47 protein-coding genes and 2 pseudogenes (2 of these 49 cut by a window edge) are annotated in these 57,671 nt (G+C 61.1%); 28 read left to right on the top strand and 21 right to left on the bottom strand.

Annotation, left to right across the window (positions count from 1 at the left end; translation table 11 throughout):
- The 3 genes and pseudogenes from C481_RS00270 to C481_RS00280 form a co-directional block, all read left to right on the top strand.
- Positions 1 to 894, top strand: the 3' portion of a protein-coding gene (locus C481_RS00270) for a Bug family tripartite tricarboxylate transporter substrate binding protein (protein ID WP_006106730.1). 111 nt of this gene lie to the left of the window's left edge; 894 of the gene's 1,005 nt are visible here — the last part of the coding sequence; its start codon lies beyond the left edge, outside the window; it ends in the stop codon at positions 892 to 894.
- Positions 895 to 973: 79 nt separating this feature from the next.
- Positions 974 to 1,549 (top strand): tripartite tricarboxylate transporter TctB family protein, encoded by a 576-nt coding sequence (locus C481_RS00275; RefSeq protein WP_006106731.1) that lies wholly within the window; start codon positions 974 to 976, stop codon positions 1,547 to 1,549.
- Positions 1,550 to 3,057: pseudogene (locus tag C481_RS00280) on the top strand (tripartite tricarboxylate transporter permease). It abuts the gene before it with no gap.
- A 137-nt stretch (positions 3,058 to 3,194) separates the two neighbouring features.
- Here C481_RS00280 and C481_RS00285 read toward each other — a convergent pair.
- Positions 3,195 to 4,127: a bile acid:sodium symporter family protein gene (locus tag C481_RS00285; RefSeq protein ID WP_006106734.1), complete on the bottom strand. Its 933-nt coding sequence runs from the start codon at positions 4,125 to 4,127 to the stop codon at positions 3,195 to 3,197.
- A gap of 474 nt (positions 4,128 to 4,601) precedes the next feature.
- On the opposite strand from C481_RS00285, the gene C481_RS00290 reads away from it, so the two are divergent.
- On the top strand, positions 4,602 to 7,568 hold the full coding sequence (locus C481_RS00290; protein ID WP_006106735.1) for an FAD-binding and (Fe-S)-binding domain-containing protein: 2,967 nt from the start codon (positions 4,602 to 4,604) through the stop codon (positions 7,566 to 7,568).
- Between the two features lie 726 nt (positions 7,569 to 8,294).
- Here C481_RS00290 and C481_RS00300 read toward each other — a convergent pair.
- Positions 8,295 to 8,681 (bottom strand): hypothetical protein, encoded by a 387-nt coding sequence (locus C481_RS00300; RefSeq protein ID WP_049904264.1) that lies wholly within the window; start codon positions 8,679 to 8,681, stop codon positions 8,295 to 8,297.
- 125 nt (positions 8,682 to 8,806) lie between these two features.
- Between C481_RS00300 and C481_RS00305 the strand changes: the two genes are divergently transcribed.
- From C481_RS00305 to C481_RS00320, 4 genes are all read left to right on the top strand, one after another.
- On the top strand, positions 8,807 to 9,862 hold the full coding sequence (locus tag C481_RS00305) for an isocitrate/isopropylmalate dehydrogenase family protein (protein ID WP_006106738.1): 1,056 nt from the start codon (positions 8,807 to 8,809) through the stop codon (positions 9,860 to 9,862).
- 87 nt (positions 9,863 to 9,949) lie between these two features.
- Complete coding sequence (gene ddh / locus C481_RS00310; protein WP_006106739.1) at positions 9,950 to 10,888, top strand: D-2-hydroxyacid dehydrogenase; 939 nt, start codon at positions 9,950 to 9,952, stop codon at positions 10,886 to 10,888.
- A gap of 381 nt (positions 10,889 to 11,269) precedes the next feature.
- Positions 11,270 to 12,631, top strand: coding sequence for a glycerate kinase type-2 family protein (locus C481_RS00315; protein ID WP_049904304.1), 1,362 nt, complete (start codon positions 11,270 to 11,272; stop codon positions 12,629 to 12,631).
- Between the two features lie 88 nt (positions 12,632 to 12,719).
- Positions 12,720 to 15,716 (top strand): FAD-binding and (Fe-S)-binding domain-containing protein, encoded by a 2,997-nt coding sequence (locus C481_RS00320; protein ID WP_006106741.1) that lies wholly within the window; start codon positions 12,720 to 12,722, stop codon positions 15,714 to 15,716.
- Positions 15,717 to 15,904: 188 nt separating this feature from the next.
- Here C481_RS00320 and C481_RS00325 read toward each other — a convergent pair whose 3' ends face one another.
- Complete coding sequence (locus tag C481_RS00325) at positions 15,905 to 17,650, bottom strand: L-lactate permease (RefSeq protein WP_006106742.1); 1,746 nt, start codon at positions 17,648 to 17,650, stop codon at positions 15,905 to 15,907.
- A 1,816-nt stretch (positions 17,651 to 19,466) separates the two neighbouring features.
- Between C481_RS00325 and C481_RS00330 the strand changes: the two genes are divergently transcribed.
- Entirely contained in the window at positions 19,467 to 20,696 is a 1,230-nt protein-coding gene (locus C481_RS00330; protein ID WP_049904265.1) for a cytochrome P450, read from the top strand.
- A gap of 304 nt (positions 20,697 to 21,000) precedes the next feature.
- Here C481_RS00330 and C481_RS00335 read toward each other — a convergent pair whose 3' ends face one another.
- Both C481_RS00335 and C481_RS00340 read right to left on the bottom strand, forming a co-directional pair.
- Positions 21,001 to 21,447, bottom strand: coding sequence for a hypothetical protein (locus tag C481_RS00335; protein WP_006106744.1), 447 nt, complete (start codon positions 21,445 to 21,447; stop codon positions 21,001 to 21,003).
- 73 nt (positions 21,448 to 21,520) lie between these two features.
- A complete protein-coding gene (locus tag C481_RS00340; protein ID WP_206537164.1) occupies positions 21,521 to 21,979 on the bottom strand; it encodes a hypothetical protein in 459 nt (152 codons plus the stop codon).
- Positions 21,980 to 22,069: 90 nt separating this feature from the next.
- Between C481_RS00340 and C481_RS00345 the strand changes: the two genes are divergently transcribed.
- A complete protein-coding gene (locus tag C481_RS00345; RefSeq protein ID WP_083860859.1) occupies positions 22,070 to 22,717 on the top strand; it encodes a helix-turn-helix domain-containing protein in 648 nt (215 codons plus the stop codon).
- Positions 22,718 to 23,370: 653 nt separating this feature from the next.
- Here the strand turns inward: C481_RS00345 and C481_RS00350 are convergent.
- The 3 genes from C481_RS00350 to C481_RS00360 are packed head-to-tail and all read right to left on the bottom strand — an operon-like array spanning position 23,371 to position 25,630.
- The gene (locus tag C481_RS00350; protein ID WP_006106747.1) at positions 23,371 to 24,630 is read right to left on the bottom strand and encodes an MFS transporter; all 1,260 of its coding nucleotides are present in this window, start codon (positions 24,628 to 24,630) and stop codon (positions 23,371 to 23,373) included.
- Positions 24,627 to 25,046, bottom strand: coding sequence for a luciferase domain-containing protein (locus C481_RS00355; RefSeq protein ID WP_083860860.1), 420 nt, complete (start codon positions 25,044 to 25,046; stop codon positions 24,627 to 24,629). Before C481_RS00355 ends, C481_RS00350 begins: the two co-directional genes overlap by 4 nt.
- Positions 25,043 to 25,630, bottom strand: coding sequence for an NADPH-dependent FMN reductase (locus C481_RS00360; RefSeq protein ID WP_006106749.1), 588 nt, complete (start codon positions 25,628 to 25,630; stop codon positions 25,043 to 25,045). The genes C481_RS00355 and C481_RS00360 overlap by 4 nt, the downstream gene beginning before the upstream one ends.
- A gap of 277 nt (positions 25,631 to 25,907) precedes the next feature.
- Here C481_RS00360 and C481_RS00365 point away from each other — a divergent pair, with 277 nt between their 5' ends.
- Complete coding sequence (locus C481_RS00365; RefSeq protein WP_049904268.1) at positions 25,908 to 26,567, top strand: helix-turn-helix domain-containing protein; 660 nt, start codon at positions 25,908 to 25,910, stop codon at positions 26,565 to 26,567.
- 513 nt (positions 26,568 to 27,080) lie between these two features.
- On the top strand, positions 27,081 to 27,953 hold the full coding sequence (locus tag C481_RS00370; protein WP_006106751.1) for a DUF3267 domain-containing protein: 873 nt from the start codon (positions 27,081 to 27,083) through the stop codon (positions 27,951 to 27,953).
- Positions 27,954 to 28,304: 351 nt separating this feature from the next.
- Here the strand turns inward: C481_RS00370 and C481_RS00375 are convergent, their stop codons facing one another.
- The 7 genes from C481_RS00375 to C481_RS00410 form a co-directional block, all read right to left on the bottom strand.
- Positions 28,305 to 28,898: a GNAT family N-acetyltransferase gene (locus C481_RS00375; protein ID WP_006106752.1), complete on the bottom strand. Its 594-nt coding sequence runs from the start codon at positions 28,896 to 28,898 to the stop codon at positions 28,305 to 28,307.
- 157 nt (positions 28,899 to 29,055) lie between these two features.
- Positions 29,056 to 29,859: an ABC transporter ATP-binding protein gene (locus tag C481_RS00380; protein ID WP_006106753.1), complete on the bottom strand. Its 804-nt coding sequence runs from the start codon at positions 29,857 to 29,859 to the stop codon at positions 29,056 to 29,058.
- The gene (locus C481_RS00385; RefSeq protein ID WP_006106754.1) at positions 29,850 to 30,692 is read right to left on the bottom strand and encodes an ABC transporter permease; all 843 of its coding nucleotides are present in this window, start codon (positions 30,690 to 30,692) and stop codon (positions 29,850 to 29,852) included. The genes C481_RS00380 and C481_RS00385 overlap by 10 nt, the downstream gene beginning before the upstream one ends.
- Positions 30,689 to 31,717 carry an ABC transporter substrate-binding protein gene (locus C481_RS00390; protein WP_241434607.1) on the bottom strand — a complete coding sequence of 343 codons (1,029 nt, stop codon included), beginning with the start codon at positions 31,715 to 31,717 and terminating at the stop codon, positions 30,689 to 30,691. The genes C481_RS00385 and C481_RS00390 overlap by 4 nt, the downstream gene beginning before the upstream one ends.
- A gap of 713 nt (positions 31,718 to 32,430) precedes the next feature.
- A complete protein-coding gene (locus C481_RS00400; protein ID WP_049904269.1) occupies positions 32,431 to 32,877 on the bottom strand; it encodes a low molecular weight phosphatase family protein in 447 nt (148 codons plus the stop codon).
- Between the two features lie 14 nt (positions 32,878 to 32,891).
- Positions 32,892 to 34,052 (bottom strand): ACR3 family arsenite efflux transporter, encoded by a 1,161-nt coding sequence (gene arsB, locus C481_RS00405; protein ID WP_006106759.1) that lies wholly within the window; start codon positions 34,050 to 34,052, stop codon positions 32,892 to 32,894.
- The gene (locus C481_RS00410; protein WP_006106760.1) at positions 34,045 to 34,446 is read right to left on the bottom strand and encodes an ArsR/SmtB family transcription factor; all 402 of its coding nucleotides are present in this window, start codon (positions 34,444 to 34,446) and stop codon (positions 34,045 to 34,047) included. Before C481_RS00410 ends, arsB begins: the two co-directional genes overlap by 8 nt.
- Before the next feature lie 230 nt (positions 34,447 to 34,676).
- On the opposite strand from C481_RS00410, the pseudogene C481_RS00415 reads away from it, so the two are divergent.
- Both C481_RS00415 and C481_RS00420 read left to right on the top strand, forming a co-directional pair.
- Positions 34,677 to 34,829: pseudogene (locus C481_RS00415) on the top strand (ArsA-related P-loop ATPase); the annotation flags it as partial.
- Between the two features lie 150 nt (positions 34,830 to 34,979).
- A complete protein-coding gene (locus C481_RS00420; RefSeq protein WP_006106762.1) occupies positions 34,980 to 35,402 on the top strand; it encodes a CoA-binding protein in 423 nt (140 codons plus the stop codon).
- Between the two features lie 1,781 nt (positions 35,403 to 37,183).
- On the opposite strand, the gene C481_RS00425 is transcribed toward C481_RS00420, so the two are convergent.
- A complete protein-coding gene (locus C481_RS00425; protein WP_006106763.1) occupies positions 37,184 to 37,486 on the bottom strand; it encodes an L-rhamnose mutarotase in 303 nt (100 codons plus the stop codon).
- Between the two features lie 77 nt (positions 37,487 to 37,563).
- On the opposite strand from C481_RS00425, the gene C481_RS00430 reads away from it, so the two are divergent.
- Both C481_RS00430 and C481_RS00435 read left to right on the top strand, forming a co-directional pair.
- The gene (locus C481_RS00430; protein ID WP_049904270.1) at positions 37,564 to 38,433 is read left to right on the top strand and encodes an amidohydrolase family protein; all 870 of its coding nucleotides are present in this window, start codon (positions 37,564 to 37,566) and stop codon (positions 38,431 to 38,433) included.
- A 153-nt stretch (positions 38,434 to 38,586) separates the two neighbouring features.
- The gene (locus C481_RS00435; RefSeq protein WP_152422117.1) at positions 38,587 to 39,912 is read left to right on the top strand and encodes a GntP family permease; all 1,326 of its coding nucleotides are present in this window, start codon (positions 38,587 to 38,589) and stop codon (positions 39,910 to 39,912) included.
- 43 nt (positions 39,913 to 39,955) lie between these two features.
- Here the strand turns inward: C481_RS00435 and C481_RS00440 are convergent, their stop codons facing one another.
- A complete protein-coding gene (locus C481_RS00440; protein WP_006106766.1) occupies positions 39,956 to 42,133 on the bottom strand; it encodes an LUD domain-containing protein in 2,178 nt (725 codons plus the stop codon).
- Positions 42,134 to 42,135: 2 nt separating this feature from the next.
- Entirely contained in the window at positions 42,136 to 42,654 is a 519-nt protein-coding gene (locus C481_RS00445; protein WP_006106767.1) for an LUD domain-containing protein, read from the bottom strand.
- Between the two features lie 253 nt (positions 42,655 to 42,907).
- On the opposite strand from C481_RS00445, the gene C481_RS00450 reads away from it, so the two are divergent.
- The 5 genes from C481_RS00450 (at position 42,908) to C481_RS00470 (ending at position 48,666) form a co-directional block, all read left to right on the top strand.
- Complete coding sequence (locus C481_RS00450) at positions 42,908 to 44,212, top strand: ABC transporter substrate-binding protein (RefSeq protein ID WP_049904271.1); 1,305 nt, start codon at positions 42,908 to 42,910, stop codon at positions 44,210 to 44,212.
- Positions 44,213 to 44,278: 66 nt separating this feature from the next.
- Complete coding sequence (locus C481_RS00455) at positions 44,279 to 45,205, top strand: carbohydrate ABC transporter permease (RefSeq protein WP_006106769.1); 927 nt, start codon at positions 44,279 to 44,281, stop codon at positions 45,203 to 45,205.
- A complete protein-coding gene (locus C481_RS00460; RefSeq protein ID WP_006106770.1) occupies positions 45,205 to 46,212 on the top strand; it encodes a carbohydrate ABC transporter permease in 1,008 nt (335 codons plus the stop codon). The genes C481_RS00455 and C481_RS00460 overlap by 1 nt, the downstream gene beginning before the upstream one ends.
- Positions 46,213 to 46,273: 61 nt before the next feature.
- Positions 46,274 to 47,446 carry an ABC transporter ATP-binding protein gene (locus C481_RS00465; protein ID WP_006106771.1) on the top strand — a complete coding sequence of 391 codons (1,173 nt, stop codon included), beginning with the start codon at positions 46,274 to 46,276 and terminating at the stop codon, positions 47,444 to 47,446.
- 188 nt (positions 47,447 to 47,634) lie between these two features.
- Positions 47,635 to 48,666, top strand: coding sequence for a zinc-dependent alcohol dehydrogenase (locus tag C481_RS00470; protein ID WP_006106772.1), 1,032 nt, complete (start codon positions 47,635 to 47,637; stop codon positions 48,664 to 48,666).
- 117 nt (positions 48,667 to 48,783) lie between these two features.
- Here the strand turns inward: C481_RS00470 and C481_RS00475 are convergent, their stop codons facing one another.
- From C481_RS00475 to C481_RS22870, 3 genes are read right to left on the bottom strand one after another with little or no spacing between them, the layout of a single operon-like run.
- Positions 48,784 to 49,182 carry a hypothetical protein gene (locus tag C481_RS00475; RefSeq protein ID WP_006106773.1) on the bottom strand — a complete coding sequence of 133 codons (399 nt, stop codon included), beginning with the start codon at positions 49,180 to 49,182 and terminating at the stop codon, positions 48,784 to 48,786.
- Complete coding sequence (locus C481_RS00480; protein ID WP_006106774.1) at positions 49,179 to 51,074, bottom strand: BNR repeat-containing protein; 1,896 nt, start codon at positions 51,072 to 51,074, stop codon at positions 49,179 to 49,181. The genes C481_RS00475 and C481_RS00480 overlap by 4 nt, the downstream gene beginning before the upstream one ends.
- The gene (locus tag C481_RS22870; protein ID WP_275040043.1) at positions 51,071 to 51,193 is read right to left on the bottom strand and encodes a hypothetical protein; all 123 of its coding nucleotides are present in this window, start codon (positions 51,191 to 51,193) and stop codon (positions 51,071 to 51,073) included. Before C481_RS22870 ends, C481_RS00480 begins: the two co-directional genes overlap by 4 nt.
- Positions 51,194 to 51,378: 185 nt before the next feature.
- Here C481_RS22870 and C481_RS00485 point away from each other — a divergent pair, with 185 nt between their 5' ends.
- From C481_RS00485 to C481_RS00515, 7 genes are all read left to right on the top strand, one after another.
- Positions 51,379 to 52,590, top strand: coding sequence for an enolase C-terminal domain-like protein (locus C481_RS00485; RefSeq protein ID WP_006106775.1), 1,212 nt, complete (start codon positions 51,379 to 51,381; stop codon positions 52,588 to 52,590).
- Positions 52,591 to 52,592: 2 nt separating this feature from the next.
- A complete protein-coding gene (locus C481_RS00490) occupies positions 52,593 to 53,627 on the top strand; it encodes an LLM class flavin-dependent oxidoreductase (RefSeq protein ID WP_006106776.1) in 1,035 nt (344 codons plus the stop codon).
- 351 nt (positions 53,628 to 53,978) lie between these two features.
- The gene (locus C481_RS00495) at positions 53,979 to 54,425 is read left to right on the top strand and encodes a glycoside hydrolase family 78 protein (protein ID WP_152422119.1); all 447 of its coding nucleotides are present in this window, start codon (positions 53,979 to 53,981) and stop codon (positions 54,423 to 54,425) included.
- A 99-nt stretch (positions 54,426 to 54,524) separates the two neighbouring features.
- The gene (locus C481_RS23130) at positions 54,525 to 54,674 is read left to right on the top strand and encodes an alpha-L-rhamnosidase N-terminal domain-containing protein (RefSeq protein ID WP_394295594.1); all 150 of its coding nucleotides are present in this window, start codon (positions 54,525 to 54,527) and stop codon (positions 54,672 to 54,674) included.
- Positions 54,675 to 54,756: 82 nt separating this feature from the next.
- A complete protein-coding gene (locus C481_RS00500; protein ID WP_006106779.1) occupies positions 54,757 to 55,515 on the top strand; it encodes an IclR family transcriptional regulator in 759 nt (252 codons plus the stop codon).
- Positions 55,516 to 55,561: 46 nt separating this feature from the next.
- Positions 55,562 to 56,410, top strand: a complete 849-nt coding sequence (locus tag C481_RS00505) for a fumarylacetoacetate hydrolase family protein (protein ID WP_006106780.1) — start codon at positions 55,562 to 55,564, stop codon at positions 56,408 to 56,410.
- Between the two features lie 582 nt (positions 56,411 to 56,992).
- Positions 56,993 to 57,671 carry the beginning of a glycoside hydrolase family 2 TIM barrel-domain containing protein gene (locus tag C481_RS00515; RefSeq protein ID WP_394295595.1) on the top strand. The gene runs 2,438 nt beyond the window's last position, so the window shows 679 of its 3,117 coding nt (coding positions 1-679); the start codon lies at positions 56,993 to 56,995; its stop codon lies beyond the right edge, outside the window.

Genomic DNA, 57,671 nt, shown 5'->3' on the forward strand with positions numbered 1-57,671 from the left:
CCGTACGACGAGGGCGGCGGGACCGACGTGTACGCCCGCGGTATCGTCGAACCGCTCACCGACGCCATGGGGCAAGACATTCAGATCGATAACGTGCCCGGCGGCGGCGGTCTCAATGGCTTCGGCGACCTCTACGGATCCCAGCCCGACGGGCACACCGTCTCAGGAAGCGCCGTCCCGCTCGAGGTTACACCGCAACTGCTCGAGGATCCCGGGTTCGACCAGCGCGACCTGAACGGGCTTGGTATCATCGGTCGCTCGACCTGGTGTCTCGTCGTCAACGAAGAGTACGAAGGAGAAGTCGAGACGTTCGACGACGTCAGAGAGAAGCACAACTCCGGTGAGTGGGACTCCATCGGAATTCAGGAACCGGGAAGCCCGCAGGACATCATGACGCTGCTGGCGAAACACGAACCGGAGTACGCCGACGAGTACGACTGGCAGTGGGAGAATCGCGTTCAGTATACCGGCACTGGGCCGATCGCGGAGGCGGTGACTTCCGGCGAGGTGCCGTGCGGGATCGGAACCGACGCCGGGACGCGACCCAACGTCGATTCCGGCGGAGTGTACCCGGTCTGTACGTTCTTCAGCGAGGGGACAGACGTGTATCCCGATATCCCGTCGGTCACCGACGAGGGGTATCCGAACATGGACTTCGTCGCGGGCGTAAACCGCGGTCTGTACGCGCCGCCGGACACGTCCGAGAACATCATCGACGAACTCGCAAATCGAATCGAAGAAGCCACTCAAGACGAACGATACGCGGAGTGGTCCGAGGAGACCGGGAATCCGATCTTCTTTGAGGGCCCTGACGCCGCTAACACGGCAATCGACGACGCCTTCGAGGAGTTCGAAAACCTGGATATCGTCAGTCTCGTTGATGAACACTCCTAGTCCGGAGTGATACTTTAACCGCCATATTATAGTTATGAGTTCAAAATACACCGAACATAACGTAACGGCAGAGCAGATAATGCTCGTTGTTCTGGTCGGGGTGAGTGCGCTATTTATCGTCGAGCCGGTTTTGAGTAACTACCCCGACGATGCTCGAGTGTTCCCCCAGTTGACCGCGTCGATCGTTTTCGTCGGCTCGTTGTTGTTACTGTTCCGGAACTATCTCCCAGGGCCGCTCCGGACGTTTGTCGCCGAGAGCATTTCAATTACGAGTACCGACGAGTCTGATATCCCCGGCAGCGAAGCAGATCTCGAAGAGTCGGAGACGGCCGACGAAGAGTACGAAGCGGAGACGCTCGGAGCCGAGTACGGCTACAAGGTGGACGAGACGACGTTTATGGTGGTCACGACGATCCTGTACTTTGCGGGCGGGTGGGCCGCCGGCTTCCTCTTCGCGACGCCGATTTACATCCTCGGCTATACGCTTTGGTTCCGTACCAGCCCCGTTACCAGCGTCTTGCTCGCCATCCTGGGGACGTTCGTCATCTACCTCTTCATGACATACCTCGTCCTCCCGTTCGACCAAGGACATATCTTCGACTTCAGTCCGCTCCTGCCGCTCCTAGTCGAGCCGATCACCGGAGGTGGGGTGTAAATGGCGGCGGTCAGCGCCTTCTTCGAAGGACTGTCGATCGCGCTGAGCTGGCCGACGATCGGATGGCTCGCAGTCGGAATGATGCTCGGAATCGTCTTGGGAGCGTTACCGGGTATCGGTTCGCCCGTCGGGATGGCGATCGTGCTCCCGCTCACGCTGCCGCTCGAGACGACGGCCGCGATCATCCTTCTAGTGGCGATCTACAGCGGCGCGATGTTCGGCGGCTCGATCGCCGCCATCCTGCTCAACGCTCCGGGCACGGAGTCGGCCGCGGCGACGACGCTCGACGGGTATCCGATGGCACAGAACGGCCTGGCGAAGAACGCGCTGGCAATCGCAACGGCGGCGTCGGCGCTGAACGGCTTCCTCGCGGCGATAGCGCTGATCGTCCTGTCACCGCTGCTCATCGAGATCNGATCGTCCTCGCGTTCGGGTCGCCGGAGTACTTCCTCCTCGCCGTCCTCGGCATCTCCCTAATCACGATCGTCACGCAGGGATCGATCGTCAAGGGGCTCGTCGCCGGTGCGCTCGGCTTTATGATCTCGACGATCGGCACCGCGATCCTCAGTCCGCGTCCACGCTACACGTTCGGGCAGTTCGGACTCTACAACGGGATCGACTTCGTCGCGGCGCTGATCGGGATGTTCGCGTTCGCCGAGATGATGAAGCTCGCAGCACAGAAGCAGATTTCTCAGGACGATCTCGATATCGCGGGCAGCGTTCGCGAGGGAGCGAAGACGGTGTTCAAGTACCCGGTGACGACGATCAAGTCCGGACTGATCGGGATGGGAATCGGGATGATCCCCGGCTCGGGCGCGACGACGTCGACGTTCGTCGCGTACGCGGAGGAGGCCCGCTCGTCGGCCAAAGACGGATCGTTCGGCGACGGGGACCCCCGCGGCGTCATCGCGCCCGAGGGAGCGAACAATCCGACCGTCAGCGGCTCGCTCATTCCAACCCTGTCGTTCGGCATTCCGGGCAGCGGCTCGACGGCCGTCCTGCTCGGTGGTATCTTGATGCACGGACTCCAACCGGGGCCCGTCCTCTTCGGCGAACAGCTCCACATTACGTACGCGCTGTTCATCTCGCTGTTCCTCAGCAACATCCTTATCGTCGTCGTCGGCCTGACGGTGATTCCGTACGCGAGCAAGATCACGGAAATCGATACGAACCTCATCATTCCGATGGTCATCGTACTCTCGTTCGCGGGGGCGTACACGCTCAATCAGAACTGGTGGGACGTCGGCGCCGTCGTCGTGCTCGGCATCCTCGGGTTCTACATGGTCCGGTACAACTACTCGGTCATCGCGTTCGTCCTCGGTATCGTTCTCGGTCCCATCGCCGAGCAAAACTTCTTCCGGTCGCTGCAGATCTCCGGCGGCGAGTACACGATCTTCGTCGATCCGGTGAACCAGCCGCTCTCGTTTCTACTCACCGTGGCAATTCTCGTCGTGCTGTTCGGTCCGTTCGTTAAGGGACGCGTCGAACGAGCCGTCAGCCGGACCTGAACTCTTTCCGTCGCCTTCCCGTCCCCCATCGTCCGTCGTCTCGCAAGCGTTCGTGACCCGATCGGTATCGTTTCCCAACGAGCTGTCTATCGTGACCGATCCACCTCTCCGCCGCGTGGCGGACCGGCGTCGGGAGGTCAGGAGGATCGCAGCTGCGGCACCGGGCGACGGCTCCCGGCGAAATCCGCGATCACCGCCCCGGTCAACTGCTCGATGACGTAGTAGGTGATGATCGCGAGGACGGCAGTCCCCGGCGCGTACTCGGCGGCGATGAGCAGGGCGATGCCGAGGTTCTTGAAACTGCCGGCGAAGAATATCGGGAGGATTCGCCGCCGGCCGAGGTCGCAGTAGCGCCCCGCGGCGTACGCCACCGCCGATCCGAGCCCAAGAATCGCGATAGAGACGGCGACTAGGTTGAGGAGGGTGCGAGCGGGAACGGCCGCAGAATCGGTGCCGGCGACGCCCGTGTAGATGATGAGCGCGATCGCAACGCCGGACCCGTACTCCGCCGTTCGATCCGAGAGCGCAGTGTCCGGAACCAGCCTTGTGAGCACCACGGCGACGCCGACGATGAGCAGGACATCGGTGAGAATCGACCGAACCGGGACGGTCCCGTTCTGATCGGCGAGGACCAGAAGTAACAGCGGCGTCGCGATCGGTGCGAGGAGGATCGACGCGATTGAAACGATCGCAGCGAGTTGTGCGTCGCCGCGGGAGAACCGCGTCCAGACGATCGCGCTCCCCGCCGTCGTAGGGACCGCGAGCGTGATCGCGATCCCCGTGAGCGCCGCGTTCGAGAGCGCGAAGCTCGCGAGCGGAACACCGGCGAACGGAAGTAAGACGTATCCGAGACCGAGCGAGAGGGCGGCCGGCACCCCGATCGCGCTCGAGTTCACCTCGCCGAGGGAGAGTCCGCGAATGGAACCGTACACGAGGAAGATCACCAGCGGCGTCAGGAGCACGCTCGTGTACCGCTGGGGACCGGGAACCAGCAGTCCGGCGGTCGCCGAGGAGAGGACGACTAGGATGTTCTTTTGGTCAGCCAGGCGGCCGAAATCGGGGAGTACCATCTGTGTAGCCACGTCTCGACCCTCGGAACGCCGTCGGCGTCCGAGCATCGCGTAGTTCGGGACACGGTGCCGGGTTATTTCGTAGTTCGGGACACGGTGCCGGGTTATTTATTCGTTGGGTCGGTCCCGAGGTCGGCCCAGTTCGGTCCGGTTCAGTCCGATCTTCCGTCGAATCGCGACGCGAAGCGGCACAACAGTTATGTGTATTCCCTGTACTAACGTGTACCACACACAGAACGTGCAAGCAAGTAGCAAACGACCGGTAGCTACGGCAGGATCCACAAACGGCCGCGAGGTCGCATCCCCCGGTATTCAGTTCGACATCGGGTGGAAGAGCGACCGGTGGCTATCGGTTGCCGACCGACGGCGTGGATTCGCGTCTTGTGTCAGCCCCATGCGGGAGACGAATGCCGTTCTCGCTTGCACCACCGAGATGCGGGCATCCGAGACGACACCAGCATACACTGAACACACATGGCTACGAACGACCGACCGACCGACGGAGACCCAGCGATCGACAGTCGTGCGGAGTACAACTATCGAACCGAGACAGCGGACCGCCCGGCCCTCACGGCGGCCCTCGAAGCGCGCGTCGACGGCGAAGTCCGCTTCGATGAGTACTCGCGGGAGATGTACGCGACCGACGCCAGCGCGTACGAGGTCCTGCCGATCGGCGTCGTCTATCCGACCGGGACCGACGACGTGACGACGGTGATGAGCTACTGCAGCGAGCGCGGGATTCCGGTCCTCCCGCGAGGCGGCGGGACGAGCCTGGCCGGGCAGACGGTCAACGAGGCGGTCGTCCTCGATTTCACGCGCTACATGGACGACGTGACGCGGGTGGACCCCGGTTCAGGGCGGGCCCGCGCGCAGCCGGGAGTCACGATCGGGGAACTCAACCGGACGCTCGAGCCCCACGGGCTGAAGTTCGCGCCCGATCCGTCGACCGCCGACCGCAGCGCGCTCGGCGGGGCGATCGGGAACAACACGACCGGTGCACACTCTCTGAAGTACGGCAAGACGGACGCCTACGTCGAGGAGGCGGAAGTCGTGCTATCCGACGGAACGGTGACGACTTTCGGCGAGATTGCCGTCGACGATCTCCGCGCGAGCGCGGACCCGGACGGCGAGTTGCTCGAGCGGATCTACGGCGCGGTCGTCCGGATCATCGACGACGAAAGCGAGGCGATCGAGGCCGCCTACCCGACGCTGAAGCGAAACGTTTCGGGCTACAACCTCGACGTTTTGGTCGACGAAGCGGCGACCGGGACCGTCAACCTCGCGAGGCTACTGGTCGGGAGCGAGGGCACGCTCGGCATCGTCACCGAGGCCGAGGTATCGCTCGAGCCGATCCCCAACACGAAGTCCGTCGCGGTGCTCTGTTACCGCAGTCTGCTCGACGCGATGGACGACGTGGACGCGATCCTGGACCACGATCCGGCGGCCGTCGAGGTGATGGACGACGTGTTGCTCGACCTGGCTCGCGACACGGAGGAGTTCGCCGATGTCGTCGGCATCCTCCCGGAGGGGACGAGTTCGTTCTTGCTCGTCGAGTTCTACGCCGCGGACGACGCCGACCGCAGGGAGACGGTCGAGCGGCTTATCGACGACCGAGAGGGAGAACTCGCGTTCGACGCGCTGACGGCCTACGACGAGCAGCGACAGCAGCGCCTCTGGAAGATGCGGAAGGCGTCGACGCCAATTTTGCTCTCCCGGACCGGCGACGAGAAACACATCGCGTTCATCGAGGACATCGCGATTCCGCCCGAGCACCTCTCCGATTACATCGCCGACTTCCAGGCGGCTATGGAGGATCACGACACGTTCGGTAGCTTCTATGCCCACGCCGGTCCGGGCTGTATTCACATCCGTCCCCTGGTCAACACGAAGACCACGGAGGGCGTCGAGACGATGGAGTCGATCTCGGACGACGCGACCGATCTCGCGGTGAAATACGGCGGGAGCGTCTCCGGCGAGCACGGCGACGGCCGCGCGCGCACCCAGTGGAACCGGAAACTCTACGGCGAGCACGTCTGGCAGCTCTTTCGAGATTTAAAGACCGCGTTCGACCCGAACTGGCTGCTCAATCCGGGCACGGTCTGCGGCGACCACGACATGACCGAGCACCTCCGGTTCGGCCCGGACAGCCGGTTCGAGGCCGGGTTCGATCCGGTGCTTAACTGGGACAACGAGAACGGGTTCCAGGGCATGGTCGAACTCTGTCACGGCTGCGGCGGCTGTCGGGGTAGCCAGGCGGGCACTGGCGGCGTCATGTGTCCCACCTACCGGGCGACCCAGGAAGAGATTACGAGCACGCGGGGTCGAGCGAACATGCTCCGGCAGGCGATGACCGGGGACCTCCCGCCGGAAGAGGCGTTCAGCGACGAGTTCGTCACCGAGGTGATGGACCTTTGTGTCGGCTGTAAGGGCTGTTCGAAGGACTGTCCGAGCGAGGTCGATATGGCGAAGTTGAAAGCGGAGGTCGAACACGAGTATCACGAGCGCCACGGCGCGTCGGTGCGGGACGGGCTGTTCGCAAACATCGGCACCCTCTCGAAGCTCGGCAGCGCCACCGCGCCGCTGTCGAACTACGCGAGCAAGGTGCCCGGCGCGCGGACGGTACTGGAGAAAACGATCGGGATCGCCCGCGAGCGGTCGCTGCCAACGTTCCACCGCGAGACGTTCGTCGACTGGTTCGAATCCCGCGAGTCGCGGGTCGACCCCGACGCCGCCGAGCGCAACGTCCTGCTGTTCCCGGATGTGTACACGACCTACAACGCCCCCGAAATCGGGAAAGCAGCCGTTCGCGTGCTCGAAGCCGCCGGCGTCCACGTCGAACTTCCAGACGGCGTGACCTCGAGCGGCCGGCCGGCCTTCTCGAAGGGATTTTTGGTCGACGCGCGCGAGCGGGCCGACCGAAACGTGAACGCGCTTGTTCCCAGGGTGCGGGACGGCTGGGACGTCGTCGTGTGCGAGCCGAGCGACGCCGTCATGTTCCAGTCGGAGTATCGGGACCTCTTGACCGGGAACGACGTCGACGAGGTCGCCGAGAGCACCTACGGTGTCTGTGAGTACGTCGACGTTCATCGGCTCGACGAAGCCCTCGAGTTCCGGGCTGTCGGCGAGCAACTCACCTATCACGGCCACTGCCATCAGAAGGCGACCGGCAAGGACCACCACGCTGTCGGCGTGTTACGGCGGGCGGGATACGGCGTCGATCCGCTCGACAGTAGCTGTTGCGGGATGGCCGGCTCGTTCGGCTACGAAGCCGAACACTACTCGATGAGTCGCGCCATCGGCCGGCTGCTCTTCGATCAGATCGAGGCAGGCGACGGCGACAGCATCGTCGCGCCGGGTGCCTCCTGTCGAACACAGATCGGCGACGAGTACGACGACAACCCCCCGCACCCGGTGACGAAACTCGCCGACGCGCTCGCCTGATCCGGTTCTGGTGATTTCGGTCCTCTCGTCGGTCTATCCGTCGTCGACCCCGTGTCCCGACCCGCGTGCACTCGAACCCGGCGACAAACTCGTTCTCCGGAACACGATCGTCGGTGGTATCACTCCGGTCAGGACTGAGTAGCCGATGCGCTCCTCGACGGCCGAACGGACCAACTCTTCTGAGTTCCGGAGAACACGTCGATTCGAGTTCAGCGGCTCCAGGGATACCCGTTCTGTTCCGTTCTGTGTCCCGGTTTCATCGCCCGCCGGTGTCGAGATCTGGACGGCCGACCCGAGACGTTTCATCATCCGTATCGCACCCGGTGATTGCGTCCGCTCGTCGCTCGAGGAGCCGATTTCTGCATACGAGAACATCCGAATATCCGGGATCGGATCGATTCGCAACTGTACCGTCGAACGACCGCTCGATCGACCGATTTCCGGCGACCCCGCTGTCCGCTGCGAACTGAGTCGACGATGCCCGAACGCCTCGCAATTTCCCCGTGAATCACAGCCGGTCCCTCGCTGCGTGAACGGGAGTTCGGTCTCCGAACATTCTGAGGCAGAGAACGTCCGATTCGTGGGCAGTTTATATGGTTCGCGGAATAGAACGATCATTCGTCCGACCGGTCGAACGGGATTTACATCTGTATGGCCGTAAACGGACGCTACACGTGCATCCTCGTGATTCAGCGGTCTCGTGCGGCGTGTTCCTAAGGGATTCTGCTATGGAGAACAGGTGAGCGGCGGAGTTCTATCATCGTCGGTTACCAGCCCCCTCCCACGCTGTTTCAATCGTCTCCATCGTTTCGACCGATCGAATCCGTTCATGAGAACGAACATGCCAACACCGCATCGGTGTCGTTGACGCCGATGACGGGACGGTCCCGCGCTTCCCCGATCGAACGATTCGGCCCTGTCCGCGCCCGAGAGCAACGGTTCGATCCCGTTCTCGTCCGCGACGTGTCGGTTCGTCGTCTCGCCGTCCCCCGTCTCGAACGCCCAACTCTCCTCGAAGTCGAACTTCTCGTAGCACGCGATCGTTCCGTCGGCGTCGGCGATGGTGCTGTTGGTACGGATGCATCCCGTGCGCGCCTTCGCACGACGATCCACGATCAAGATTGGCCGGGTCCTGGTCCGTTCGACGAACTCGGACGGCCTGTCTGCGAATCGACGCCTCTGCCCGGTACGATATTCCGTCCCATAAACTTATTATTTGTCGGACGATACCACGGTTCATGGTACACGAAGTGGCGAGTATCCCGGGAGACGGTATCGGACCGGAAGTCATCGATGCGGTACAACCGGTCTTCGACGACGTCTCGGAACGGTTCGGGTTCCACCTCGAACTGGTCCGGTACGATTGGGGTTCTGAACGATATCTCGAGAGCGGTTCGATGATGCCCGACGACGGACTCGACGAACTTGCGGGCTACGACGCAATTCTGCTCGGCGCGGTCGGCCACCCCGACGTCCCCGACCACGTGACGCTGAACAATCTTCTCCTCCCGATTCGAAAGGGTTTCGACCAGGCTATCTGTAAGCGGCCGGCGATCCTCTTCGACGGCGTCGAGAGCCCGCTCGAGGGGTATAACGGCGGCGACATCGATTTCGTCGTGTACCGCGAGAACACCGAAGGGGAGTACGCCGATATGGGCGGTCAGGAACACCCCGGCCACGGCCACGAGGTCGCGGTCCAGAGCGCGGTGTTCACGCGAACCGGGACCGAGCGGATCGTACGAGCCGCGTTCGAGGCCGCGACCGAGCGCGAGGGACGGGTGACCAGTATCACGAAATCAAACGCGCAGGCCCACAGCATGGTATTCTGGGATCAGATCGTCGAGGACGTCTCGGCCGAGTACCCGGACGTGACGGTCGAGCGGCTGCTCGTCGACGCCGCGAGCATGGACTTTATCCGTCGACCGGAGGAGTTCGACATCGTCGTCGCGTCGAATCTCTTCGGCGACATCCTGACCGATATCGGGGCGATTATCACCGGGAGCATGGGGCTCGCCCCGTCGGCCAACATCAACGTCTCAGGAGAGTATCCGTCCATGTTCGAGCCGGTTCACGGAAGCGCGCCCGATATCGTCGGCGACGGCGTCGCGAACCCGCTCGCAACGATTCTCTCCGCCGCGATGTTATTTGACCACCTCGGCGAAACCGAGGCCGGAGATGCGGTCTGGAGCGCCGTCACCGATCAGCTAGCGGATTCGGACGCGCCCCGGACACCGGATCTGGGCGGGTCCGCAGCGACGGCGCAGGTGGTCGCGGATCTTCGCACCCGACTCTAACGTTGATTCCGAAACGGATACTGACGAACGGCGACTCACTTCTCATACATCCGTAACATTCAATTCGATCCCTGAAGAGCAATAGGTATGACCGAGCGCACGGAGCTCGACCAACTATACGTCCACGAATCGGTCGAAAACGTCATTCCCCGAGACGCGTTCGTCGATGCGTTCGACGAGGTATCGATCCCCGCCGAACTCGTCGGCGACGGTCGCGAGTACGACGCGTCCGACGCGGTAGCGACGTACGCACCGCGACCGGAGTTCCTGGACGCGGGGTGGGTCCACTGCATTCGCGCCGGCTACGACGAGTTCGATACCGACGCGTACGACGCGGCCGGCGTGGCACTCACGAACAGTTCCGGCATTCACGGCTCGACGGTCGGCGAACTCGCGCTCACCTTCATGCTCTCGCTTGCCCGTTTAGGTCACCGCTACCGCGATCACCAGAACGAGCGAAACTGGTGGGAGCCGCCGTACGATCGCCCGTTCACGATCGAGAACGAACGCGTCTGCGTCGTCGGCCTCGGGACCATCGGCGAAGCGATCGCGACTCGCTGTGACGCCCTCGGCATGGACGTCGTCGGAGTTCGACGCTCCGACGAACCGGTACCGGGCGTCTCCGAACTCTTCGACCCCGATCGCCTCCACGATGCGATCGAGAACGCTCGCTTCGTCGTTCTCACGGTCCCGCACACGCCGGAGACCGAGGGACTGCTGAGTGACGAGGAGTTCGCGGCGATGCGAGACGACGCCTCGGTCATCAACGTCGCTCGCGGTCCCGTCGTCGACGAGGAGGCGCTCGTCGCGGCGATCAGGAACGACCGGATCGCGGGTGCGGGACTCGACGTGTTCGAGACGGAACCGCTCCCGGACGACTCGCCCCTCTGGGACCTCGATGAAGTCATCATCTCTCCCCACAAGGGATCCGCGACGAATCGGTACCACCTCGATATCGCCGATCTAGTCGTGGAGAACGTACGGCGGTACCAATCGGGTGATATCCTGAAGAACCGCGTCGCCTGACGGCGACGAGACCGAGTACGACCGACCTGCTCGAGATGGTGACGACGAGGTTTCCTTCCTCGTGCAGGAGTAGGCGTCTCCAGTCCATCGATGGCTCGACACGAACGCGGGACGCCGGGGGAGTACGTCAGCGAGCGGTCCCGTTTCGCGTTCGTCGATTTTATCGTCAATTCAGATATTTTCCCACACCAACACGGATCGTAATAATATGGGAGTCACCCTCTAGTGACATGCGTTCCTATTTACCAACTTCAGGAATAAAGATACTACCGAGTGTGCCGGTACGGACCGTGTATCGACAGGTATCGGCGGCGGATCCGAAGTGTGCTCGCGATCGAACTCGTCCCGATAACCTATAAGGGAGCCGATTCATACCAACGTATGGTCACGATTGCGAATCGGACCGCACTCGAACGGACGCCGGCGCACGCACTCGCCCTCGACTGCCTCGTCGTCGGAATGGAGGCCGCACATCCGGAAGCGATCGTCGAGGAGACGGTGTCGGTACGCGATGGGCTGCTCCGCATCGACTGCGAGTTCGACGACGAGTCGGCCGAGTACGATCTGAGGCGGTACGAGCGGGTTTTCGTCGTCGGCGGTGGTAACGCGGCCGGTCACTTCGCGCGGACGTTGGAGGAGGTCAGTGGATCGTGGATAACCGAAGGGGTGGTCGTCACCGACGACCCGGCCGGCGCGTCGGTCGTCGAAGAGTTGGACGGCGATCACCCGATTCCGAGCAAGCGCGGCGTCCGCGGCGCCAAGCGCGTCCTCGACGTCGCCGAACGCGCCGGTGACGACGATCTCGTCCTCGCCTGCGTTACCGGCGGCGGGAGCGCGCTGCTTCCGGCTCCGGTCGAGCCGCTTTCGCTCGCGGACCTGCAGGCGGTGACGGAGTCGCTGCTCCGCTGTGGTGCCTCGATCGACGAGATCAACGCCGTTCGGAAACACTGCTCGGCGATCAAGGGCGGCAAGCTCGCCCGCGCCGCGTCACCGGCGACGGTCGTGACCCTCGTCATGAGCGACGTCATCGGCGACGATCTCGGCGTGATCGCGAGCGGCCCGACCGCACCCGATCCGACGACGTACGCGGACGCACTCGACGTGCTGGCTCGGTACGAACTGTCCGCCTCCGAGTCGGTGACGTCGTACCTAGAGGAGGGCGACCGCGGAGTGCATCCAGAAACCGTCAAACCGACCGATCCGCTGTTGGAGACGGTCAGCTTCCACATCCTCGGGAGTGGACGGACCGCGATCGACGCGGCTCGCGCGGTCGCCTCGGAGCGCGGGTACACACCCCTCGTGCTCTCCGCTCGCGTGCGCGGAGAGGCGAGCGACGCGGCGATCACGCACGTCGCGATCGCCGAGGAGTGTCACGTCAGTGGGGAACCGGTGTCCCCGCCCGCAGTGCTTATCTCCGGCGGCGAAACGACGGTTACACTCGCGGACGATCACGGAAGCGGTGGCCCGAACCAAGAGTTCGTTCTAGGCGGGGCGGTGGAACTCGACGTGGACGATATCGTGGTCGCGAGCGTGGACACCGACGGGATCGACGGTGCGACCGAGGTCGCCGGCGCGATCGCGGCCCCGCCGGAGATTCCGAGCGAGGAGGGACGTACTGCGCTGGCGCGCAACGACGCGCGTCCACTCTTGGAGGACGCCGAGTCGATCGTCCGCACCGGACCGACCGGCACGAACGTCAACGATCTCCGCGTTCTCGTCGTCAGTGACGACTCGAACGCGTGATCGCACCCGCCACCGTCCCACCCACCCTTCTCGTGGGTGTGTTTGACAGACACAGAGTTTATCATTATTGATGTCGCAGTTACTCGTAATGGCTGTTGAGAAGCCCACCGGTGGCCTCCGAAACTACGAGGAGTTCCGCGATGAACTCGAGCACGATCACGACGACGTCCGCGAGTACGCGTCTCTCGCGGACGATCTCCGCTCGGTTGTCGAGGGCGAGGTCCGCTTCGACGAATACGCGCAGGTATTGTATGCGACCGACGGCAGTATCTATCAGGCACGACCCGCGGGTGCCGTTCTCCCCCGCGATGTCGAAGACGTGCGCAACGCCGTGCGCGTTGCGGCCGACCACGACGTTCCGGTTATCGCGCGCGGGGCGGGGTCGTCGCTGGGCGGGCAGACGGTGGGGCCGGGGTGCGTCGTGCTCGACATGACGACCTACATGGACGACATCCTCGAGGTCGACGTCGACCGGCAGCGGGCGCGCGTCCAACCGGGCGTCGTTCAGGATCACTTCGACGAACACCTCGAGCAGTACGGACTCAAGTTCGCACCCGACCCCGCCTCGTCGAACCGGGCGACGATCGGTGGCGGCATCGGGAACAACTCGACCGGTGCGCACTCGGTCCGGTACGGCATCACCGACGCCTACACCGAGGCACTGACGGTCGTCCTCGCCGACGGCTCGCTCATCCGCACCCGCGATGTCGTCCTCGATTCCGAGGAGTGGGACGAGATCACGTCGAAAGACGACCGCGAGGCGGCGATCTACCGAACCGTGCGCGCTCTCGTCGAGGAGAACGCCGACGAGATCGAACGGCGCTATCCGGAGCTCAAGCGCAACGTCTCCGGTTACAACCTCAACAAGGTGACCTACGAGAACGAGGCCGGCGAGGACGTCCTCAACCTCACGAAGCTGCTCGTCGGCGCCGAATCGACCCTCGGCGTGGTCGTCGAAGCCGAACTCAGCCTCGTGACCCTGCCCGAGGAGACGGCGCTCGTCCTCTACTGCTTCGAGGACCTGATCGACGCGCTCGAAGCGGTCCCCGAGGCCCTCGAGTTCGAGCCCGGTGCCGTGGAACTGATGGACGACGAACTGTTCCGGCTCGCCCGCGAGTCCGAACAGTTCTCCCGCTACGAGGAACCGATCCCCGACGAGACGGCGGCGGCGCTGATGCTGGAGTACGACTCCGAGCTCCACGACGACTTCGAGGCGGCGATCGGGCGGACGAACGCCCACTTCGTCGACGAGGGGGACGCCTTCGAGGCGATGGAAGCGTACAGCGATGAGGACCAGGCGAAGCTCTGGAAGCTCCGCAAGGCAGCTATTCCGCTGTTAATGAGTCTCGAGGGCGACCCGAAGCCGTACCCGTTCATCGAGGACGCGACGGTGCCGCCCGCTGAACTCGCCGACTACGTCGAGAAGTTCATGGACGTCCTCGAAGACCACGACACCTCCGCAGCCTATTTCGCGCACGCTGGGAGCGGAACGCTGCACATTCGCCCAATCCTTACTCTGAAGGACGAAGTGGGGATCGAGACGATGCAGTCGATCACCGAGGACGTGACCGATCTCGTCCTCGACCACGACGGGTCGTTCTCCGGGGAGCACGGCGACGGGCTCGCGCGGACGGCGTTCAACCCGAAGATGTACGGCAAGGACCTCTGGGCGGCCTTTCAGGAGGTCAAGTCCGCCTTTGATCCCGACTGGCGAATGAACCCGGGAAAGGTCGTCTATACCGACAAGGCGCCGACCGACATGCGCGAGAACCTGCGGTACGGGAATACCTACACCTCGATCGAGCCCCGGACGAAGCTGGACTTCTCCGACGAGGGCGGGTTCGCGCACCTGGTGGAGCTGTGTAACGGCTGCGGGACTTGCCGGCAGACCGACGACGTGATGTGTCCGACCTACCGCGGGATGAAAGACGAAATCGCGACGACCCGCGGCCGGGCGAATATGCTCCGGGCGGCCATTTCCGGTGAACTCCCCGAGGAAGAGATGTACACCGAGCGGTTCCAGAAGGAAGTGCTCGACCTCTGTGTCGGCTGTAAGGGCTGCAAGAGCGACTGCCCGACCGGTGTCGACATGGCGAAGCTCAAGGCCGAGACCAAGTACCACTACTACGAGCGCGAGGGCGTTGGACTGCGAGAGCGCCTGTTTGGAAACATCGACACGCTTTCGCGACTCGGAAGCGCGCTCGCGCCGCTCTCGAACGTCGGGCAGAAGCTCCCCGGGAGCGGTCTCATAATGGAGCACGTCGCCGGCATCGCGCCCGAACGGGAGCTCCCGACGTTCCGGCGGGAGTCCCTGCAGGACTGGTTTGCGAAACGCGGACCGCGGGTGAGCCCGGAGGAAGCCGACCGAAAGGTCGTACTGTTTCCCGATACGTACACGAACTACAGCTACCCCCGACCCGGGAAGGCCGCCGTGCGCGTGCTCGAGTCGGCCGGCGTCCACGTCGAAATCCCCGAGGTCGTCGCCCCTAGCGGCCGAGCGGCGTACTCGGTCGGCATGCTCGACGCCGCCGAAGAGCGCGCCCGGAGGAACGTCGACCTATTCACCGGGTACATCGAAGACGGCTACGAGATCATCGCCGTCGAACCGTCCGACGCGGTGGCGTTTCAAGACGAGTACCTCGATCTGATGCCGACGGCAGACGCGGAGCGGGTCGGTGCGCATGCATATGGAATCAGCGAGTTCATAGATACATACCGCCTCGTCGAGCAGCTCCCGCTCGACGAGACGGACGAAACCCTCGCGTACCACGGCCACTGCCATCAGAAGGCGACCGGCAAGGACCACCACGCCGTCGGCGTGCTTCGGCGGGCGGGATACGCGGTCGATCCGATCGAGTCCAGCTGCTGTGGCATGGCCGGCTCGTTCGGGTACGAGGCCGAACACTACGACCTCTCGAAGGCGATCGGCGAGCGGCTCCACGAGAAGTTAGACGACAGCGACGGCACGCCGGTCGCGCCGGGGGCGTCTTGCCGGAGCCAGATCGGCGACCGAGAGACTCGAGACGAGCGGCCGCCTCACCCGATCGAGAAGGTGAACGAACTGCTCACGGCGCGAGGCTCGTAGCTCGTCCGCATCGATTCCGTGTGAACGTTTCTGCGAGACGGGCGCAATAGTAACCGGCGGCGGTTGCTTTCGCATCCAGGCGACCGATGTCCGGATCATGCGGCGCTCGGGTCGCTAGTCTCCGGCGACATGGACGAGAGGGGTACGGGCCAGCGAAAACGGGGAAACAGAACGGCGGTCCTCGATGGCTAGAAGACCTCGAAGATCGACGGTAGCACGTCGGGCATGACGTACACGAAGACCATCGTCCAGAAGCCGACGAAGGCCGCGTAGTAGACCAGCGGAATCAGGTTCAGTCGCATGACCCGTCCCTCCTGGCCGACCAGGCCGACGGTCGCGAGCGCGGCGACGATGTTGTGGATCGCGATGAGGTTTCCGATCGCGCCGCCGACGGCTTGCCCGCCGACGATCAGCTGCGTCGGGAGGCCGAGTTCCGACGCCGCTTCGAACTGGAACGCGCCGAAGGTGATGTTGGAAGTGGTGTTCGATCCCGTCATGGCCGCAGCGAGGGCACCGATCAACGCCGCAATGGCGGGATAGACCGGTCCGAACGCGTTCGCCGTCGCGACCGCGAGCACCTCGATCATGCTCCCGACCGCGGGCGCGCCTGGAGCTTCACCGGACAGGAGCATCACTTGCACCATCGCGATGACGAATACGAGCGCGATAAACGGCGCCACGATCTTCTCGCCGGCCTCGCGCCAGGCGTTGCTGATCTGTCCGCCGCTCATGCCGAACAACGGGATGGCGACGAGCGCGCTGACGACCAGCCACATCCCGGGTGCGTGTCCCCACGCGATCGCCGCACTGTGAGGGGTTCCCAAGATGCTCGACCACTCGATGACGAACAGCGAACTATTGAAGAACTCCGTGATGGGATCGAACACACGCGTGACGACCAGCAACACGACGAGGAAGAGGTACGGCGACCAGGCCTTCAACAGCGTCATCGATTGCCCGCCGTCAGCCGCGGCCGCGGTTCCGGAAGCGGCCCCGGTGCCGGCGCCGTTCTCGCCCGGTTCGATCGTGCCGACCCAGGAACTGGGCCACTCCTCGCGGGGCGGGAAGTCCCACTCCTCCTCTGGGAGGAAGTAACCGGCCCTGAGCGTCGGGACGACGATCGCGGCGCCGACCATGGATCCGATCAGCGACGGGAACTCGGCGGTGAGAAACCAGGCCGACAGCCAATAAGGGATCGCGAACGAGATCCCCGCGAACAGACACAGCGGCCAGACGTCAACGGCCGGCTGGATCGAGCGTTCCTCACCGAAGAAGTACACGACCATTCCGACCGCGAACAGCGGCATGACGAAGCCGACCAGCGCGTGGTAGGTCGCCGCCCACGCGGCCACCTGGACCGAGTACTCCGCGACCGTCATCCCCTGGGACGAGATGGCTTCCTGCGTGAACGAGACGCTCGACAGCGGTTCCTGAATACCGACGATGATCGGCGTGCCGACCGCGCCGTAGGTCACGGCGATGATGTGTCCGATAATGGCCGCGATCACGGCCGCGAGCGCCGGGAAACCGAGCGCGAGCAACAACGGGGCGACGACCGCCGCGGGCGTCCCGAACCCGGCGGCCCCTTCGATGAACGTCGCAAGCAGGAACCCGAGGAGGACGACCTGCACGCGGCGATCATCCGAGATCGTTGCGAAACCCTGATTGATCCGCTCGAACGCGCCGGCCTGCATCAGCGTATAGAGCAGGGCGAGCGCGCCGAAGACGATCCAGAGGATCTCGAGGGCCGTCATCACCCCGACGATCGACGCGGCCGCGAGATAGTCTGGCGGGTTGTTCCACACGACGTAGCCGACGCCGAGCGCGACCAGCCAGGCGATCGGCATCGCACGCGTCGCCGGCCATAACAACCCGACGATCAACACGGCGACGATAAGCAGCGGCAACGCCGCGGCAACGATCTCGACTACCATCGCCCGCCCGCCTCCGCAGAACGGGTCGAAGCCGTTGTTGTCCGCCCGATACCCGGATTTACGTCTAGTGATACCACAGGTGGCTTGGACATTGGAAGCACCCCACACTCTCATATCATAATGGTATTAATAAAAATGAGGGTTATCAACTCGATCAACGATCGAATGTGTGAACCATCGATCCTGGTTAAATATAATTCTGAGTTGGCACCAGTGGCAAAACGGAGAATGGGATTTCGTCTAGTTTAGGGCCTGATATAATATGTCTGTGTGATGGCTATTCTCCCGCTGTATGTCACAGTAGTGTGCGAGTAATTCAAGTAATTCACTGCCGCCCACCTGACTGCTCACCCCCGGAGTGTAGAAGCGGTCACCCGTATTTGAGGGTGTGAACCCACCATCGATTAGGATCTATCGACAGAGTTGAACTGATCGCATAGCCCTGTTCGGGCAATCGAAGCCACCTAGCCGTAGCCATCGCTGAGAAATACAGTTTCGATGGGATCGTAGTTCTCAATCATCTCTGGAGAACTACGGCTGTGGGACCGTTGTCTCGCCGTCTAAAGACTGCCACAGTACCGGTCAGTAGTGCTTCGATTTGTATTGTAGAGTCATCTCACGACCATCCATCGCTGATCCAGGCAATTTGTTTATAGAAACAGCAAGACGGCGGTATTTGCCTTGCAGTTCTGTGAACTACCCCACCCTACTCGCGCGCTTACGCTCGCTCCGTGAGTGGAGCGCGAGACCTTCGGTCTCACGGACCGTGCGAACGGGTGCTTCGCGCCCGTGAGAGATGGGGGTTCTGATTTCACGACAGCGTCAGACGCAGTCTGATAGCGCGCCAGGCGTCGTCTGGCGAAGTGCTTTGCAGGAACTGACGTGGTTCCCGCAGGGAGCACAGTCTCTACAGGCGTTCGAAAATCTTCGATTTCTGGGGACGCTGTATCCCCTCCCAGCTCGCGCCTCTGGCGCTCGCTGAGGAAGGGTTCCTAGCGCCTCAATCCAGATTCGTAGTCACGGGTTGCTGACGAGTTCACGTGCGATCGAGAACCGTCGTCGGCTGTTCCCACGGACGATGCAGTCAGTGGAACGGACGACCGGCAAGTCCGCTGAAGAACAGTTCTCAATTGCCGGCGGTAATCCTTTCGTCGGCAGCAGCGATAATCCGTTGGAAGACCTCGTCTGACGAGAACCGACATGGACGACTGAGCCGGGCTGCAGGAGCGTCGCTTCTTGAGTGCTCGACGGCATCCCGCATTACTTCTCGCGGTTCTTTCGTCCCGACGGTTGATCGATCGTCATCTCTCCTCACTCGCCTTTGTCGTCTCGAGGGTGCAGCCTGTGTCTACGCTCAGTCAGAATGGGCTGTTACAGAGGAGTTCATTCGGGTTCCCTATCTAGAGAGCGATTCGTGTCGTTGGATCGATGTCTTTCGATCCTATCCGGGGTTGATTAACTGTTCAGTGGGTATATAATCGGACCGGTTGAGAACGCAGCCAGTCCTACAGACTAGGGTAAATCGAGACAGACGCAGCGACTCGCCATACTTCACAGACCTGTAGCGTGAGTCGTCTCGTTTTTGTCTAAGCAGGGTTCTCGGTGTGAAATCGGAAGCCGTTGCCTCAGCGGATAGTTCCAGAGAGACAGTGTCGATACGGCGGGCGTGTTGGCTAGTTCAACACACATCCAGTTACGGGCTCGAGTCGCGGATGACGTATTATATCACGTATGTTCTCACTAGTGATTTGTTCTAGTTATTTTAATCAGTAATAGAACCAAAAGGACTATGATTGACTGAACAGTCAGTTAGCACATGCAGTCCTCCGATTTACCCGTCGGAGTGGAACAGCCTCCCGAAGCCATCCGAAGTCAAGAAGGGCAACTCTCTCCGTTTGACTGGTACGCTGAGATGCGTTCTGAGACCCCGGTTCGGTTCGATGAACAACGGGAAATGTGGGACATATTCCGGTACGAGGATGTCGATCGCGTGCTCAAAGATCATGACGCGTTTACGGCTCGCCGAACTCGAGAAGACAACGAGTTCTCGAGTGACGCCGAAAACGATACGGGAATGTTTCAGACAATGATCACGGCTGATCCGCCGGAACACAACCGGCTTCGAGGATTTGTCGACGAGCGATTCCAACCGGGGTCGATCCGGGAGTATCAACCGCGAGTGGAGGCGGTGACCGAAGACGTACTGGACACGCTTGTGGGCGAGGAACAGTTCGACTTCGTCGACGAGTTTGCGATTCCGTTTCCCGTTACAGTCATCGCCGAATTATTAGACATCCCTGCCGAACGCCGTGATCAGTTCAAAGCGTGGTCGGACGCGCTCATTGCGCGGCCTAAAAACGGCACTCGGATGGAGATACAGCAGATTCAGCAGGAGCGCCAGCAGGCCCAACAGGAGATGAGAGACTACTTCGGGAAATTAGTGGCAGAGCGGCGTGGAGGCGACGGTGACGACTTTATTACGCTCGCAGCGAACGCAGAGGAACTATCCAGGGAAGAGAAAGTCGGGTTCTGTATACTCTTGCTTCTCGCGGGCAACATCACCACGACGAATCTCCTCACCAACGCGATCTGGTCCCTCGAAGAACAGGGACTGACGGATACGGTTCGTACGGGAGAGATCGGCCGTAAACAGGCCATCGAAGAGGTCCTTCGATACCGGTCTCCGGTTCAATCACTAACCCGTATTGCCATAGCGGACATCGAGCTAAACGGTAAACAGATTCAGGCCGGAGATGTCGTCACACTCTGGCTGGGAGCCGCAAACCGCGATCCGGAAGTCTTCGATGCACCCGAAGAATTTCGGCCTGAGCGGCGGCCGAACCGGCACATGGCGTTCGGAATGGGAGTTCACTTCTGTTTGGGCGCACATCTCGCACGGATGGAAGCAGACGTCGCCATGCAGCACCTGCTCGAACGCTTCGACCGGCTGGATGCGAATCTCTCGAATCTCGATCCGCTATACAGTCTATACGGTCTCAAATCGCTCCCGTGTGAAGTAAATAGAACCGCTCCGCCTGCAGAATAACTCCCTCGACGGCTTCTCGTGCTCTAGCCCACTACCACGCCGTTTCCGAGTGATCGTCGCACTAACCGGCTCCGTCTCACGCATCGTCTCATACCAAACGAACGGATCTAACTGTTGATCAGCCGGTTCAAGTCCACTGGGGAGTTCATATCGAGTTCAGAAATCTGGTTTCCCAGACGCGTTACTTCCATCTCTTTTGAGTATTCTAGCTCTTGGTCTGTTCTATGTAGACTCGCATGTCTCGTCCCCTTTTGTATTTAATACATTATATGTGAATAATGCGTTTCAACGGGGTCAGCGGTTTCTACAGCAAACCGCCGACTACTAGAAGACCAAGAGAGACGAACCCGGCCAGTGCGAAAGACAGCCACCCGTTCCGCGCAGCCTCTTCAACGCCGATCGCCTCAATCCTATCTATCAGTCGTCGGCTCGGTACGTTGGTCAAGATCGACAGGGCGATCCAGAGGCCGATCATCGTCAGGACGAGCTGGCCTCGCGCGCTGGTCAGTAAGGTGTCGCTCGCGTACCCCTCTCCGATCATGTACATTCCAGTAAAGAACATGATGAGGGGTGCTACCTTCGAGAACAGCGAGAATCTCCCCGTTAGCCGGGTGAGACCGTCCGGATCAAAGCAGCCGTCGCGTGCCGTCGGGACGACGACCGCGGCCATGAACACGGTCCAGCCAGCCCACACACCGGCGGTCATCAGGTGCACGATACGCATCGCATCGTAGAGCGTTACAGTCGCCATAGAGTCAACGATGGAGCGACCGGCCGTAGCCGTTCACTCGAACATGTTTATCCCCAGGTCGACCGACGGTGCCCTAGAAAGCGTTGGTACCACGGTTCCGCCACGCTGTGCGAATCCCCACAGCCAGCACAATTACGATGACGACGTGATAGACCACGTCCGGGACGGTACGAGGGCCGACCCCGACGATGATCGTCCAGAGTCCGACGAGCGTACCCAGAAGCGCGAACGTCTGGACACCAGCAGCGACAGTGAACGTTGAGCGCGGGCGGAGCCAGGTCGCCGCCAGCCCGGCGACTAAGACGGTCCCGATTACGCTCTCAGCGATCATCGCTTCAGAGTGCTCGTACCCTCCGACGAGTACGCCGGCGTGAATCGTGGCCGCAAGAAGAAACGATGCGGCTTCGATCCCGAGCAGTACGCGTATCGCTTCTCTCGCGGTGATTCTGTCGACCGCCTGGGTTCGGCGGTCCGGTCGATCCCCATCTCGCTTTTTGGAGGTCTCCGACGCTCCAGCATCAGACGTTTCCATGGCGAGTCGTTCGAGGTGAGACCACGTGACTGTTCGCTCGAACATGTTCGAAGCCACGTGAATAAGGTGGCGCCCCGATAACACCACTATATGCCTAGTGCTCGAGTGAAGTTCAAACCGCCTGGAGGAGAACTCGGGGGCCCCTTCCGGTTGTCGACCGAGTATCCGAACGACGAGTTTCGAATCCTGAGCGCCTCTCCCACCGAAGAGGGGTTGCTCGTCCTGCTGGAGGCGCGGATGGCTGATCCGTCGGCCGTTCTCGATCTCTTCGAGGGCGCACCGAAATCGAGGGTCCCCTCCTCCGAAGTCCTCCACGCCGACGAGGGGACGGTCCTGGTTCAGTTCCAGTTGCCGTTCGTTCCGCCGCCGTATCGCGCGCTCTTCGCCTCGGGCAACCTGCCGCAGTTTCCCTATACGATCGAAGACGGCTGGATCGTCTGTGACCTCTCCACCTCGCACGAACGCCTGTCTCGTTTCAGGGACGAGTTAGAGGAGACGGGCTTTTCGCTGGAGGTCGTCAGGATCAATCAGTCGATCGATCCGGCCGATCTCCTAACCGACCGACAGCGACGATTCGCGACTGAGGCCATCGAGCGTGGATACTACGACACCCCGCGGCAGTGTTCACTCACGGAGCTCGCAGATGAACTCGGCGTCAGCAAGTCGACGGCGAGCGTCGTACTTCACAATGCGGAAGAGACCATCGTCAAAGAGTTCTTCGCCGAGTCGATCGAGTGAACGGCAAGCACACGTCGCTACTTCCACTAGGTGAGGTTCGGAAACATGTTCGACCGAATTTTGAGGGGGAGAGCGCCCATCTGGTTCGTTGATGACTCCGAAGTCATGCCCCATCAGATCGAAATTCGGTGGTAAAGATTGCGCTGGAACGGAACCGGACGAGAATCACGGCCGTCCCGATCAGCAAGGCCCGCCTCGGTTCGTCGTCTTCGGGTTCGGAATCGCACTTGGGCTAGTCGCGGCCCGTACGTTCCAGTCCGATTCCGGGGACCGTTGATCGCCTTCGAAGATCGACGGTATCGGCTTATTGAATCGGCCTACAGATATTTTCTATAGCTGATAGAACAATCGGTGATCCGTCTGCAGGTTCTTTTCCAATGGATTAGACTCGGCGGCATAAAATAAAATCTCCCATCATAATGCAAACATTTTCTATATTCATCCCGAGATTTGTGTCAATAACTAATAGTTTCGACAGCGCCAAGTACACCTACAACCAGAACGAATACCGCAATAACGTAGATAGGTTATTCTCATGAGTCCCACCCCTGAGTTCCGTCTCAGTGATGATGACTATGGACCCAACGCAAAGCAGCATCCACAGTCGATTACCAGTGCCCCTGTTAGTGATCTCGTCTTTCTGAGTCGCCGAGTTAGTCAACTGTATTTTCTTTTGCCAAACGTGATTGCTCGGCAGATTCGTGTTCCGACTCGGTCGGTGGCGTGACGGACACGGCTGTGAGAGCAAACACAACCGCTCCGCCCGCCAGTACAACACCGACACTGAGAAACGTCCCACCCAAACCAACGATATCGCTTACCGGACGGACCACGAGCGGTGAGAGGAACTGCCCGAGGAAGAATGCACTCGTCAGTCCGCTGAGCGCGCGGCCGCGGACGGATTCCGGAGTGACTGCCGCAATCCACGCATTGAGATTCGTCAGGAGGAACCCACTGCCAGCGCCCGCAAACACCAGTCCGGCGACGATGCCAAAGAACGTCCCGCTAACCCCGATGATGAGGTATCCCATGCTCATGAACGCAAACGTGAGTGCGACGATTCCGATCACGCTTACAGAGCGGCGGATGCGCCCGTAAAGCAGCGACGCAACCCCACCAGCACCCGTCGACACTGCTAACGCAGTGCCGATCAGCGATCCGCGTACTCCCGTCTGTGCTTCGAGATAGAACGGCATCTGAACCGGGATCATGTAGAAGATGATCTGTCCGATCAGTCCGAGCGTGATGATGAGTGCAAGCGTCCGCAGCGGAAATCGAGCGAGTGTATGACGGAGTTCGTTGATGCTCGTCGGACGATCGCCGGTTGGGTCGCGCCGAGTGGGCTCCGGCAATGCGAACGCCATTGCCGGCAGGAGCACCAGTGCCACCGTATAAACGAGAAACGGAGCTCGCCAGCTGATATCCGCGAGTACGCCCGCGAGTGGCAACAGTACGACACCACCGAGAGACATGCAGGCACCTTGGCGTCCGAGAATCGTTTCTCGGCGGTTCGTCTCGTAATAGTCGGTGATCAGCGCGGTTACTGTCACCATTATGCCGCCGACGGCCAGTCCCAGCACCGCTCGACCGACGAGAATCGCCACCAGCGAATCCAGCACGAATCCCGAGCCGCCCGCGAGCGCGTAAATCACCGTCGAGACCAGTAGCAACCATCGGCGGCCGTGCCGGTCAGCGAGCGCGCCGATGGCGGGCGAGCCAACCGCAATGAACAGCCCGTGCATGGTGAGCACGAGCCCGACGAGCACCGGCGCGTTCGGCGCAGTTGAGAATTCCCGCTGGATAGCGGGCAACGCCGGTGAAATCGTCGCCCCCGCCATGATAGTGAGCATACTGGCGAGTAGCAGCGTTCCCTGTGCGAGCCGCGGGCGTGGGAGTGCCGTCTCACCGTTCATACGACTCTCACCTCGTTGAACGCGTCTTCCAACGCGTCGCTCACGTTCAACTCATCGAGGGCCGCATCGATATCGACCGCGTCTCCGCCAACCTGTGTCTCCTCGCGTTTTCGCAGCGTGACTACGCGGTAGAGATACGCGACGCGGAGGAGCCAGAGTGCTCCCTCGATATCTTCGTCCGACCGGACCCGATAGGACACCCACCCGGAGTCGGGCATGACGTGATGCTTCTCGGCCCGCTCTTCCTCGATGAGAATGTCACGGACCCGTTTAGCGAACGGGATATCGACGAGTTGGCCGCGGTGGACGTGGCCGATTTCCCGCCCATCGAGGGTGAATTCGCGCCCGCCGCCACGGTCGTGCGAACCGACCTCCACGCCGGGCCATTCACTGACGGTAGATTCAATTTGATTCATACGCCGGCCTCCGGGGAAGTACCGACGGGCAATGGAGCGAACTGCTCGGCGTGTTCAACGACCGCTTCGATGAACTCCTCGAACCTGTCCTCGTACGTCTCGTCGATAAGGGTGCCGTCTTCATCAAACGCATCCCTCACATTCGAAACGGGCAGGTCAGGTCCGGGATAGGCGTTGAACTCCAGCGTGATATCGTGGAGATGGCTGAGAGCTCGGACGCCGCCGAATCCACCTGCTGAGACGGTGACGTACGAAAAGGCCGTCTCCTCGTACTCCGGATACAGGTGGTCGAGAAGGTTCTTCAGCGTACCGGGAATCGAGTGATTGTACTCCGGCGCGACGATGACGAGTGCATCCGCAGCCTCGACTCGCTGACCGAATGCATCCACGTCGGGATGGGGGTCGCTGACCGCGTCTCGTCGGTTCGTGAACAGCGGAATGTCGTAGTGCTTCATATCGAACAGATCGGCGGCGTGTCCTCTCTCGCGGAATCGGTCGGTGACATACCGGGCGGGATGGATCGAATACCGGCCCTCCCGGATCGTCCCCTGCACGACGAGAATGTTGAGCGAAGAAACCGACATTATCGTCGATCCCTCCTTTGGATCAACACTCTACACCAGCGGCTCTCGGTCTGTTCCTTGGGACTGCTAGTTCGATGGTGGCTTGATGGCACCATGAGTAACAGAAGGAGAGAACGCACCGTTGAAATTCGTGTGAACATATTCACATCCAGTCCCTGGCCTGCACTCTAGGATCACGCTTTGCGTGTTCTCACGACTGTCCAGCGAGCAGCGTCGTGGCTCCGAACGTGAATCATCTCCCGGGTTTTTGAACCGCGTCTCAGTACTAGTGGGCACGATGCCTCGCGTACAACTCACCTTCGATGCTGCAGCACGCGAAGATCCGCTGGCGGCAATATCGACCGAACTCTCCGACGAAGAGTTCAGTATCCTCTCGAGCCATCCCACTGACGATGGAATACTCGGACTTGTAGAACTCGATACAACGAAACCTGAAACTGTTATCCAGCATTTTGCCGACGCTTCGGAAATGTCGTACGAGGTGCTGCACAACGACGAACAGACGGTGGTGATCCAGTACTTGATTCCGGAAACGGAATCGAACCGGGCTCTTCGTTCGTCGGGGATCCTACCGCGATTTCCGGCTCGCTTGCAGGATGGGTGGTTGACGGCAGAGCATACTGCTTCGCACGAGCGGGTATCACAGTTGCCGGAGGAGATGGACGCTGCTGGGATCCCGTATCAGCTCCAGTCGATAACACAAGCGTACGACCCGACTGAACTGCTTACGCCTCGACAACACGAGTTCATCACCGAAGCGGTCGAACGCGGCTACTACGATAGTCCACGTGAGTGTACCCTCACAGAGCTAGCGGAGGGCTTTGGTGTGAATCCATCCGCCGCAAGCGGTGTCCTCCATCGAGCGGAAGAAACGATCATCAAGGAAGCTATCAGCAAGTCGGCAGTCGAAGCGGAAGGGAATCAGGAGACGGAGTAGCATCGATGCCGCTGTTTGCGACTCCTCGGTTCGGCATTCGCTGGCGTCTCGGATTGGGATATCGTTCGTGGCGCTCTGTGTCGGACTGGATTCGGGATGGGTGGCTGGCTCCGTTGAACCCTCTAGATAGCGTTTCACCGTCTCATTCCACCTCAGTTGCTATAGCTGGGTCGTGCTTAGAGGCGAAGCAACAGCCGACTCTTCTCGTTACCGCCGCTACGAACCAGTCGAGTAGTTAGGCACTGTCGTTGAGCGACTGCTGCCAACCGACGAAACGATCTGTCTTCGATAAATGGGGGCAGTTGGTAGAGGGTATCCCCCATCTAGGGTAACACCGTACTCAATCTGATATTGTGGGCGATCGAATACAAATCAAGACCTTCTCCGCCCTGATGTATGATGTCGTTGAAGAAACACCGTCTTGCGATTTTCGACCGACACTTCGAATTGAGCTACCGGTCACACTTCGGTTTCCTATAAGGTTATCTCGTTGGACGTCGACGGAGAGTCGTGATGCACGAACGCGACACCTCTCACTTACTGGCGGAGTTTACACCGACTCGGCGTGTTGTCGTCGAGTGGACCGTCCTCGGACTGGGACTGACGCTCGTCGCCGGCCTCGTGGGTGGGACGGTGTACGCCGCTGGAACGGGGCAGACAGACATCGGATTCCAGATCAGCGACTACGAATCGGCGCTTAACGGATTCGTCTGGGCGGCCCTCCTTACCGTCGCGGTGATCGGACTACACGAGGCCATTCACGCTGCCGTGATCAGGCGGTACGGCGGGGACGCGTCGTTCGGCCTCGGTATCGCTCAGTTCGCGCTTCCGTACGCCTATGTGACCACGACGCAGCGGCTCAACCGAAATCAGTTCATCGTCGTTTCGCTCGCCCCGATCGTCGTCATTACGGCGCTCGGAGTGCCGCTCATGCTCGCGCTGGACGCCCCAGTCCTAATCGTGCCGCTCGCGCTGAACGCCGGGGGCGCAATCGGAGACCTCTGGATGGCCGGAGTGCTTCTTCGTTTCCCGTCTCACGTCGTCGTCGAGGATTTCGGTACTGGAATGCGAATCTATGGCAGAACCCGCGATGAGCCAGTACGGCTGACCAGGGAACGAACCCTGTTGAAACGGACCGTACTCGGAACTACTCTCTGCTTCGGTCTGCTGTTACTCGTCGGAGCAGTCACGCCCGTCTTGCTCGGGCTACTCGGCGTGCAGTCGTTCACACTCGGGGTGCCGGACTCGCCCTGGAACGTGTTCTCCTTTACGGGTGGATCAACCGGCTTCGAAGCACGCATCAATCCACTCGGCGGTGTTGCCGTAAGTGTGGTTCTCGGAGTCGTCTATGCGCTTGGTACTGCGTCTAGAACCCAAACTACCTGACTCGGTTGTTAGTGAGACGAAGCCCGTAGAAGGGACGATTCACAATAGCCGACACTACCGAACTCGTCCAATCGACGGGCTATTCGTCGCTGGCGACGTCTCAAGCGGCTCGGCTCCGTCGATTCCGTCCGCCGTTGCCAACGGGTACGAAATAGGTGCGACCGTTAATATGGAACTCTCTGGTGAGGCATTCGAAAGGGAGCAGTAAGTGGGAGTGACGGTTCCGATAACCGCTTTCTCAACCTTATGACCGCATGAGCAACGCTGAAAGAAGGCAGTCTCGGAGGAAGCCAGTCTTCGCTCAGTGGGGCGAGGAGGAACAACGGAGTTCGTTCAGTACGGGAGAATCACTTATCGTTTGGTCGCCTCGAGATACTCTTCACGTGAAACCGTATATCTGTGAACATCAGCAACGGTATCCGACAGTGGGAGCCAATTACGGAGAAGGCCTTCGTATTGACCGCCATACCGTTCGACGTACTTGTTGATCGCGCGTCGAGACTTCGCGTTCCCGTCAATATGAGCGGCGACGACGAGTTCGAGATTCAGTCGATCGAACGCCACGGAGAGGAGAGCATCGGCTCGCTCACCGGAATATCCACGCCCCCAAAATTGCTTGTCAAGAAGGATACCTAGGTTGACGGACCGTTTTTCCCAGTGGGGATACAGTCCTGTCGTTCCGGCGATGACGCCTGCCCCGTTTTCTCTTTCGTTTGGTCGGATCACGTATTTCGCTCCCTGAACATCGTTCCACAATTCTTCAGCCTCGTCTACGTAGTCATACGTCTCTTTTACCGTCTCGTGGGGCTCCGAATCCCAATACTCGAACGTTTCCTCCGTGTCATCTCCATCGGAGTAGAGTTCGTGGAGAGCGAATACATCAACAGAGTCGTGCGAAATTCGTTCGAGACTGAGTCGGTCCGTCTCGATGTGTTCCGGGAACATAATACATTACTCGCTGTTGGAAGCAATAGTTGTGGTAGGTAGTTGTGCTGGTATTATTCCAGGGAATCCCGGTCGACTACTCTGATCAGTAAGCACGCCTCCTGAACGGCTATTTCACCCCCCATCTACGCTGTGATCAGGCAACGCATCAAAATCATCAACTGAAATCGTGGTAGCGACTAGCGTCTGCTGGGCTTCCGAGTTCAGCTCTGATCTTCGCGGCGTGGTCGACGAAGTCATGTGCCGTCCGTTCGCGGGGGCGCTCTAAGCCGATGGAGATGGTCGACTGCACGGTTCCTGGGTCAGCGTCCATGACGACGACGCGGTCAGCCAGCGTCACCGCTTCGTCGATGTCGTGCGTGACGAACACGATGGTCTGTCCGGTCTGGGCCCAGATATCGAGCAATTCGGCGTGCAGGCGGTCGCGCGTTCGCGCGTCGACACTGCCGAACGGTTCGTCCATCAACAGGATCTCCGGATCGACGGCGAGGGCGCGAGCGATCCCGACGCGCTGTTTCATCCCGCCGGACAGCTCCTTCGGGTAGGCGTCCTCGAAGCCGTCGAGTCCGACGAGATCGATCAACTCCCGGACCCGTGCCTCGCAGTCCGCGCACTCACACGCGGGCCGGTCGAGGCCGAATCGGACGTTCCCGCGGACGGTCCGCCAGGGGAACAGCGCGTACTCCTGAAAGACCATTCCCCGGTCCAGACCCGGGTCAGTTACCGGGTCACCGCCAACCAGAACCGAGCCACTGTCCGGGTCGTCGAGGCCGGCGATCGTCCGCAACAGCGTGGTCTTTCCACACCCGGACGGTCCGACGACACAGCAGAACTCGCCCTCCGAAACCGAGAACGAGACATCTTCGAGCGCTTGCGTCGACTCGTAGGCCTTGCTAACGTTCCGGATGGTAATCTTCTCGCTGGACTCCTGATCGGTGGCTGATATCTCACTCATCGCCATGCAAGTACACTCCGTTCGACGAGTCGAAACCCGACGTCCATACAGAGGAACGCCAGGCTGATTAGGAACATGTAGGCGACGCTGGTCGCCATCGCGAGGTTATTCGAGGCGTTGATGATCTCGTAGCCGACGCCGGGTGCGCCGAACAATTCAGCGCCGACGACGATCATCCAGCAGCGACCGATGCTCGTTCGGAATCCCGTCAATACGTGGGGAGCCGCGCTCGGGAGCGCGACGAGCTTCAGCATCGAGAGATCACGTTCTACGCCGAGCGTCGACGCGGCATCGGTCAGTTCGCTCGAAACGCCTTCGACGCCACCGTAGGCCCCGTAGAAGTTAATCCAGAACGCGCCGACGAAGACGATAAACGCCGCGCCGGTGTGATGGATGCCGAACCAGACGATCGCGAAGACGACCCACGCCAGCGGCGGGATCGGACGAAGCGCTCGGACGAGCGGCCGTAACCAGTCGTCGAGTACACCGTTCCACCCCATCGCCAGTCCGAGACCGATACCACAGCTAGCACCGAGGAGGAGGCCAGGAACGTAGTGGAACAACGTCTCTGCGAGGCGCGCAACCCCCGTTGGAAGCACCAGCTCCGACCCGAAGATGGGGACCACAATCGCAGTTGAAGTTGCAAAAAGATCGAAAAACGCGTGCGCCGAATCAACCGGTCCCGGCACCAAATACGACGGCTGGGTCACCATTGCTCCGGCCCACCAAACGAGGAGGAACGCGAGGAGACCGCCTAAACCGCGAAGATACCTCTTCACGTCTCCCTCGAACCCGGCCGTGACCATCGTGTTGGAATCGGTGTCGGTTTGGTGGCTCATTCTTGGATAGCGTCGTAGGGATCGAACGCGAACAGGTTCTCGGTCGCGATCGGTTCCTCGACGTTGCCGACGTTCGCGACGAACTCACCCATCGTTGTGGCCTGGTCGGTAATCGCGTGGGGATCCGAGATGAAATCCGACGCCTGCGAGTCCATGGCAGCCGTAGCGAGATCCTCGCTCACTCCGGACCCGATCACCGACGCAGCGTCGCCAGCGGCTGCATCCGGTGAGTCTGCCGCGAACTCGGTTGCTGCCATATGCTGTTCGACCAGCGACTGCGAGACGTCGCTGTCGTCGATCACCTGCTGGTTCGCGAACAGCACCGTTACCGGGTGATCTTCTAGGATATTCCCGGACCAGGCGAGTTCGCCGAAGCCGTCATCCTGTCCGATGACCGTCGCGAACGGTTCCTGAATAATCGTCGCGTCAATGTCGCCCGATTGGATCGTTTGGACCGCCTTTGCCGGTGGGACTTTCGACTGGTCGATGACGGAGTCCATCTCACCGACGTCGAGGTCCTCCTGAATCCAGTACCGAAGCACGATATCAGGAACGCTCCCGTCCGGAGGGGCACCGAATCGTATCTTCCTGCCGTGCTCCCGCTCGAATCGCTCGAATGTGGCCGCCCCTTCCTGTTCGTACAGATCGACGAGTTCGGTTGTCGCCACGATTTTGAAGCCGTTTTTCGAGTTTGCCGCAAGGATACCGGCGTCGGTTCCCTTGTCGGCGAGAACCATCGCAGGGGTGATTCCGAAGAGCGCAGCGTCGACATCCCCGCTGGCGAACGCCTTGACCACGTTCGGTCCAGAGCTAAATCGCTCGATAGAAACATCCACTGGGATGCTCTCATAGTACCCCTCCTGTTCCATCACGTAGTGTTGTATGTTCGGATAGATCGGGACGTACGCGACAGTCACCGAGTCGAGCGACTCGCCGCTTCGACCGAGACAGCCAGCCATTCCCGTTGCTGCAGCCGCGCTTGCGCCTGCCCCCTGGAGCAGTTTTCGTCGCGTGGTTTGGACCATCGATGTTGCTAAACAATATCTCTAATATAATAACTACTGTGATCTCAGGACACATTATTAATATAAATCAGCACCATCGAACTAGTGCTAATTTGATCGTTCGTCATTGGAAAAACAATTGGAACCGGGGTGCCTTCTCACATCGAGGGAGCGATGGAAGAGAGGGCTAGAGATGGGCGACCTCCAAATTCAAGACACGACAATGGCCGTCGCCGAGGAACTCAAAGCAGTTCCCTCAAGGACCCATCAGTAAGTCGAACTATTGAAACGGCCTACAGAGCAGAGTCAGCGTCGGAGAGAGAAGTCACTGACTGGAGCCAACAGCGCGGGAAACAGGGGTAAGATCCGATGGGCGGTCTTTCGCTCACGATCGATCAGTCGAAAATCCTCGTGGGATCGTTCACAGCCGCCGCTGATCGTCCTCGTCATACGTTCGAAGATCCTGTTCGACGAGTTCAGCCGCCCGATCGAGCCGCCTTTGCTCGTCCGGTTTCGCTTCCTCGACCGACGCGCCATAACTGATCCTGGATCGGTCCGGGTCCGCCTTGGAGTCCTTGACGGCCGATGTCCGGAACCGCAGCGACTACGCGAGACACCTCGATCACGGACTACGGAAAACGGGAGCCGAAGACCTCGCAAACGACGTATTCGACGGCGAGGGAGGTGGCGGCCCCGATGGCGAGCCGAGGTACTAGGTGTGGTAGTGCTGTTGCTCAGGACGGCGTACTGAACTCGTCGAACAGTGCAATGACTCGCTGTTCGATTTCATCACGGATCTCACGTACTCGGTCGAAATCCGATCCATCGGGATCCTCAAGCGCCCAATCACGGATGTCGACGTCTTCGCCAACCTCACCGACGTCCAGCGTGGAACAACCCATCGTGGCGACGTAGTCGCAGGACTGCAGTTCCTCGATCGTGATTTCACGGGGCGTTCGATCGGAGAGGTCGAACCCCGCTTCGTCCATTACCTCGATTACTTCCTCATGGACGTGGTCGGCTGGATGCGTCCCGCCAGTCAAGATTTCGACGCGGTCGGCAAGATCACGGCGGTCGCGTTCGCGTTCCGCGAACGCCGTGGACATCTGGGAGCGGCCAGCGTTCTGGACGCACATGAAGGCGATACGGATCGGATCGTCTAAAGTACTGTTAGTGGACATGATTGTTGTAGTGGTTAATCGTTAGCTGCTGGGTCGGACGTCGATGCATCGAGACTTCCAGTATTGGAGGCGCTCCAGTCGAATTTCCGCTGGAAGTAGAGGGCGACGTTGACCAACCCCAGCAGGACCGGGACCTCGATGAGTGGCCCGATGACGGTCGCGAACGCGACGCCAGAACCGACACCGAACACGGCGACTGCGACCGCGATTGCTAACTCGAAGTTGTTCGAAGCAGCCGTGAATCCAATCGCGGTCGTTGTCGAGTAGTCCGCGCCGATGCCACGGCCCATACCGAAGCTCACGAGGAACATCACGACGAAGTAGATCGTCAGCGGAACGGCGATCAACAAGACGTCGCCCGGCGAGGCGACGATGTTCTCGCCCTGTGTAGCGAACATGACGATCACGGTAAACAGCAATGCGACGAGGGTGAGGGGATCGATTTTTGGGATGAACTCCTCATCGTACCACTCCTCACCCTTTTGTCGAGTGCTGACGTAGCGGGTAAGGAAGCCGCCGGCAAACGGAATCCCGAGGAAGATGACGATCGCCTCGAACACCTGTATCGGCGTGATCTCGAATGTCGTGATCCCAGCAACCAGCGACTCCATGCCGAGCAGCGGCGGCAAGAACAGCGCGAAGAACCAGACGTATACCCCGTACGTGATGATCTGGAAGAGGCTGTTAAATGCGACCAGGCCGGTCACGTATTCGGTCGAACCCTCGGCGAGTTCGTTCCAGACGAGCACCATCGCGATACACCGGGCCATCCCGATGAACACGAGTCCGAGGAAGAACTCGGGACGGGGCGGGAGACCTGGAACAAGCCCACTGAAGAAGATTACCGCAAGCCCGAACATGAGGGTCGGGCCGATGAGCCAGTTCTGGACGAGACTGAGCCCGAGTACTCGCCAGTTACTGAACACCGCCCGGAGCTGCGAGTAATCGGCTTTCGCCAGCGGCGGATACATCATCAGCACGAGCCCGAGTTCCACAAAGTGAAGGTCCTGAATGGGATCGGTTACCGACGGGGCGACATAGCCCACTCCCACACCGATTGCCATCGCGGCGAAGATCCAGACGGTGAGGTACTTGTCGAGGAAATCCATCGACCGCGGGTCCCCACAATCTGGACAGTCACAGTGCGGGCCGTGTTCGTGTTCGACGTTACTCATCACCGTTCACGCTCCCTTCGAGGACCGTGACGAGTGCTATCGCACGGTTGGTTGCCCGGTACTTCTTCCAGCGCCCGTCCTTCCGGCCGTCGACGAGACCCGCATCGACGAGTTTCGAGAGGGCGTGGCTGAGACCGCTCTCGGTCACGTCAACGACTGCGTTCAACTCGCAAACGCAGAGTTCCTCCTGTGCCGCAACCAGTACGCGCACGAGTGTGTAGCGTGTCTCGTTCCCGAGTGCCGAGAGGACATCGAGTTCAGCGTCGGCCTGTGCCGTTCCGAGCCCCGCCTCGAGTGTCCCTAGCTCGTCGAGCCGACGCTCGATATCCTCGCTTCGACACTCCTCGAGTTCGTCATCGAGGTAGCGTCGAAGCCGTTCCGTTGGTTGTGCCATCGAGATCGAATTGACCATATTCTCAATTAAACCTTCCGGAGAACCCGCGGGAGAATGCGTCGAGAAGACTCGGTCTGTCCCCCGAATGGATATAAAACCAGCTTAGGGGCAGACAACACCGTACTCGTCTTGGAACCCGACCAAAGGGGTTATGGATATGCCTGAGTAGGAATTCGATTGAATTTTGGCTCAAATAAATTGGACGCGATCATCGTGTGACGGCTGACTCGCTGGTAACGACCGATCCTGCGCCAAACCCCTCTGACACCTTCGACCAGGAAATCGGCCCCGATGTGACCGAAATCGACGATATCGAACGTCCGTCGGCCGTCGAAATCGACCCTGACACGGCGGCCGAGAAGTACCGACGGGAGCCGGTCGAGCACTCGTCGTGCTCTCCGTGGCTCGAACGAGGCCGGAACTGATCAAAAGACAGCACCAACTAGTTGTTGTGTTTCCTATATTCGGTCAAACGGATAGTATGGGGTGAGTTTTGGCGATACACTGATCGTTCCGACTCCGGTAGTGTACGTATGCCGACCGAAGAAACGGACGAACTCCGACGAATCCTTGAGTACGACCGCGTTGCAGTCGTCGGAGCGTCGACGTCGTACGAGAAGGCAGCACACATCGTACCAGCGTATCTTCAGCGCCACGGCTACGATATCACTCCCATCAATCCAAATGCGGACGAGGTCTTCGGCGAACGGGCGTACGATTCGCTGGCCGACGTTACGGAGCCTATCGATATTGTCGAGATCTTTCGGCCAAGTGAGGAAGTTCCGGAACTAGTAGAACAGGCGCTCGCTCGGAGCGACGTGAAGGCGATCTGGATGCAGCTTGGAATACGGCACGATGAGGCTGCACAAACGGCAGAAGCGGCCGGGTTAGCGGTGGTTCAAGATCACTGTATGAAGGTCGAACATGGCCGGCTTATTCGCCATCCGATGGACTGACCGAAGATACTCACTACGCCTCACTCCCTTCGAGTACTCTGATCTACGGTGGCGGATTCGCTGTTAGTGGCAGTGGCGGATCTATCTCTCTTCATCGATTCCGCTGGCACTGACTGAACAATCTCCGCAGGTATTCGTTCGGTAAGTGCGTGATTCGGGCGTCGTTGGTTGGAATAGTTGCTGAACTGCTGGAACCACCGTCTCACAGCCGGTCGACTGCCCACTGAACTCGTATGAAAACGGCGGTCCGTCCGTTGAGGTTGCGAAATTACGTCTCGATGCGGTTTCAGAGCGATCCGTCGAATCGATGCGGGAACGCGACAACTGAATCAGTGCTTCGCCGTTCGAAGAGTAGATGTCAAGAATGCGCGTTGACTCGGCGAATATTGCACCAGGCACTCAATTCTAGTTGCCGCTTCTCTTGGCAGAGATTTCATCAATACCGATCCGCGGTAGCGTCGCTACCCGCAGAACGCTCCGCGTTCCGCTATCGAGGCGAATCCGAGTTCGCCGACCATTGGAGAGCGAAATCCCTCGAGCGGCCACACGAGAGCACTGCTCCCGTGGGCGTCGGCGGATCTGGAACACTAGCAGTGAACCGATGTACAGAGTCCATATTAGTGAGTGAGAGCGGTTTATGCCGACCAAGCGGAGAAGAGCGTGTATCGTCGGAGCGGACAACCGGTCGCGTGTAACCGGACGGCGGAGATTACTCTTCGCTCACGTACCCCCAGATCAACGGATTCCGCCGCGTCGAACTCACTGAGAAGGTCTGCGAGCAGCATAGCCAAACTACCGCCCCCACCTGCTCGCTTCTCAAACTGGCCGACATAGACGGTGCCGTACCCACTAGTAGGAATTCATCTCGGGGCGATTGTATTGTGTATATCGAGCAAGAGTGGTCGCTAGATAAGCTGTCGGTACCCAATCACTACGCGTACAACCCGCGATTCGTGCCGAGAGATATCGATCCCGGTGAATTCGATACGCGGGGCCGTCTCGCGTGGTTTGCTCCCGTCGACATGGGAATATCCACGCCAAACCTCCACCACTTCTCCATCACCGAAGACTGCACCTCAACTGCCTACCGAGTCACGTGGGACGCAGGTACTGGAGTTCACATTCCTCTCACCCTGATTCCGGTATTGCCGGAACGATTTTTCCGCTCTTGAACGCTGGTTCTGGGCTGTCTTCCGAAATAGCACTGCTGAGTGCGTTGTACCACCTCTTTAGGGAGAGCAAACTGTCCGCCCAGTGGATTACAAATGTACCTCTGTAAATACAGCCGTGCCATACTGAAGAGAAACGTTTGTCGTGGTAGAGTGCGCGGTCAGGTCCCCGGCTACCGTTCGATAGTGGCGATAGTGGTTGTCCCGAGAGTTCCCCGGATCGGAACGGGTCGTGATCGATTCTGAACTGCCTTTAGAGCAGATTCGGATCGCGAAATCACGGCCGTCGCGGGCCGGCCATTCGATCACGGGTGGCGTGGCCTCTCTCTTTCAGTACAGTCGATTCGATTAATTCGGGACGAGGGCCCTCAGTGGATACCGAGCTGCTCTTTCGCTGATCTTTCCGGTATTATCGGATGAATTGGTGCAAGTCGCTTCTCCGGCAGGAATTTTTGCCGGTTGCGTGTCCAAATGTGGCTCACGGTAGTTCTCTATCGTCGTAATTATCAGCTCATTGAATTAAAAGGTGCATGGCAGAACCGTTGCGTTGAACTCCGAGTGGTCTTCTGGCTACGTTTCCGCCATTGCCGGAAACGGATTGCTTCGCAGGGGTTAGATCATTCGGTACACTTCGTCCAGCCACGATTCGTCATCGTCGGCAAGAATCGGTTCCATAACCGCATCCCAGTCGGCTTGGGCGTCGCTTTCGGCCATAATATCGCGGATCGCCTCGGTATTTTCGACTTCCATGTATCCGAAGACGTGGCCATCCTTTTCGAAGACACTGTAGGTCTCCACTCCGGCATCAGATTCGAGGTACGCCGATTCGAGCGCATCAGGAACGGCCGCGTGTTCGTCTCGATACGCCCCTCGTTTTCCGTCCTCGATTCGGAGGTGAAACGCAATTCGCTCCATCGAGTCCCGTTTCGACAGGGGCTAATTTAGTTCTTCTGTCGGGAACGTTTACTACGATGACCGCACAATGGGGGCGTATGATTGATACACACACTCATGCATGGGGGAAAGCGAGCGAGGAACATCCCTGGGTGAACGCAGCGGTACTGGACCTCGTCGACGAGTTCACCGTCCACACGGTCTACACGGCTGACCGGCTGTTGGCAGACATGGATCGGAACGGGATCGACGAAGCCGTTCTCGTCGGCTATCCGATCTGCGAGTGGACCGACAACTGGTACACCCTGCAAGTCGCCGAGGCGTACGACAGGTTGTACGGGATCGTCATGCTCGATCCGTTCGCCGAGGGTGCTGCCGATCAGCTTCGACGGTGCATGGAGACGGACGGCATCCTCGGCTTCCGCCTCGGGGCGGCCTGCCCCGCCGATCAGATGTGGGAGACGTTCGACCCCGGCGTCACCTGGCTCCGGGACGCCATCGCGGAGACCGAGTTCTGGCAGGCTGCCGTCGAGACGGATGCCACCGTTCAACTCCTCTGCGATCACGGGCAGTTAGATCAGGCGCTCGAACTCGTCGATCGGTATCCCGGACTCGCGTATCTGTTCGATCACTTCGCGCACGCGGGGCCGGAGACGCCGACCGACGAGGGAACGTTCGCACAGTTCGCTGAACTCGCGGCGTACGACACCGTCGCCGTGAAAGTCTCGGAGATTCCCCACATGTCGGAGACGACGTTCCCGTACGCGGATATGCACGATCACGTCCGGTGGTTCCTCGAGACGTTCGGCCGCGAGCGCGTCATCTGGGGATCGGATTATCCGAACGTGAGCGACGTTGCGAGCTATCCCGAGGCCCGTCACTGGCTCCGACAGGTTGACTCGCTCTCGGAGGGGGATCGCGCCTGGCTAACCGGGAGGGCATTTCGGCGTCACGTCGGGCTTGACTGACGTCCGTGGACTGTTTGAGCCGATTATCTACCGGTCGCCAAAACGAACACCCGGTCCGACCGGTGATACTCGCTCGGACTCCCCGATCGACTGTTCTGGGTGACACTCTCTTCCAAACCTTTATTAATGATGTACTTGAATCTCCGCGCTACCATGGTCGGCGCAACCGTACTAGCCGCGAATATCGGTATCGCAGTCGCAATCGTCCTCTCGCTAATCATCGCCCTCGATATCAATCCCGCCGTCTCGCTGATCGTGGGTGCGTTGTACATGGGTATCGCATCCGGACTGGGGCTCAACGAAACGGTTGCGAGCATCGGCGAAGGATTCGGGGAACTCATGCAAGGGATCGGCATTCCGATTATCTTCGGCATCATGATCGGCATGTTACTCGCGCGGTGCGGTGGTGCCACGCAAATAGCGACCACGCTTACCGACGCGGTGCCGTCGCGATACGTTCCGTACGCGCTCGGACTGTCCGGTGCGATCGTCGCGGTCCCGGTGTTCTTTGACGTCGCGTTTCTGGTATTGATACCGATGGTCATCGCGCTCTGGCAGGAGACCGAACACTCCTATCCGGTCGTCGTCGGCTCGCTCGTCATCGGTGCGGCCGGAGCGCACACGTTCGTTCCGCCGACGCCGAACCCGCTCGCCGCGCCGGAACTGCTCGAGTTCGGAATCGGCGAGATGATGGTCGCCGGACTGGTGGTCGGGTTCCCTGCGGTCGCGCTCTCGATAGCCGTCTACGGTCGCGTCGTCTCCCGTCTCTGGGACAGCGAGGAAGATATCGCGGATATCCCGTTCGACGAGGCGGACGAGGAGTGGACCGACCGGCCCTCGTTCATCGCGTCGGTGCTGCCGATAGCAGCGCCCATCTTCCTCATCCTCCTGCAAACGACGACGGAGGCCGTGACCGGCGAGCCGAACGTCTACCTCGACTTCCTGGGAAGCCGTATCATCGCCTTGCTCGTCGGACTACTCGTCGCGATCGTCGTGTACGTTCGATCCGTCGGGCGCGACGAACTGTCCGACGCGTTCTCCGAGGCGACCCGGCCGGCCGGACTCGTGCTGACGATCACCGGTGCCGGCGGGGCGTTCGGATTCGTCATTCAAGAGACCGAAGCGGCCGACGCGCTCGTGGACCTGATCGGCGTCAGCGGAGACGGCATCGTCATCGTGTTGCTGGCCTTCCTGATCGGGCTCGTTATGCGCGTCTCGCAGGGTTCCGGAACCGTGGCGGGCATCACCGCGATGACGATCATGGCCGGCGTCGAGACGAGCGTCGCGGGATCGGCGATCGCGCTCGCGGCGCTCTCGGGCGGCATGAGCATCGGGCACATCAACGACAGCGGGTTCTGGGTCGTGACCGAACTCGCGGGGTTCGAAGTGACCGGTGGACTGAAAACCTACACCCTCGGCGAGGCGATCCTCTCCGTCTTCGGTCTCGTCGGGGCGATCGGGATAGCCGTTCTCGTGTAGCCGCGGAATCGGACTCGGACAAGTGGACCGAGCGGCGGCGTGCTCACTCGACCAGTAGTTCGACCGGATGGCGGGGCTGGCGCTCCAGCAACGCGTCGATCTGTTCGAGACAGGAGGTCCCGCTGGCGACGACCGGCCGACCGCGGACGCCGTCGTCCTGCAGTTGTTCCCGTAACCGCTCGCCGACGTCCATGCTCAGTTCGTAGTAGTCGGATTTGTAACCGAAGCTGCCGGCCATTCCACAACACTCTACGTCGGACGTGCTGACATCGTAGCCGCGGTCTTCGAGGACGGCGACAGTGTAGGGTTCCAGCCCGAGGGTGCGCTGCTGACAGTGGCTGTGGTAGGCGACTTCGGCGTCGACGTCCGGAAGCGCCGACGTATCGGCACCGTTCTCGAGGAGTCCGTAGACGTACTCGAGCACTTCGTAGCTTCCGTCGGCGAGTTCGGTGAACGTCGCCTCGTCGAGGAACTTCTCGTACTCCCGCTGGAACATCGCGTAATCGCTCGGTTCGATGACGACGATATCCCGCCCCGCTTCGATGTGGGGATTGAGCGTCTCCGCAACGCGGGTTGCGTGGTCCGTCGCCGTCGACACCATTCCCTGGGAGAGCGGCGCGCGGCCGCTAGAGGGAACCGGTGGGACGACGACGTCGACGCCGAGCGCCTCGAGAACCTCGACGGCGGCCTTTCCGCGGTCGACTTGGACGTGATTCGTGTAGAGGTCCGGATACAGGACGGCTCGGCGCTCGGGGTCGGAGACCGTCGACTCGCGGTCGGCGAACCACTCCACGAGCGTCTCCCGTTCGAACGTCGGCAGCTCGCGGCGGGGATCGATGTCCAGCAGTCGGGCCATGAGCCGTCGAGACAGATCCGCGTCGGCGAACCAATTCGAGAGCGGGGCCGTCGCGCTACCGAGTTTCGCCACCGTCTCGAAGTTTCCGAAGAACCGCTTTTGCAGCGGTGCCCCCTCGTCCTCCTCGTCGGGCGTCAGCCCGTCGACGAGCCACTCGGCGGGTTCTTCGCGCTCGCGGTTGCGCCGATCCCTGACGACGGTATTGATCCACGGGATGTCGATTCCGACCGGACAGGCGTTCACGCAGCGCGTACAGCCGGTACAGAGATCGTTGAACTCGCCGGCTACGTCCAACCCCTCGATGCCGGCCTCCCAGCCGGTGGCGATGCCGCCCGAGTACGTCTCGCCGCCGAAGGCGTGACCGCCGACGGACTGGAAGTTCGCACACGAGTTCGAACAGGCCGAACACCGGATGCAGTAAAGCGTCTCCCGGAGCTGATCGTCCTCGCGCATCGCCAGGCGACCGTTGTCGACGAGCACCAGGTGGAACTCGCGATCGGCGTCGAACGCTGAGATCGGCGTCGTATCGTCCGAGAAATCGACGACCGGCGTCTCCAGGGGCGGTGTCAGAAGCGAGACGTAGGACGTGATGTCCTGGCCGGTGCCGGAGCGGCCGATGAGTTCGATAAACGGGTGGAAGTCGGCGACGGTCGGGACGATTTTCTCGACGCCCGCAACCGCGATGTGTGTGTCCGTCGCCGCGACGGTCTTTCGCGCGTTGCCCTCGCTCGTGACCAACGCCATCGTTCCCGTCTCGGCCGCGATGAAGTTCGCGCCGGTCAGCCCGACCTCTGCGTCGAGAATCCGCTCGCCGAGCGTCTCGCGGGCGAAGTGGGTCAGCTCCTGTGCCGTTTCCAACGGCGTTTCGGGATCGAAGCGCTCGTTGAACAGGTCGGCGATCGCATCGCGAGATTTGTGGATGGCCGGTGCGACGATGTGGGAGGGCGCTTCGTCGGCGATCTGGAGCACCCACTCGCCGAGGTCCGTTTCGACGACGTCGACGCCGTCCGCCGCCAGGGCCTCGTTGACGTCGAGTTCTTCGCTGGTCATCGACTTGCTCTTGACGACCCGCTCGGCGTCTCGCTCGTCGGCAACGGATCGGATGTAGGCGTTTGCGTCGGCCGCGTCGTCAGCGAGGTACACAGTGCCGCCGTTTTCTTCGACGGTTTCAGTTAACTGATCGAGTAACTCGGGAAGGCGCTCGATGGCATCTTCCTTGGTAGCTCGCGCCTCGCGCTTCAGTTCCTCGTACTCCTCGAGATCGGACACCGATTCGTATCGTCCCTCGTTGAACGCCTGCGTATTTGTCTCGACGGCCGCTCCTTCGGTCCGCATCAGTTCGCGGAGTTCGTTTGCCGTCGCCATCGTTACTCACCGTCCACGATGAGTACGTGGACGTCCCGCGGTCCGTGCGCGCCCGTCACGAGCGCACCCATGTCCGCCGTCGCGCTCGGACCGGTCGCGAGGATCACGCTGTGTCCGGTACGGTCGATTTCGTCGTGAACCGTCTCGATAGCGGTGTCCATATCCGGGACGATATCGGATTCGCGGAGCACGGCGACGTGGCGATCGACGAACAGGCTCACCAGCTCGCTCGCACGATCCGTCGGTGTCAGCGCCAGCGATCCGTAATCGCCGATACCCAGTTGCGCACCCGTCACGCCGGTCGTCGCTTCGCGCAACGTTGCGGGCGTCGGGTCGCCGGTCACGCTCGTGTCGGCGAGCGAGAGCGACGGCTCGTCGAACGCCTCTTCGAGCGGAACGCCGACTGCGGGAGGCGTCACCGTCTCGTCGAGTTGCTCCCGAAACGACGCGGTCTCTACGGACGTTACCGAGACGCCGACGTCCTCCAGCGATGATTCGAACGATGAACGCGCAGTTGCCATCAGTATGCATAGGCTGGGGTGACCTCGTACTTAGTTTTGGTCACCGACGCCGTCGAACAGTGGTGGCCCGTTTCCGGCGAACCGAGCCGTTCGACCATCGGAGCCCGTTTCAGGCACCGGTACATTTATCACACGGGACGATACATCCTTGTAACAGCGGACCATGATGGATGACAGTATTACACAAGGGCTCGGGAGGCGCCAGTATCTAACCGGCCTCGGTGCCGCAGCGGCAGCCGGCCTCGCCGGCTGCATGGGAGGGGGCGGTTCGAGCGGATTGGATTTCTGGCTGTTCGGCGGGACGCCGGCCGAACGGGAGTACATCAGCAGCCACTACAACAACTACGACGGCGATGTCACCTACCAGCACCAGGAGTGGGGACAGAAGTACCAGATCATCGCCTCGTCGGCGGCGAACAACAACCTTCCCGACGTGATGGCCGGCCAGGCCCAGCAGGTCCCGGACTACGTCGGTGCCGGTGCCATCGAACCGCTCGACGGCGACGCGTTCGCCGATCAACTGGACGGAATCAACGACATCTTCGTGGAGGCGAACCTCGAGACGCTCCGCTACGCCGACCTGGGCGACTACGACGGTGAACACCAATACGCGCTTCCCGGCGGCTACGCCGACATGGGACCGTTCGTCGATATCCGAACTGACTACCTGGAACAGACCAGCTTTGACGAACCACCTCGAACGTGGTCCGAACTCGTCCAGTTGGCCGAGGAGATGCAAGACATAGACGAGGTCGATTCGGCCGTAACCACCTCCGGAAACGATCAGGGATTGACGGCCGGCTACTTCATCGGCTTCGTCTACGCCAACGGCGGCCGGTACTACGACCCCGACTCGCTCGAGGCGACCATCGATCAGCCGGGCTTCGTCGAAGCCGTCGAACTCTACGAAGAACTCGCGAGCAACGGACTCTTCCCCAGCGCGATTGCCGAGAACGATCACATCGAGGCCGGTCGACGGCTCATCGAGGGCAATTCCGGGATCTTCATCACGTACTCGCACGCGAACGCGGTGATGGAGACGATCGACGCCCCGGACGAGTGGTACGACGGTGAAGGCCACACCGTGACGCGCGCGCCGCTGCCGGAGAGCCCCTCCGGAAACTTCGAACCGCGAGACCTCCTCTTGCAGAACGCCCAAGCGTTCATGCTGGCCAACGGGACCGAGGATTCGGACGAGCGCGAATCCGCCTTCGAGTTCATCGAGTGGTGGAACAACGAGGACCAGCTCGCGCCGTGGACCGGCGATACCGAGACCGACGTCGGGATCCGCGGGCGGGTTCCCACGCTCCAGAGCGCGTTCGACGATCCGCCGGAACTCATGCAGACGGAGTTCGGGGACCTGATCACCCTCTACGAGGAGGATGACCTATTCAACAACACCGCGCGATTCCCGTCGTTCTCCGGGCTCGCCTCGGTCCAGAGCATCGTCAACCGCAACGTGTTGCAGCCGGTGATGCTCGGCGAAGCGACCGCACAGGAGGCTTGTAGCGACGCGAACGAGCAGGTCCAGGGTGTTATCGACGATGAACTCGCCTGAGAGTGCCGAGAGTGCGAAGAGTGCTGAGAGTACGGAGAGCACTGAGAAAGGAGTGTGAGAAGTCACATGAGTTACGCAGACCAGACCCGATCGGCGTACGGGAACGTAATCGATCGCATTCCGGAGTCGATCAGGGTGTACCTCCCGATCGTCCCGGTGATGGTACTCGTCGGAGTGTTCATCCTGTATCCGATCGCGCAAGCGGTTTACTCCAGTTTCTTCAGCAAGAGCCTTCTCTCGCCGGACGAGGGGGAGTTCGTCGGTCTCGCCAATTACCAGGAGATCTGGACGAATCCGGACTTACACCAGGTGCTCTGGAACACGTTCGTCTGGGTTTCGGTCGGCAGCATTGCGGCGATCGGTTTCGGGTTCGTCCTCGGCTGGCTCCTGTACGAGAAGTTTCCGTATACCAGCGTCGCCAGTGCGATCGTCCTAATTCCGTGGGTACTGCCCCGCGTCGTCGGGGCGTCGATCTGGCAGTTCATGTTCGGCGGCGACCAGGGGATCATCAACGAACTCCTCGTACAACTGGGCATCGTGGACGACTATATCGTGATGCTCGGTTCGGGAGAGTTATCGCTGTGGCCACCGATCATCGGGATGATCTGGCGGCTCGCACCGCTGTTTGCGCTGCTGACGCTGACGTCGCTGCAGGGGATCGATGAACACCTGTACGAGGCCGCGCGGATGGACGGGGCGACGCCCTGGGAACGGTTTCGCTACATCACCCTCCCGATGATGCGGTACAACCTCGCCATCGGATTCCTGCTGATGTTGATCTACAACATCCGGAACTTCTCGATGGTGTGGGTGATGACGGAGGGTGGACCGGGCGTTTCGAGCAGTACGCTCCCGGTGATGATCTATAGGACGGCGTTCGTCGACTTTAACGTCGGGCTCGCCTCGGCGCTGTCGGTGCTGCTGTTCGTCGTCCTGCTGGTGTTCTCGTACTACTACATCAAGGTCTACGACAAACTTCAGGGTGAGTTCTGATGGCAACGACTACCGACCCCGATACCGGACCGAGTACCGACGCCGACGCGAATGCGGGCGATCCGACGGCGGAGTTCCGGAAGAACCAGTCGTGGCTCTTCGACACCACCGCGGGGACGTACCTCCGCAAAATCGTCGTCGGCTTCGTTTCGACCGTCTCCCTCCTGTACCTCCTCTTTCCGCTGTACTGGATGGTTGTCACGGCGCTGAAATCGACCCAGGAGATCCAACAAATCCCGCCGACGGTGTTCCCCGAGAATCCATCACTAGAGGGGTTTCGCCTGGTCATCGAATCGTCGCTCGAGACGGGTGGCTATGCCGGCGTCGTCGAGAACGTCTTCGGTGTGACCATCTCCTCGGCGATCAACGTCGACGTCATCGGGATCATCCTCAACAGCCTGAAGGTCTCTATCGGCGCTGGTGTTATCGCCGTCGTGTTGGGGACGATTGCGTCGTACGTCCTCTCACGTCGGGAGTTCCGCGGGAAGAACGCGCTAATGAGCGTCTTGCTCGCGTCGCTGATGTTCCCCGGGACCGCGATCATGGTCCCCGAATGGGAACTCATCAATACCCTGGACCTCTACGATACGCATCTCTCGCTGATACTCATCTACGGGGCGATGACGTCGCCGTTCGTCGTCTGGCTCATGAAGGGGTTCTTCGACGAGTTCCCGGATTCGATCATCGAGGCCTCTCGCATCGACCAGTGTTCGTCCGTCGAGACGTTCTGGTACGTCATCGTCCCGATGGCGCGCAATTCCCTCATCGCGTCGTTCATCTTCGCCTTCCTGCTGGCGTGGAACGAACTCGTGTTCGCGCTGACGCTGCTAGACAATCAGAACTATACCGTTCCGCCGGGCCTGCTTACCTTCGTCCAAGGATTCAACACCCAGTGGAACGTCGTCGCCGCGGCGTCGATTATCGTCTCCCTTCCGGTGTTGCTCGGCCTGGCCTACATCCAGCGGTACTTCGTGCAGGGACTGACCGGCGGCGCGATCAAGGGCTAATCCCGCTCAGTCTCTCGAACAGACGCTACTTTTAATATGCGGTAGACGGTACCAATTTGCAATGACGCACCTCGAGTTAGACGGTGTTACGAAAGTATTCGGCGATCCCGAGAAGGACGGTGTCGTCGCCGTCGACGATTTACACATCGACGTTCCCGACGGCGATTTTCTCGTCTTGCTCGGCCCAAGTGGCTGCGGGAAGACGACCACGCTTCGCATGATCGGTGGGCTCGAGGAGCCGACCGCGGGCGAGGTTCAGTTTGACGGAACCGTCGTTAACGACGTCAAAGCGCGCAACCGGGACGTCGCGATGGTGTTTCAGGACTTCGCGCTGTACCCCCACATGACCGTCCGAGAGAACCTCGGATTCGGGCTCAAGCGGGAAAATAACGACATGACCGACGGCGAGATCGAAGACCGCGTGACCGAGGTCGCCGAGATGCTGGAGATCGAGGAGCTACTGAACAACAAGCCGGGCCAGCTCTCGGGCGGCCAGCAACAGCGCGTCGCACTCGGCCGAGCGATCATTCGGGAACCGCGGCTGTTCCTGTTCGACGAGCCGCTGGCGAACCTCGACGCTCAACTGCGAAAGACGATGCGAACCGAGATCGACGAACTCCAGTCGGACGTGGGAATCACGTCAGCCTACGTCACGCACAATCAGGAGGAGGCGATGACCATCGCCGACAAGATCGCCATCCTCAACCACGGGCAGCTTCAGCAGCTCGGGACGCCCGATGCGGTGTTCAACGAACCGGCGAACCTCTTCGTCGCGCAGTTCGTCGGCAGCCCGAACATGAACCTCTTCGACGGAACGGTCGGCGAGCGAGGCGACGCATACCGCGTCGAGATGGACGCCGCGTCGTTCGATATCCCCAAACGACTCGTCGATACTGAATTCGCGACGACGGACGTGCTCGTTGGATTCCGCCCGCAAGACATCTTTCAGGGTCGCGGCAAGAAGCGGGGCGCGTCCGGCCCGTCGTTCGACGCCGAAGTGCGGGTTATCGAACCGGTCGGTACCGAGGCCGTCGTCCACGGCGATTCGAACTTCGGCGACATTACCGCGAAGATCGGCGGGTTCCACGGTCTCACCGCCGGCGATGAACTCTCGCTCGCCATCGCGCCCGAACACGTCTACCTGTTCGATGCCCGGACCGAGGCGTTGCTCAAAGGACGCCTTATCGCCGAGCGTGCCGACACCCAGCCGCCGGCTGACGGCGTCGAGGTTTGAACAATTGAACCGGCGAGTTCCGAACCGACGCCCACGCTCCTCCAAGCCGCGCGTTCGGTTCAAGTAGTAGGATATGAATATTATCAAGTATACATTTCAATCAATAGTGGTATATAATACCCAAAATTATTAAGTCGAGTACCGACATGTTCTGAATGAGTTACGCAAGCTCAGCTGCACCAGTAATTATGAAAGCAATCGTTCAGACGGGACCTCGGTCCGTCGAGACACAGGATCGAGAACGGCCCGAACCGAATGCCGATGAAGTGCTCGTAAAGGTCCATACAGCAGGGTTGTGTGGAAGTGATGCACACGCATACAAATACGACGGCGGCTACGAGTGGGTCCCGATTCCGCGGATCATGGGCCACGAGTACGCCGGCGAGGTCGTCGCCGTCGGTGCTGCCGTCGAAACGTTCGCCGAAGGCGATAAAATCGTCGAGGAACCGATCCACGACTGCGGCCACTGTCTCCAGTGTAAGAACGGCCAACCGAACGTCTGCCAAAACTTCTCGATCACCGGCATGCACCGCGACGGTGCCTACGCGGAGTACGTCACCGTCGATCCGGGACACCTCCACGTCGTTCCCGAAGACGTTCCGCTCCGCCACGCGGCGATCACGGAACCGACCAGCATCGCTACACGCGCCGTCCTTTCACGATCCGTAACGACACCCGGCGATGACGTTCTCATCGAAGGGCCGGGTCCGATCGGCGTTCTCGTCGCGGCCGTCGCAGACTCCCTGGGAGCGAACGTTATCGTCTCCGGACTCGATCAGGACGCCCAGTATCGACTGCCGCTACTCGAAGAACTCGGTATCGAGACGGTCAACGTTCAGTCCGAAGACCTCGACGAACGCGCCGACGAGTTCACCGACGGAAGCGGGTTCGATGTCGTCTTCGACTCGACCGGCCATCACACTGGTATTGGAACCGCCGTCGATTCCGCTCGCAAGGGCGGTCAGGTCGTCGTCGTCGGCATTCCGAACGAGAGCAGCGAGGTCACGCTCACCTCGGTCGTTCGCGGTGAGATCGAGGTCAATACCTCCTACGGGTCGACGTGGACGAACTTCGAACAGGCGCTTCGACTCATGGAACGCGGAGAGATAGCCATCGATCAGATCCTCGATCCATCCTATAGCGCGGACGATCCCGCAGGTGCGTTCGAGGCGTTCCTCGATTCCGAAACCTGCAAGCCGGTGTTCCAGTTCGACGAGTGAGCGGAGAGTCACCGTGAGACGCAATAGAAAGCGTTGTTATTCGCAGAATCACCGTTGGGTCCCGTTCGAGGCGCGTGAATCGACGCCTCGGGGACCCCACGACCGACCGGGGCGTGCTCAAATATCGTTCCGGACGCCCAATTCGAACGTTACCGCGGTGACGCGGGCATTGGACGCTTGCACCGTCGCCGTCCCACCGTTGAACGCCGGGCGGACGCGCTGCCAGCCGGTCGTTCGAACCCCGGTCCCCGATTCGATCGCCGCAGGGTCCGTGACCGCGGTTCGTCGACCCGGCGAGTCCAACAGCGCGATTCGGACGGCACCGCCGGCGTCGTCATCGACCGGACTGAGGCGCGCGGTCACTCTCGCATAGAGAGGCGTCGCCGGCGTCGCCCGTCGGATATCGAGGGTCGTCGGCGTGTCGCCGAACTCGTCTCCCTCGCGGACGACCGGTGCCTCGTCCTGCAGCCCTGTCGTAGAGATCGTAGTCAGATGGCTGCGTGGCTTTTTCGTCATTGGGATGCACCTCCATGGGGAGCGTCCGTGTTGCCACCAGTCGGGTCGTGATAGCCGATCTCGAGGACCGCATCGGAGACGACGGCGTCTCTCCCGTCCGACCCGGCCCGCAACTGGACGGTGACGAATCCGGCTCGGAACGCCTGTGGAATCTTCGCCCAGGCCGTGGTCCCGTCGTCCTCGATCTCGACGGGATCGCCGTAGGTCGTTCCGTGCTCGCCCTGGGCCTTCACTCTAGCTTCGACGGTCATATCGGGATTCGATTTCAGTGCGACGGTCCCCCGCGCGTACGCCGGCGTCGCCGGCACGGTCGTCTCCGTGATAGCAAGCGCCGCGCTCGTATCCTCGAACGTCGAACTCGCAACCGAGAGCGGCGGGTCGACGGCGGTCGTAGACGCATACACGTCTAGGTCGTCCGGCTCGTCCGGCTTGCCGGAGAGGTCGATCTCCCGATTCGATCGGTTCAACCGGTCGAGGTCGATATCGGTGACGCCCAGCAGCGAGTGGGCGCTCCAGGGAACGTCACCGACGGTCTGCTGGTGGTCGATGTAACTGAGGACGCGATCCTCCCGCCACCGGGCGGGGTCGATGTGGACGTCGCTCCAGGTTACGTTCCGCTTGTAGAGAACCGACGTCTGCCACGCCCCGTCTTGCTTCTCGACGAGAAGCGGCCAGCTTCCGTGCACGAAGTCTCGCGTGAGAATGTGAACGTCTCCGTCATCGTCGACGACGATCCCCATTCGACCGATCGGAGACGCGACCACGCCGGGGCCGCCGAGGTCGATATCGGTGGTGCGGTTCGTCGCGGGTTCGGTCACCCACTTGCCGCCGTCGCTGCCGTCGCCGTCGTCACCGCCGTCTCCCTCGTCGAGGAAGGCGTGGAACACCTGCGTGTGGCCGTTCTCGTCGTCGCGGTAGTACGCGACGTGCGGAGCGCCGGTCCGCGGATCGTAGCCCGCCCAACCCTGGTTGATGAAGTTACTGCCCGGTTCTATCGGATCGACGACCTCCGCGTCTTCGGCCGTGATCGGCAGGGAGTAGGGCGTCCCGTCGCTTCGCTCCCAGGTCTCGCCGCCGTCGGTGCTTCGCGCGTACGAGAGGTCGACGTTGGTCTGTACGTTCCAGGAGCCCCGCCAGTTGAAGAAGTAGTGAAGCACCCCGTCTTCCGACTGTACGAGGTTCCACATGTACGAGTTCTGTTCGCCCTCGCCGTCGATGAGCGGGTGCTGGAGCACCTCCCAGGTCGCTCGGTCGGGGTGCCATCTGTTCAGCATCCAGTTGCCGGCACCGGACATCCCCTCGCGGTAGCCGGCCAGGAGCGTCCCGTCGAGCAACCGCGCAAACTCGAGATACGTGACGCTCGACTCGTCCCGGCCGGTCATTCCGACGCGCTCGTCCCCGAACGATCCGATGTCCTCCGAGTTCGCGCTCCGTCGCCACCGTATCTCGGAGTCGCGCGTGTTGTAGTTCAGAAAGACGTGTCCGTCTGGTCCGATGCCGACGCCCGGCGTCCAGTGACCATCCCGCTCGTCGATCTGGATATCGAGCCGGTTCCGCTCCCACTCGCCGGCCGGGAGTTCGCGCGCGGCAACGACGAGTTCACCGTCGTGGGTCCAGTAGGCGTAGTACTGGCGATCATTGTACGTCGTCAATCGCGGCTGGAACGGCGGCGTATCGGTCTGAGCGTTTCCCAGCCCGTTCTGCGTGAGAACGTGCCGTTCGAGCGCCTCGGCGCGTTCCCGACCGCCCGGCCGTCGCCCCGCCGCGACGCGACCGGCGGCCAGGGTTGACGCGCCGACCAGTCCGCTCGCGGCCAGGAACGTGCGCCGCTGAATTGAACTCGATACACCCGTCTCCGCCTTCCGCGTTTGCTGGTTTGTGTCCGGTGTCATTGCTGGTGTCCGTCGCTGTCTCGGGGATCGGCCGACCGTCGGTGGTCCGTCCACATCGACGCGGTCGACTCGACGGCGAGCCTGCGGTCGCCGCCGTGTTCTTTGGTAACTTCACACACCAATCCCCGAACTGAACTCTCAGCGAGCGGTGTGATAATTCTTTGGCTGTCATTCGTCCGCTCTAGAACACGCTTTTGCGTACTCGTTCCCGAACGGTTTCACCGAACTCGGTATCGAAGGTTCGAACAGTGCAAAAGATTTTATCGTTGCCGAATGGAGTCAGCGTGTACACGAGCTAGATACTATGGAAATCACAGCGATATCCGCGACCAACGTCAGCACCGAATCCTGGGGTGAGTTCGTCGAATTCCCGCTGGTCACCGTGATGAGCAAGTACGACGAGTACAACAACGCCGAGGGTGACAATCCCCAGGCCCGTCGGAAGTGGATGGGGCCGGTCGGCGACGTCGTCGTCGAAATCGAGACCGACGCTGGAATCACCGGCGTCGGCCACGGCAACTGGGCGACGGGTGCCATCGCGACGATCGTCGACGAGACACTCTCGAAACTCGTCGTCGGCGAAGACCCCCGCGAGCGTGAGAAGCTCTGGGACATGATGTACCGCGCAACGATCCCCTTCGGCCGCAAGGGCGCGGCAATCGAGGCCATCAGCGCGGTCGACCTCGCACTGTGGGACATCGCCGGCAAAGAGGCCGACAAACCGGTCTACGAACTGCTCGGCGGTCCCGTAAACGACGAGATCCCCTGCTACGCCAGCAACCTCCACCCGGTCGATCACGAGACGCTCGCCGAGGAGGCGATCGACTACGCCGAGCAGGGCTTCGACGCGATGAAACTGCGCTTCCGGTACGGGCCCGAAGCGGGTCGGAAGGGAATGGAGGAAAACGAGAGGATCGTCGAGACCGTCCGCGACGCCGTCGGCGACGAACTCGAGATCGCCGGCGACGCCTACATGGGCTGGAGCGTCAAGTACGCCACAAAGATGGTCCAACGTCTCGAACCCTACGACATGGCGTGGGTCGAGGAACCGGTCATCCCGGACGACATCGACGGCTACGCCGAGGTGCGCGAAGCCGCGCCGATGCCGATCTCCGGCGGCGAACACGAGTTCACCCGCTGGGGGCACAAGCAACTGCTCGAACGCGAGGCGGTCGATATCTTGCAGCCGGATATCCACCGCTGTGGGGGCCTGACGGAGCTGCAGAAAATCGATGCGATGGCCAGCGCTCACGACGTGCCGGTGATTCCCCACACGGGGACGAATCCGCACCTGCACTTCATCGCCGCCTCGACCAACGCGCCGATGGCCGAGTACTTCCCGATCCCCGAGTGGTACACGGAACGCCAGGCCGAGCAGGACAAGGATTCGACCTACGCGGACGCCATCTACGCGAATCCACCGCAGGCCGAGGACGGGACCCTCTCGCTGCCCGACGGCGTCGGCCTGAGCGCCGAACTCAACCGCGAAGCGCTCGATCACTTCGCCGTGGAGTGACCATGACGGACGTCACCTTCGAGTACAACGTTCCCGTCTTCGCCGGCGCACCGGACGAGGGAGACGACGAACCCGTTCACCGAGACACGCCGCGGTACGAATCGCTGAATTGGGAGACGACCAAGGCGGGCGTCGAGAAAGCCGAAGAACTCGGGTTCGACGCAGCGTGGGCACCGGACCACCTGCTCCTCGGCCGCGACCACGCCGAGTACGAGTGTTGGACGCTCCTGTCGGCGATGGCCGGTTTTACCGACGATATCAATCTCGGGTCGCTCGTCCTCTGTAACGACTACCGAAATCCCGCGCTCGTCGCGAAGATGGCCGCTACCCTGGACGTGATCTCCGACGGTCGACTCGAACTCGGGCTCGGGGCCGGCTGGCACGAGTCCGAGTACGATGCCTACGGGTGGGAGTACCGCGACGGATTCGAGCGGCTGATGCGTCTCGACGAATCGATCCGGCTGCTGAAGGAGATGTGGGCGACCGATGTCGGCGAAGGCGCGACCTTCGACGGCGACCGTTACGAGATCGAGGACGCCTACTGCGATCCCGGTCCCGTGCAGGACCCGCATCCACCGATTCTCGTCGGCGGCCAGGGCGAAGACGTGACGCTCAAACTCGTCGCGAAACACGCGGACGTGTGGAACACGGACGTCTTCAACGGCGATATCGAGACGTTGAACCACAAGATCGAGGTCATCGAAGACCACTGCGAGACGGTCGGACGCGATCCCGACGAGATCGAGTACTCCTGGGACGGTCACGTAATCTGTACGCGCGACGAGGAGAAGTTCGATCGGCTGCTCGACCTGATGACGCCGATTCAGTTCGAGGCGGAGTACACGGACCAGACCCCGATAGAGACCGAGGCGGACGCCCGCGAGTACTTCATTATGGGCTCGCCCGAGGAGTGTGCCGGTGCGATCGAACGGCGGATCGAGGCCGGCGTCACGAAGTTCCAGTGCTGGTTCATCGACTTCCCGGAGACAGACGGGATGGAACTGTTCGCGGACGAAGTGATGTCCGAGTTCCGGTGAGACCCCTCCCATCGCTAATCTGAGGGCTGCTCGTCGTCTCGTCTCTTTTCACTCGGCCGGTCCGATCGAGATGATCGGAAGTGACCGATCGGCGATAGGGTGGAGGCTGGTTCTGCGTCTTCGAGACGAGCGGTTGTCTACGATAGTGATGCTCACACATATTGTGAGTGGGCGCTCGTTATTTACCCCGGCTCGGAATGGGTTTGCGGTGACGAGAACGCAACCGATCGAAACCGGCATCCAGTACCGTCAGCAGACCGATTAGCGGCGAAACACGGACCTATGACTGAAAAGGATTCGCACGAACTGACCGACGAACGGGATACGACCATACCGACACCAACATCACTTGTGGACAGGCGCGAGTACCTGAAGTACGGCGGTGTGATCGGAACCCTTCCGTTCCTTTCCAAGCGGCATCGGGCGCGTCCCGACGAGCGCAACGACCATGGTCGAGAACCGGATTCCGAACCGATCGTTCCGATAGATCTCCGCGTCGAATACGCGGAGACTTCCAACACCGTCTCGCCCACGACGGGCGACTCCGCGGATCGGGGTTTCGAGGTACCACGGTTCAGTTGGACGATAGCCGGCCCGCGCGGAACCGAACAGTCGGCCTATCGCGTTCGAGTAGCCGAACGCTGGGACGCACTCGACGATACGGAGGGTGGCGTTTGGGACAGCGGTGTCGTCCAGTCGTCCCGATCGGTATACGTTCCCTACGACGGGAGCCCGCTCGAGCCGGACACGACCTATCACTGGAAAGTCCGACTGTGGGATGGTGAGGGAGACGAATGAAACTGGAGCGAATCGGCCCAGTTCACCACGGCGATCCCCGATACCGACGACCACTGGGAAGGCGAGTGGAGCGCGGACGACGCGATAGACGACGACTACCTGGCCGAAGGCGACTACGGCGATCGTCCGGAACCGCTTCTCAGGACGGAGTTCGAACTCGAAAAGGACGTTGAGGCGGCGCGGATTCACGTTAGCGGTGTCGGCTGTTACGAACTGTTCGTCAACGGCGAGCGGGCGGGTGAGGATTGACCCCCGCCGGACGGCCGTTGCCGGTGAGAGGCCGTCCGATAATACCGGAACCTTTTTGTCGGCCTATGTGAACATCCCACATATGTCGAGCACGGTTCCGGTCAAGGCGACGAAGATCTCGTTAGAGATCGTGGAGGTGCTCCGAGAACGCAACGGAGCGGGGGTTTCCGAAGTGGCTGCTCACGTCGATAAGCCCACGAGTACCGTTCACGACCATCTCCGGACGCTCACTCAGGAGGGCTATCTGGTGAAAGAGGACGGCGAGTACTACATCAGCACTCGCTTTCTGCAACTCGGCGACCAGGCCCGTTCTCGAAAGAAGGTGTTCGAGATTGCTCGCCCGGAAATCGTCGAGTTGGCCGAAGAAACGGGCGAACACGCGAACCTCATGATTGAAGAACACGGGCTCGGCGTCTTCCTGTACAAGGCCCGCGGGATTGATGCCGTCCAGCTCGATACGCACGCCGGCATGCGCGTCCCCCTCCAGACGACGGCCCTCGGGAAAACGATCATGGCGTTTCGGCCGCGCGACGAGGTCGAGGCCATCCTCGATCGCCACGGGCTTCCGAAGGTAACTGAGAGCACGATCGCGGATCGGGACGAACTCTTCGACGTTCTCGATCGGGTGGCAGAGCGCGGCTACGCGTACGACGACGAAGAGCGCGTCAAGGGGATGCGATGCGTTGCTGCCCCGATCACGGACGAGACCGATCGGGCCATCGCGGCCGTGAGCGTTTCCGGACCGAAGAGTCGGATGCAGTCGGACCGTTTTACCGACGAAATTCCCGAACGCATCCGCCGGTGTGCAAACGTCGTCGAGGTGAACCTCACCTACTCGTAGCCCGTGAACGCAATAGTTAGGTAGGTGGAACTGACATGGAGTAGTGATGCAGTTTGTCCGATACACAACCGGCGGAGCCCCGCAGTGGGGCGTCCGTCGCAACGACGAGATCGTTCCGTTAGCGGGCCTTCGAGAAACGGTATCGTACCAACAGCTAACCGACGCCGGCTTTCTCCGAGTCGTCGACGATGCCGTCGACGCCGCCGACGAGTTGGCGCTTCCGGCGACCGAGGCGAACCTGCTCGCTCCCGTCCCACGGCCGGGAAAAATCGTGTGCGTCGGATTGAACTATCACGATCACGCTGAAGAACAGAACGAGCCGGTCCCCGACCGCCCGCTCCTGTTCGGGAAAGCCGGAACGGCCGTGACGAATCCGGGAGATCCGATCGTCCATCCGTCGGCACTCGACGAGGTCGACTACGAGGTCGAACTCGGCGTCGTCATCGGGCGGACCGCCAAGGACGTTTCCGCGGACGACGCCTCGGACTACATCGCCGGCTACACGGCGATAAACGACGTTAGCGGTCGCGATGCCCAGTTCGCGGACGAGCAGTTCTTCCGCGGAAAGAGCTACGATACGTTCGCCCCGATGGGTCCGACGCTCGTCCCCGATACTCGACTCGATCCGTCGCAGTTAGACGTCGCCTGTCGCGTCAACGGGGAGACGATGCAGTCTTCGAACACGCAGGAGTTCATCTTCAACATTGCTGAACTCGTCGAGTACATTAGCGGTATCACGACGCTTCGCCCGGGAGACGTTATCTCGACCGGGACGCCCGGCGGTGTCGGCATTTTCCGGGACCCACCTGAACTGCTCAAGCCCGGTGATACCGTCGAAGTCGAGGTCGACGGAATCGGAACGCTAACGAATCACGTTGTCGCCGAACGCGAGTAGCGTGCGCTCTCTCGTCGATCCCTGCTGTCATCGAAACCGAGAACGGGGTTCAGCGGCCGGGTGGCCGGTTTCGATCACGGCTCGATAGCGAGCACAGGCGACCGGTGACGCCACCCGGAATCCCCCGTTCGAGTTCGACGCTCCGAGTTCGCTAATATCGGACGCCGTTCCGATTACGCTGAACGAGTACTGTCGGGCGGCGCGATCTCCGCGGCCCGAAACCGATAGCATACGCGCTTGAGTTTCCATTGTGACGGGATGTGCGACGAGTTACACGCCGGTGGTCGTCCGACCGACGAACGATTCTATTTTCGATATTACCGGAACACGGGGCACTTTCGTTGCTGTGATAGCGTATCGGTGCAACCACGTCCCGTTCTTGGTAAACGACCTCTAGGCTGGTTCTTTCACGAGGTTGACCCGGAGTGTCGGTTGCGAGCGTGACGGCTGCCTCGGATCGCAGCGAGTCCGACAGCGTCGTTCGGGGAAGCGATGAGCGACACGATAGACGAGGTTCGAGATCGCGGTTCCCGATCGGCGAACCACCACGGAATGGAAACAGTCGTTCGAATACGAATGTTTATGGTGGTGATTGCTGTTACCCATTACCAGTATGGGACGCCAACGATCCGATACACAGCGGAGCACAGCGACGATGTCGCGCCGAAACGTACTGCTGGCGATGGGTGGCGTTACGCTCTTTCCGGGGCTCGGGGCCGGCGACCGAACGATCGAGTCGGNTCGGTCGCCGACCGGTCGCCGCGCGAACTCGATCTCGCGGAGTACATCGAAAATCCGGGCGTGACCGGCGAAAATCGGACCGAACCGCACGTTCCGACGATTCCGTTCCCGTCCGTCGACGCGGCCCGCACGCAGGGGGCAAGCGCCCGGTCGCTCACCGAACGACGAGAGCGGTCGCCGTTCGTCCGGTCGCTCAACGGCGAGTGGGACTTCGTCTGGTCGATCGCTCCCGACACCGCGCCGACGGACTTCCAGGCGGTCGACGACTGGGAGACGATCGAGGTGCCGTCGGTCTGGCAGACGGAGGGCTACGGCCACGCCATGTATCGAAACGTTCCGGTACCAATGTACCCCTACGACCCGCCTGCCGTCCCCGACGCGATCAACCCGGTCGGAACCTACCGCCGGACGGTCACCGTGCCGGGGGACTGGACGGCGGATCAGCGGACCTTCCTTCGCTTCGAGGGGATCAAATCCGCCGCCTTCGTCTGGGTGAACGGACGGTACGTCGGCTACAATC

It is taken from the genome of Natrialba asiatica DSM 12278 (assembly GCF_000337555.1).
Lineage (GTDB): Archaea > Halobacteriota > Halobacteria > Halobacteriales > Natrialbaceae > Natrialba > Natrialba asiatica.

Coding starts and splice junctions, on each gene's coding strand:
- C481_RS00275 (WP_006106731.1), top strand. CDS start 974: ATGCTCGTTGTTCTGGTCGGGGTGAGTGCGCTATTTATCGTCGAGCCG.
- C481_RS00285 (WP_006106734.1), bottom strand. CDS start 4,127: ATGGTACTCCCCGATTTCGGCCGCCTGGCTGACCAAAAGAACATCCTA.
- C481_RS00290 (WP_006106735.1), top strand. CDS start 4,602: ATGGCTACGAACGACCGACCGACCGACGGAGACCCAGCGATCGACAGT.
- C481_RS00305 (WP_006106738.1), top strand. CDS start 8,807: ATGGTACACGAAGTGGCGAGTATCCCGGGAGACGGTATCGGACCGGAA.
- ddh (WP_006106739.1), top strand. CDS start 9,950: ATGACCGAGCGCACGGAGCTCGACCAACTATACGTCCACGAATCGGTC.
- C481_RS00315 (WP_049904304.1), top strand. CDS start 11,270: ATGGTCACGATTGCGAATCGGACCGCACTCGAACGGACGCCGGCGCAC.
- C481_RS00320 (WP_006106741.1), top strand. CDS start 12,720: ATGGCTGTTGAGAAGCCCACCGGTGGCCTCCGAAACTACGAGGAGTTC.
- C481_RS00325 (WP_006106742.1), bottom strand. CDS start 17,650: ATGGTAGTCGAGATCGTTGCCGCGGCGTTGCCGCTGCTTATCGTCGCC.
- C481_RS00330 (WP_049904265.1), top strand. CDS start 19,467: ATGCAGTCCTCCGATTTACCCGTCGGAGTGGAACAGCCTCCCGAAGCC.
- C481_RS00335 (WP_006106744.1), bottom strand. CDS start 21,447: ATGGCGACTGTAACGCTCTACGATGCGATGCGTATCGTGCACCTGATG.
- C481_RS00340 (WP_206537164.1), bottom strand. CDS start 21,979: ATGGAAACGTCTGATGCTGGAGCGTCGGAGACCTCCAAAAAGCGAGAT.
- C481_RS00345 (WP_083860859.1), top strand. CDS start 22,070: ATGCCTAGTGCTCGAGTGAAGTTCAAACCGCCTGGAGGAGAACTCGGG.
- C481_RS00350 (WP_006106747.1), bottom strand. CDS start 24,630: ATGAACGGTGAGACGGCACTCCCACGCCCGCGGCTCGCACAGGGAACG.
- C481_RS00355 (WP_083860860.1), bottom strand. CDS start 25,046: ATGAATCAAATTGAATCTACCGTCAGTGAATGGCCCGGCGTGGAGGTC.
- C481_RS00360 (WP_006106749.1), bottom strand. CDS start 25,630: ATGTCGGTTTCTTCGCTCAACATTCTCGTCGTGCAGGGGACGATCCGG.
- C481_RS00365 (WP_049904268.1), top strand. CDS start 25,908: ATGCCTCGCGTACAACTCACCTTCGATGCTGCAGCACGCGAAGATCCG.
- C481_RS00370 (WP_006106751.1), top strand. CDS start 27,081: ATGCACGAACGCGACACCTCTCACTTACTGGCGGAGTTTACACCGACT.
- C481_RS00375 (WP_006106752.1), bottom strand. CDS start 28,898: ATGTTCCCGGAACACATCGAGACGGACCGACTCAGTCTCGAACGAATT.
- C481_RS00380 (WP_006106753.1), bottom strand. CDS start 29,859: ATGGCGATGAGTGAGATATCAGCCACCGATCAGGAGTCCAGCGAGAAG.
- C481_RS00385 (WP_006106754.1), bottom strand. CDS start 30,692: ATGAGCCACCAAACCGACACCGATTCCAACACGATGGTCACGGCCGGG.
- C481_RS00390 (WP_241434607.1), bottom strand. CDS start 31,717: ATGGTCCAAACCACGCGACGAAAACTGCTCCAGGGGGCAGGCGCAAGC.
- C481_RS00400 (WP_049904269.1), bottom strand. CDS start 32,877: ATGTCCACTAACAGTACTTTAGACGATCCGATCCGTATCGCCTTCATG.
- arsB (WP_006106759.1), bottom strand. CDS start 34,052: ATGAGTAACGTCGAACACGAACACGGCCCGCACTGTGACTGTCCAGAT.
- C481_RS00410 (WP_006106760.1), bottom strand. CDS start 34,446: ATGGCACAACCAACGGAACGGCTTCGACGCTACCTCGATGACGAACTC.
- C481_RS00420 (WP_006106762.1), top strand. CDS start 34,980: ATGCCGACCGAAGAAACGGACGAACTCCGACGAATCCTTGAGTACGAC.
- C481_RS00425 (WP_006106763.1), bottom strand. CDS start 37,486: ATGGAGCGAATTGCGTTTCACCTCCGAATCGAGGACGGAAAACGAGGG.
- C481_RS00430 (WP_049904270.1), top strand. CDS start 37,564: ATGATTGATACACACACTCATGCATGGGGGAAAGCGAGCGAGGAACAT.
- C481_RS00435 (WP_152422117.1), top strand. CDS start 38,587: ATGGTCGGCGCAACCGTACTAGCCGCGAATATCGGTATCGCAGTCGCA.
- C481_RS00440 (WP_006106766.1), bottom strand. CDS start 42,133: ATGGCGACGGCAAACGAACTCCGCGAACTGATGCGGACCGAAGGAGCG.
- C481_RS00445 (WP_006106767.1), bottom strand. CDS start 42,654: ATGGCAACTGCGCGTTCATCGTTCGAATCATCGCTGGAGGACGTCGGC.
- C481_RS00450 (WP_049904271.1), top strand. CDS start 42,908: ATGGGAGGGGGCGGTTCGAGCGGATTGGATTTCTGGCTGTTCGGCGGG.
- C481_RS00455 (WP_006106769.1), top strand. CDS start 44,279: ATGAGTTACGCAGACCAGACCCGATCGGCGTACGGGAACGTAATCGAT.
- C481_RS00460 (WP_006106770.1), top strand. CDS start 45,205: ATGGCAACGACTACCGACCCCGATACCGGACCGAGTACCGACGCCGAC.
- C481_RS00465 (WP_006106771.1), top strand. CDS start 46,274: ATGACGCACCTCGAGTTAGACGGTGTTACGAAAGTATTCGGCGATCCC.
- C481_RS00470 (WP_006106772.1), top strand. CDS start 47,635: ATGAAAGCAATCGTTCAGACGGGACCTCGGTCCGTCGAGACACAGGAT.
- C481_RS00475 (WP_006106773.1), bottom strand. CDS start 49,182: ATGACGAAAAAGCCACGCAGCCATCTGACTACGATCTCTACGACAGGG.
- C481_RS00480 (WP_006106774.1), bottom strand. CDS start 51,074: ATGACACCGGACACAAACCAGCAAACGCGGAAGGCGGAGACGGGTGTA.
- C481_RS00485 (WP_006106775.1), top strand. CDS start 51,379: ATGGAAATCACAGCGATATCCGCGACCAACGTCAGCACCGAATCCTGG.
- C481_RS00490 (WP_006106776.1), top strand. CDS start 52,593: ATGACGGACGTCACCTTCGAGTACAACGTTCCCGTCTTCGCCGGCGCA.
- C481_RS00500 (WP_006106779.1), top strand. CDS start 54,757: ATGTCGAGCACGGTTCCGGTCAAGGCGACGAAGATCTCGTTAGAGATC.
- C481_RS00505 (WP_006106780.1), top strand. CDS start 55,562: ATGCAGTTTGTCCGATACACAACCGGCGGAGCCCCGCAGTGGGGCGTC.